Consider the following 57,671-nt stretch of genomic DNA (forward strand, 5'->3'; position numbering starts at 1 on the left):
GTGTCCTGAGCTCCTATGGAGCCTGCAGGTCAAGACAGGAGTCGTTATGCATCATTTTTTTGTCGATCCGTCCGAAATTGTGGACCGTACGGTGCATCTTACGGGGGAGAATTATAAGCATCTTAAAATTGTACTTCGGGCGCGGATCGGAGAAAAAATCCTGATTTCCGATGGCACCGGAACCGATTATGAGTGTGAGGTTTCGGAAATTAACGAGGACGAAATGCTCTTGCATATTAATTTCCGGGAGGAGATCCATGAGCTGCCTGCGGATATTTACCTGTTTCAGGGGCTGCCAAAAATCGACAAAATGGAGCTGATCATACAAAAGGCAGTCGAGCTTGGCGCGCATGCGATCGTGCCGATGGAGACGAGAAATACGGTGATCCGTCTGGATCCGCAGAAGGCGGATAAAAAACAGAAACGCTGGCAGGCGATCGCGGAATCGGCAGCAAAGCAGTCCAAGCGATCCATGATTCCGGAGGTACTGCCGGTGATGAGCTGGAAGCAGAGCCTTGCGTACCTATCGGATTTTTCCTTTTGCGTGATTCCGTACGAGAATGCAAAGGACATACATAAGACGCTGGAGGCGTTACATACGATCGCGCAGCTGCCGGAGACAGATGATTTGGCAAGACCTAAGATCGCTGTAATGATCGGTCCGGAGGGCGGCTTTTCTGACGAGGAAATCAAAGAAGCCCTGGCGCATAACATTCAGCCGATCACGCTTGGAAAGAGGATCCTGCGGACCGAAACCGCCGCAATCTGTGCGATGAGTATATTGATGATTACATTGGAGAGTGAAGCATGAGAGAAATCTATTTTGATAATTCCGCAACCACGAGATGTTTTCCGGAGGTTGCAGATATTGTGAGGAAAACCATGCTGGAGGACTATGGAAATCCATCCTCCAAGCATATTAAGGGCATGGAAGCAGAGCGGTATTTCCGTACGGCGCGGGAGCAGATTGCTTCGACCCTTAAGGTAAAGCCGAGAGAAATCATTTTTACGTCCGGCGGAACAGAATCCAATAATACGGCGCTGATCGGGACAGCATTATCCAAGCGTCGGATGGGAAAGCATATCATTACCTCCAATGTAGAGCATGCTGCTATTTATAAGCCGCTCGAGTTTCTCGAGGAGGAAGGCTGGGAGATTACATTTCTGCCGGTAGACAGCAAAGGACATATCTCTCTTGAGGAGCTTCGCCAGGCGATCCGTCCGGATACGGTTCTGGTGTCTATTATGTATGTAAATAATGAAATGGGGGCCGTGGAGCCGATCAGTGAGATCGGCCGGATTGTTAAAGAGCAGAATCCCAATACCCTGTTCCATACCGATGCCATCCAGGCATATGGAAAATACGATATCCGTCCTAAGAAGGAGCATATTGATATGCTTTCTGTAAGTGGACACAAGATCCATGGTCCCAAGGGAATCGGTTTCCTCTACCTGGATGAAAGGGTGCATATCAAACCTCTGATTTACGGAGGCGGCCAGCAGGAGGATATGCGATCCGGAACTCATAATGTACCGGGAATGGCAGGACTCGGACTTGCGGCGGAGATGGTCTATACCGATCATGCGGCTAAGATGGAGAGACTTCAGAAGCTTAAAGATTATTTTATCGATCAGGTATCCATGCTGGATGGCGTTACCGTAAATTCGGAAAAAGGAGCTGCCGGCGCACCGCAGATTGCATCGGTTTCTTTTGCTGGTGTAAGGGCAGAGGTCCTTCTGCATGCGCTGGAGGAGCGTGGCATTTATGTAAGCTCCGGCTCTGCCTGCTCGTCCAATCATCCGGGGATATCCGGAACCCTAAAGGCTATCGGCGTAAAACAGGAGCTGCTGGATTCTACGCTTCGGTTTTCATTTTCCGAGTTCAATACGGAGGATGAGGTCGATATCGCGATTGCTGCGTTAAAGGAGCTGCTTCCGGTGCTTCGCAGATTTTATCGCCACTAAGAAGGAGAGGATTACATGATCTGGAAAAAATTCACAATTCATACCACAACAGAAGCAGAGGACATCCTCTCCGCAAATCTGGCAGATCTCGGGATCGAGGGCGTTGAGATTTTGGACAAGGTGCCGCTCTCGGATGCTGATACCAAGGGAATGTTTATCGATATCCTGCCGGATCTCGGACCGGATGACGGTAAGGCAGATGTCAGCTTTTATGTGGAGGTGACAGACCCAAAGACAAAGCGGGAGCGGCTGGAAAACGCTGCGAGAGAAGCGGCGGATCCGGCGGTGGACAGCAGCTATACCTATGCTGTGTCCAATCTGTATACAGAGGCAGAATTAAAGGAGCTTCTTTGTAAAATCCGGGATATGCTTACGGAAATGCAAAGGTATGTAAATGTCGGTGAAGGGACGATGGAAAGCTCCGATACAGAGGATAAGGACTGGATCAATAACTGGAAAAGCTTTTTCCATCCGTTTACCGTCGGTAATATTTTGATCAAGCCGACCTGGGAGGAAGTTCCAACGGGAGATGAGGATAAGCTTCAGATTGATATTGACCCCGGTACAGCTTTCGGTACCGGCATGCATGAGACAACACAGCTTTGCATCCGGCAGCTCCAGAAATATATGGCAGACGGGGACGAGGTTGCGGATATCGGCACCGGCTCCGGCATCCTGGGCATTACAGCACTTAAGCTTGGTGCAGGTCATGTGTATGGCACGGATCTTGATGAAGAAGCAGTACCGGCAGTACACAATAATTTAAAGGCAAATCATTTGCCGGAGAGCGCCTTTGACATGCTTGTCGGGAATGTCATCGGAGATGAGGCTGTCAAAGACAAGCTGGGACGAGGAAAATATGACATTGTGGCTGCCAATATCCTGGCACCTGTCATTGTGCTGCTGACCGGTGAAGTGGGACCGCTCTTAAAGTCCGGCGGGATTTTTATCACTTCAGGTATCATCAGCGACAGGGAGGCAGATGTGTTAGATGCCTTCCGGTCGCATGATGATATCTTTGAGATCCTGGAGGTGAATCACCAGGGTGAGTGGGTGAATGTTACTGCTCGCAAACGATGACGGGACGGAGCAATGAACGGGCAGACTTATTTGGATGCGTCGCACCAGATGAGCTCGGCTTCGTTCACAGCCTTTTCCATCATAGGGATGCACTCGTCATAGATGATTTTTTCTGACGCACGGATTTTTTCCGGGATGGGCTTTGTCACCGGATGCCGTGCGACAAAGATCGTGCAGCAGTCCTCATAAGGCTCGATGGAAGTTTCGTAGGTTCCGATCCGTTGGGAAATGTCCACAATTTCCTGCTTATCAAAGGCAATGACCGGACGATATACCGGCAGTGTGCAGACCTCATTGGTGCAGACCAGGCTCTGCATGGTCTGACTCGCAACCTGACCGATGGACTCTCCGGTGATCAGACCGATACAGTTCCGCCTTTTGGCGATGGCCTCGGCAATCCGCATCATATAACGGCGCATGATGATGGTCAGTTCCTCGTGTGGGCATTTCTCATAAATTTTAAGCTGAATGTCAGTGAAGTTTACTACATGCAGTGCGATCGCGCCGGAATACTGCGATACTTCTTTGGCAAGATCAATAACCTTCTGCTTGGCACGCTCTGAGGTATAGGGTGGTGCATGGAAATAGCACGCTTCAATAATGGCTCCGCGCTTGGAAATCATATATCCGGCAACCGGAGAATCAATACCTCCGGAGAGCAGCAGCATGGCTTTTCCGTTGGTTCCAAGAGGCATACCGCCTGCTCCGGGCAGAACCTCGGAGAAAATATTGATATACTGACGGATCTCCACCTGGAGGAGAACCTCCGGAGTATGTACGTCTACTGAGGTATTGGGAAAGGCATCCAGGATATCGTGGCCAAGCTCGGCGCTGATTTCCTCGGAGTTCATCGGAAATGTTTTATCGGCACGTCTTGTGCGTACCTTAAAGCTCAGCTTCCGGTCTCCATAGACCTCCTTCCAATATGTAAGCACCTGGTCGGAAACCTGCCGGTACTCATGGACATCCTTTAACTGTACCATCGGGCAGATCCCGACAATGCCGAATACGTGCTGTAAGGCATTTACAACATCGTCAAAATCGTAGTCCTCGGACTTTGCGTTGACATAGATACGGCCACGCTCTCTTGTAACGCTGAACTCGCCTTCTACCCTTTTGAGCTTCATGCGGATATCGTGAACCAGAGCATCCTCAAAAACATAGCGGTTTTTGCCCTTGGTTCCGATCTCTGCATATTTGATCAGAAAACTGTGATACTGCATACTGTTCCTTTACTTAAATCTGCTGATCTGAAGAAAACAAATGGAATCGCACGGATCCTGTAAAGCTTCAGACAAAAAAAGGTGCATGTAAAATCAATTGCATGCACCGGAGTCTCTTGTTAATCTTTGATAATTAAGGTATGATACGGATTATTCGGTAATGATGTATGGTGAAAGTACGGACATGATTTCGTCCATACGATTGGCATCGGCATGAATATTAAGGTCAATCGGCTTGGAAAGGTCAAGTGAAAAAATACCCATGATGGATTTTGCGTCAATGACATAACGACCGGAAACGAGATCAAAATCAACGTCAGTGAATTTAACAAGATCATTGACAAATGACTTTACCTTATCAATAGAATTAAGTGAGATACGAACTGTTTTCACGGTTATCCCTCCTTTATAAACTGAATCTAGCTATAATTTAACAATATACAATTCCAAAGTCAAGGGGATGGAAGTTGAAATAAAATGGAACTTAATAATCTGAAAGTTGCAATGCATAACCTCGGCTGTAAGGTTAATTCCTACGAGGCGGAAGCTATGGTAAATGAACTCCGGGAGGCAGGGGCACAGGTGGTTTCCTGGGAGGACGACACTGCGGACGTTTACATTATCAATACCTGCTCTGTGACCAATATCGCAGACCGCAAATCCCGGCAGATGCTGCATAAGGCCAAGGCCAAAAATCCGGATGCCATCGTGATTGGTGTCGGCTGTTATGTGCAGGCACGTGCCGAAGAGCTTAAAAAGGAAGGCGCGGTAGATATCCTGGTCGGAAATAATGAAAAATCAGACATTGTCCCGATTGTACAGGAGTATCTCCGGGGACAGCGGGAAAATGATGCGGAGTCTTACATTCCGGATATCAAGGAGGAGACGACCTACGAGAATCTGAGAGTGGGTGAAATTGAGGATCGTGCCCGTGCTTTTATCAAGATCCAGGATGGCTGTAACCAGTATTGCAGCTACTGTATCATCCCATATGTCCGGGGCAGGATCCGGAGCCGCTCTGAGGAGGACACTCTGCGCGAGATCAGGGAGCTTGCGGACAGGGGATATAAGGAGATCGTGCTGACAGGCATTCACCTGTCCTCCTATGGTATAGATTTTGATGATCAGAACTATGAATATGTCATGAACCACGATATTCCATCAGCGAGACTTCTGCATCTGATCGAGGAAGCGGCAGAGGTTCCCGGGATTGAGCGGATCCGGCTCGGAAGCCTTGAGCCCCGGATTATCACGGAGAGCTTTGTGGAGAGGCTTCGTGCAATATCGGAGATTTGTCCGCATTTCCATCTATCGCTGCAAAGCGGCTGTGACCGGACTTTGCGGGCTATGAACCGGCATTATGACACAGCATCGTTCCGGCATAGTGTGGAACTTCTGCGGAAAGCATTTGCAAGGGTCGCCATAACAACGGATGTGATCGTCGGATTTCCGGGAGAGACACAGGAGGACTTTGAGGCTTCCCGTCGTTTTATCGAGGAGATGCGCTTTTATGAGCTTCATGTCTTTAAGTACTCAAGGCGGCATGGAACCGTGGCGGACCGGATGCCGGAGCAGATCACGGATCGTGTTAAGAGCGAGCGGTCAGAGCAGCTGATTTCTATGAACCGGATCCAGTCGGATGTATTTCGGAGACAATTCCTGGAACAGACGGATGAGGTCCTGCCGGAAGAGATCATTACTGTGGATGGTAGAGAATATCTTACCGGCTTTAACAAGGAATATGTGAAATATCTGATTCCATTTACGGATCGGAGCCGGGCGCAAGGTGAAATTGGTGAAATAATCAGGGTCCATGGCAATAAAATCTGTAAGACTTATGTACTTGCGGACAGTGTTAATTTGTTATAAAATGATAAAAGTTATTAAAGGGACGTGACGCGATGAATGATATAACCAGTACGCAGATTATCCGACCGATGCAGGACAATAGCATGGATGTGAAGGATGTCCTTGCCAAGGTCTATGAAGCTTTAACGGAAAAGGGCTATAATCCGACGAACCAGATTGTAGGATACATTATGTCCGGAGATCCGACCTATATCACGAGCCATAAGGGTGCGCGCAGCCTCATTATGAGAGTCGAGAGAGACGAGATTCTGGAGGAACTTGTGGATACCTACGTGGAGTGTCGGCTTAGTAAATGATAATTTCTGATGGTAAAGTCTGTCCAGTGTAAACCGGGCAGACTTTCTTTTATAACATCAAAGCAAAGGATGTGTATGCGGATTTTAGGGCTGGACTATGGATCCAGAACGGTAGGAGTTGCCATTTCAGATCCGACAGGATTGATTGCGCAGCCACTTAAGACAATTACGAGAGAGCGTGAGTCCATGCTTCGTAAAACACTTTCGGAGATACAGGAAATTGTCCGGGAGTATTCGGTGGACAGAATCGTACTTGGACTTCCTTTTAATATGGATGATACGGAGGGGGAGAGAGCCCGTAAAACGAGAGAGTTTCGGGAGAAGCTGAGTCTCAGGACGGAGGTCCCTATTATATTTATGGATGAGCGTCTTACCACCGTAGCGGCTCAGGAAATTCTGGATGACAGCGGTATCCCCAGAAGCGAGCAGAAAAAAGTCATTGACCAGGTAGCGGCCGGGCTGATTTTACAGACCTATCTGGACGATGTGCACAATGGTAAAAGATCATAAGTGTAAAGTGTATGATCAGAAAATGATAGTTTAAACATTAGAATCACAGAAGACAGGAGAAACTATGGCAGGAAACAGAATCCGGCTGTCCGGTGAAGACGGAAGCCTAGAGCTTGAAATCCTTGAGGAAACCGAGATCCAGGGAGTGCATTATATCCTGGTGACAGATGCTGAGGAAGATGAGGATGGTATCTGCTATGTCATGAAGGATATTTCTGATGCAGATGCTGCGGAAGCAGAGTACGAATTTGTGGATGATCAGGAAGCGGATGCGGTGATGGATGTGTTCTCCCGGCTTTTAGAAGGAGAAGGTATCACGATTGAGAAGTAACAGTAATTATAATAATCAGAGTAATAACAACAATAGTAGTAGTAACAATAGCAACAGCAATAGTGTTTCACAAAAGAACGGTTTGAGACATACGAGCAGGCGCGTCTCCCGGAGCTCGGAGCCCGGTGAGAGCCATGCGGAGGAAAGAACCGTCGGATCAGGGACGGGAAGATCCGGGACCGGACGCAGAGAGCCGGGATCCGGAAAAAGCAGACGGACAGCAAGCGTGGCTCTAACTAAGGTGCTCAAAGAGCCGGCGCAGAGTAGTAAGGAAACCGAGGTAAAGACGGAGAGTCGAGACAGAGTGGTAAGCAGCAGAGGACATAGGTCCGGGGCGGTAAAAATGAAAAATAACGGAAGTGTAAAAATTATCCCGCTGGGTGGTCTGGATCAGATTGGCATGAACATTACGGCGATCGAGACGGAAGAAAGCATTGTCATTATTGACTGCGGTCTCTCGTTCCCTTCGGACGATATGCTGGGTATTGACCTGGTCATCCCAGATATAACGTATCTTAAAGCCCATATGCATAAGATTAAGGGATTTGTTATTACACATGGACATGAGGACCATATCGGCGCACTGCCCTATGTGCTGCAGCAGATCAATGTTCCAGTATATGCTACAAGACTGACGATTGCGCTGATCCAGGGTAAGCTTGTGGAGCATGGACTTGACAAGCTTGTAAAAACCAAGGTTGTGAAGTTCGGATCTACCATAAATTTTGGGGATATCAAGATCGAGTTCATAAAGACCAATCACTCGATTCAGGACGCGGCAGCGCTTGCAATCTATACACCTGCCGGTGTGCTTATCCATACGGGAGATTTTAAGATCGACTACACCCCGATTTTCGGCGACCCGATTGATCTCCAGAGATTTGCAGAGCTTGGAAAGAATGGCGTGATTGCAATGCTGTCCGACTCCACCAATGCAGAAAAGGCGGGCTTTACTATGTCGGAGCGCACGGTTGGGGCAACCTTTGACCGGATCTTTGGAGAGCACCGTAATAACCGGATCATTGTGGCAACCTTTGCCTCCAATGTAGACCGTGTACAGCAGATCATCAATACGGCGGCAAAATATGACCGGAAGGTTGTGGTCGAGGGACGTTCCATGGTCAACGTCATAGGTGTGGCACAGGAGCTTGAGTACATCAAGATTCCGGAGGGTACGCTCATTGATATTGAGAACCTTAAGGACTATCCGGATGAAAAAACCGTATTGATTACGACCGGCTCCCAGGGAGAGTCCATGGCGGCTCTGTCCCGTATGGCAAGCGGCATGCACCGTAAGGTCCGCATTACACCAAACGATGTGGTGATTATGTCCTCTCATCCGATTCCGGGCAATGAAAAGGCTGTGGATAAGGTCATTAATGAATTGTATATGCAGCATGCAGAGGTGATCATGCAGGATACGCATGTGTCCGGGCATGCCTGCGCCGAGGACTTAAAGCTTCTGTACTCACTCGTTAAGCCGAAATATGCAATTCCTGTACACGGTGAATATCATCACCGCCGCGCAGCCGCTAAGCTCTGCGAGTCAGTCGGAGTCCAGAAGGATCACTGCCTTATGCTGGAAAACGGCGATGTACTGGAGTTCACCTCGGAAAAAGGAGAGCTTACCGCGGAGGTCAAGGATCATGTTCAGGCAGGAGGCATCTTTGTGGATGGCCTTGGTGTCGGTGATGTCGGTAATATCGTGCTTCGTGACCGTCAGAATCTTGCACAGAATGGTATCATTGTTGTGGTACTCACCCTGGAAAAATACTCAGGGCACCTTCTGGCGGGTCCGGATCTTATCTCCAGAGGCTTTGTATATGTTAGAGAATCCGAGGATCTGATGGAAGAAGCCAGGGTACATGTACAGGATGCCGTCGATGACTGTCTGGTACGGCATGTCAATGACTGGGGTAAGATTAAAAATATCATCAAGGACAGTCTTTCTGATTTCCTCTGGAAGCGCATCAAGAGAAATCCGGTGATTCTGCCGGTTATCATGGAGGTCTGATTGATTTATGTCGCATCGCAATACGGTATCCAGAACCTCTGATGCTATGGTAAGCCTTGCGATCCGGGTGATTGTCACTGCGCTGGTGGTATGGCTTCTGTTTCTTGGAATCAGCCGGGTTTACAGCTTCGGGCATGGTCTCTTATATGAGCATGCCATGGAGCAGGAGCCGGGTACAGATGTTTCCGTGGAAATCTCGGATGGACAGAGCAGCAGGCAGATCGCGGAAATGCTTAAGAAGGACGGGATTATAGACAATACAACAGCATTTGTACTGCAGGCCCGCCTCTATGAGGGCGTTTTTGAACCAGGCAGCTATACATTAAATACGTCTATGACTACTGCAGATATTATCAGTAAGTTGACAGACGAGGGCAAAAAGCTGCAGGAGCTGAAGCAGAAGGATCTTGTCAACGCAGATGCTGCCGGGGCAGAGACCGAATCCGCAGGAGAGAACGGCGTCGAGGAAATCGGCGGAGGCAACGAGGGAGAATAAGGACTTGATTACCAACGCACGGCTCGTAAATTACATTCATTCGCTGGAGCCGGATCAAAGTGAAATTTTAGAAGCAGTACGTAAAGAAGCGCTTGCAGCAGATGTCCCGATCATTCGGGACGAAACGGCGGCGCTTCTTAAGTGTCTCATAAGGATTATAAATCCAAAGCGGATTCTTGAAATCGGCGCGGCGGTGGGATACTCTGCGCTTATTATGGCGGAGGTAATGCCGGAGAGTGCTACAATACTGACTGTGGAGAGTTATGAACCAAGGATCCGGGAAGCAAGGCGGAATTTTATGCATTCGCCGTATCATGACAGGATTACCTTGGTCGAGGGCGATGCCGGAGAACTTTTAAGGCGTCTTACAGGGGAAAAGCAGAATTTTGACTTTATCTTTCTGGATGCGGCAAAGGCACAGTACCCGCTGTGGCTTCCGTATCTCATGCGCTTAATGCGGCCCGGAGCTGTTCTGGTCAGTGACAATATCCTCCAGGAGGGCAGTATTATTGAGAGCCGCTATCAGATTGCGCGCAGAGACCGTACAATTCATGCAAGGATGCGGGAGTATCTTTATACACTGAAGCATACGGAGGGGCTGGAAACGGCGATTGTGCCTATTGGGGATGGTATCTCCATCAGTACGCGGTACCAGGAAGATAACAACAAGATAGAAATAGGATTATAAGTAAGATAGAAAGAGGAAAATACAGCATGATCTCTCAAAGATCGATGAGAAAGACAGAGCTTTTGATTCCGGCAGGCTCGCTGGAAGTACTTAAGACAGCAGTAAATTATGGCGCGGATGCAGTTTACCTGGGAGGTGAGGCATTTGGACTGAGAGCCAATGCCAAAAACTTCTCTATGGAGGAGATCCGCGAAGGTGTCAGGATCGCCCATGCCCGAAATGTCAAGGTTTATGTAACCGCCAATATTCTGGCGCATAATTATGATATGGACGGGGTTCGGGCATATTTTGAGGAGCTTAAGACCACCGGGATCGATGCAGTGCTGATCGCTGATCCGGGCGTGTTTATGATTGCAAAGGAAGTCATGCCGGAGGTGGATCTGCATATTTCCACCCAGGCAAATAATACCAACTATGAAACTTTCCTGTTCTGGTGGAAGCTGGGAGCCAAGCGAGTTGTCTGTGCCAGAGAGCTGAGCCTTGAGGAGATCCGGGAGATACGGAAGCATATTCCGGGGGAAATGGAAATCGAGGCATTTGTGCATGGCGCTATGTGCATCTCATATTCCGGCAGATGTCTCCTGTCCAATTTCTTTGTAGGACGGGATGCAAACCGTGGAGAATGTACGCATCCCTGCCGCTGGAAGTATTCAGTGGTGGAGGAAACGAGACCCGGACAGTATTTTCCAGTGTATGAAAATGACCGCGGTACCTTTATTTTTAATTCCAAGGATCTCTGCATGATCGAGCATATCCCGGAGCTGATTGAGGCGGGTGTGGATTCGCTTAAGATTGAGGGACGTATGAAGACGGCGCTGTATGTAGCGACTGTGGCAAGAACCTATCGTAAGGCGATAGATGATTACCAGGAGAGTCCGGAGAAGTATCATGCCAATATGGACTGGTACAAATCTGAGATTGCAAAATGTACCTACCGCGAGTTTACGACAGGCTTCTATTTTGGCAAGCCGCAGTCCAAGGATCAGATCTATGACAGTAATACCTATGTTACAGGCTCTGTGTATCTCGGAACGATCCGGGAAACCGATGCGGATGGATGGAGCTATCTTGAGCAGAAAAACAAGTTCTCTGTGGGAGATCGTATAGAGATCATGAAGCCGGATGGACAGGACATTGAGACAGAGGTGCTGGAGATCCGGGACCTCGAGACGGACGAGCTTCAGGAGAGCTGTCCGCATGCATGTCAGCAGCTTAGGGTAAGGCTATCTTATGTTCCAGCTGCAGGAGATATTATCCGGAAAACAGTACCCAAGGAGGATGCCGAACCCTTGATGGATAAGGTCTGAGCGCTTCTTATACAGGTGGAAAGGATTGTATGGAGCTTATTTTTGCCGGTGCCGCAATCGCATCACTTGCGTATTTTGTGATCATCCTGTTATACAATGGGATCACCTCCTTCCTCTGGTTCTGGCCGGTATTTGTACTGGTGAACTTTGCCATGTTTTTTATGGTAAGGTTTTTAAGGAGGAGGAAACGACAGAAAAAGGAAGTGTGGATTGCTCCCTTTGTCGCGGTATTTACGACCTATGGTCTGGGGCTTGCCACACTGCTTTTGCTTATCGCGATTATCTTTGCCGGTGGACATTCCGTCGAACGTAAAAACCTGGACTATGTCATTGTCCTGGGGACAGATCTCGATGATAATCGTATTTCCAGATCTCTCCGCCGGAGACTGGACAGGGCACTTGCCTATGCAGAAGAGAACCCCGGCACGACCTTTGTTCTATCCGGTGGCAGAGGGGATTATGATAAAAGCACGCAGGCGACCGTGATGTATTATTATATGATTCAGCATGGGGTACCGGCGCAGAATCTGATGATGGAGTTTTATTCACACTCTACATTGGAGAAGATCGGATTTTCAATGAAGATGATCGAGGAAGACCGGACAGAGAAGCTGGAGGAGCTGGACCGGCCGGACAGTCCGGCACAGGACCGGAGACTGATCATCGCTGCAGAGGACCGACCGTTGTCGGTTGGGATCCTGACCTCGGAATTTAATATGTACCGGGCTGTGCATATGGCGGAAAAGTTCGGAGCACAGGATATCTGTCCGATGGCAACGAGATCCGATGAGCTGATGCTCGTGCACCTTCTGGTCCGGGAAGCTGTGGCTATTTTTAAGGACCGGTTAATGGGCAACATTTAAGGAGAAATGCATGAAACAATATGAACTGATAGAAAAACGACAGATCGAGGAGCTCAGGACCGATATGGTGGTATACCGTCATCGGAAATCCGGTGCGAGGATTCTGACCATGCAAAACGAGGATGTCAATAAGGTATTTAGTATTGCATTCCGGACACCCGCGGCAGATTCCACCGGAGTTGCGCATATTACAGAGCATTCTGTACTTTGCGGTTCGGAGAAATTTCCGCTCAAGGATCCGTTTGTGGAGCTTGCCAAGGGTTCTCTTAATACTTTTCTTAATGCAATGACGTATCCGGATAAAACGGTTTATCCGATTGCGTCTACCAATGATAAGGATTTTGACAATCTCATGGATGTCTATATGGATGCCGTGCTGCACCCGAACTGCATCAAAAATGAGTGGACATTCCGTCAGGAGGGCTGGCATTATGAGCTGGATGCTCCAGACGGAGAGCTCAGGTATAATGGAGTTGTATACAATGAGATGAGGGGAGCTTTTTCCAACCCGGAATCCGTACTGGAGAGATACATTCTCCATGCGCTGTATCCGGACAACACCTATGCCAATGAGTCTGGAGGCGATCCGGAGGTCATCCCGACACTGAGCTATCAGGACTTCTGTGCATTCCATGCAAGATATTATCATCCGTCCAATTCTTATATCATCTTATATGGAAATATGGATATGGAAAAGAAACTTGCATGGCTGGATGAAGCGTACCTTTCGGCATATGATGCCATCAATCCGGATTCCGAGATTCCGAGGCAGGAAGCATTCACAGAAATGCACGAGGAGGAGATGGTTTACCCGATCGGGGAGCATGAGGCGCTAAACAATCGAACCTATCTTTCCTATAATCTTTCTGTCAAGGATGATCTGGATCCGAAGCTCTGCATGGCATTTGATGTGCTGGATTATGCGCTGATCTCCGGACCCGGGGCGCCGCTTCGGCAGGCAATCCTGGATGCAGGTATCGGAGAGGATGTCTTTGGAGGATATGAGGACGGGATTCTGCAGCCATATTTTACTGTTACCGTTAAAAATGCAGAAGCTTCAGATAAGGAGCGGTTCATTAAGACTATCCGGGATACACTTGCAAGGCTTGTAAAGGACGGGCTGGATCAGAAAACGCTGCTTGCCGCAATTAACCGCGACGAGTTCCAGTATCGCGAGGCGGATTACGGCAGGACACCCAAGGGACTTGTATATGCACTGACAGCGATGGATGCCTGGCTCTATGATGGGAAACCATGGACACATCTCGAGTGCGAGCACATTTATAAGGAGCTGAGAGATGGCGTAAGCAAGGGATATTTTGAGTCACTCATGGAGAAGTATCTGCTTAATAACACGCATGCTGCGCTGGTGACGCTGAAGCCGGAGCAGGGGCTCACGGAAAAGAGGGACCTGGAGCTTAAGGAGAGACTGCACCAGTATAAGGAGAGTCTTTCTGCTGCGGAAATCAGCAAGCTTGTCCGTGACACCCATGAAATGAAAGAGTATCAGGAAACTCCGACGCCGGAGGAGGAGCTCCGGAAGCTGCCGCTCCTCACACGAGAGGATATCCGCAAGGAGGCGGATCAGATCAATTACACGGTAAACGAGCTTTACGGCAGTAAGGTATTGTTTACAGAGCTTGACAGCCGGGGTATCGCATATCTTCGCTTTAATTTTAACACCTCCGGACTTACTGAGGAGGAGCTGCCTTACGCAGGGCTTTTAAAGACGGTCTTTGGCTATATGGATACCAAAAACCATACATATCAGGACTTGAGCTCGGATGTGCTGCTCCACACCGGCGGTATCCAGTTTGATGCCAATGCGTACCCGGATCTTAACCATTATAACTATTATACTGGTATTTTCAGCGTGGACATCAAGCTCCTGTATCCGGAAATTCCGTATGGACTCAAGATCATCGACGAGATCCTGCATACCACCAAATTCAGTGACCGGAAGCGAATGAAGGAGATCCTGAATGAAGCAAGATCCCGGGAGAGAATGCGCATTGAGGGATCAGGACATACCTATGCAGTCAATCGTTCCACCTCGTATTTTTCCGGTACGGCACGTTATCAGGACCTTACAGGAGGGATTGCGTATTACCGTTTCATTGTGGATGCGGTAGAGAGTTTTGACAAGGATCCGGAGGGCTTTACGGAGAAGCTCTCGGAGGTTGCGGAAAAGATTGTCAGTATCGATAATCTTTTTGTATCCATCGGAGCCGAAAAGACAGGATATGAAGCATTTAGCAGGGAGTTTGCAGCCTTCAGAGACTGCTTCCGGAGAAATGACCGGGAGGGAAGTCTTATGAGAGAGATCCTCAACCTCCCCAAGGTCAGCGGTGCCAAAGAGCAGGATCCGCAGATTGAGCTGTCCGGCAATCGGAATGAAGGCTTCCGTACACCTTCCCAGATCAACTATGTGGCACGGACGGGATGGTATGATCCGGCAAAGCATCCGTATACCGGTGCACTTAAGGTGCTTAAAAATATCCTGAACTTTGAGTATCTCTGGAGCAATCTCCGGGTAAAGGGCGGAGCCTATGGATGCATGGCAGGCTTCGGACGCTCCGGAGAGGCGTATTTTGTTTCCTACAGGGATCCGAATCTCCGGGAGACGCTTAAGGTCTATGAGAAGCTCCCGGAGTATCTCGCAGACTTCCGGTGCTCGGACAGAGATATGACAAAATATGTGATCGGCGCGATTTCCGAGCTGGATACGCCGAAAACAAATTATACACAGGCACTCCTTTCCGTCAGCGCATTTTTATCCGGCGTGACCAATGAAATGCTGCAGCAGGAGAGAGAGGAAGTTCTTACAGCTACGGTAGAGGATATCCGGAAGCTTGCACCGTATGCTGCCGAGGCTCTTGCAACAGGAGCCGGATGCACAATTGGCGGAGCCGCTATGGTGGACGCAGCGAAGGACTGCTTTTATACCATTGAGGATCTCTTTCAGTAAGGGAGTAGGATCATGGCAGTAACAAAATCAGGATTTGTCGCGCTGGTCGGGAGACCAAATGTCGGTAAGTCTACCTTGATGAATGCAATTGTAGGTCAGAAAATCGCCATTACCTCCAGGAAGCCGCAGACCACAAGAAACCAGGTGATGGCAGTCTATGATGATGCACGAGGACAGATCGTTTTCCATGATACGCCTGGTATCCATAAAGCGGAAAATCTGCTTGGAGAGTACATGGAGCATGTTGCGGAAAAGGCACTTGGCGATGTGGATCTCGTACTCTGGCTGGTAGAGCCTACGGATTATATCGGAGCCGGAGAGCAGCGTATCATTGAAATTCTGAAGCATTCAAAAAAGAAAAAGATCCTGGTGATCAATAAAATCGACACCATGAAAAATCCGGAAAAGCTGGATGAAATTATCGCGCAATACACGTCCAAGGTGGAGTTCCAGGAGGTTGTGCAGGTTTCCGCATACCGGAAAAAGGGTATCGAGGAACTCAAGGACTGTATTTTCCGGTATTTACCGGAGGGACCGCGCTATTATGACGAGGATACGGTCACAGACATGTCCATACGGGATATTACCGCGGAGCTCATCCGGGAGCAGGCACTTTATAAGCTGCGGGACGAGGTACCGCATGGCATTGCAGTGCTGATTGATGAAATGAAGCAGCGCTCCAACGGACTATGGGATGTCAAGGCCACCATCGTTTGCGAGAGAGATGCGCATAAGGGCATCATCATCGGCAGAGGCGGTTCCATGATTAAAAATATCGGGACAGGCGCCCGGATCCAGATCGAGGACCTGGTTCAGGGTAAGGTCAATCTCCAGCTTTTTGTCAAGGTACGGAAGGACTGGAGAGAAAACAAGGCGTATCTTAAGGAATACGGATATCAGGAAGATGACTGATGTATGACAGAGGAAATTGAAGTGCATGGCGTTGTGCTGTCGTCTGCGCCGGTCCGGGACTATGATAAGCGCCTCTCCCTGCTTACCAATGAGCTTGGCAAAATTACGGTATGGGCATCCGGAGCCAAAAAACCAGGCTCGGCACTGATGGCACCGACCCGGAATTTTGTATTCGGAACCTTCCGGCTCGGCAAGGGCAGAAGCGGATACAATCTGCGCTCTGTCAAGGTACATCAGTATTTTGAGGAAATTGCGCTGGATCTTGTCAATGCCTGCTATGGCTCGTATATCCTGGAGCTTGCGGATTATATGGCACAGGAAAATCTGGAAGCGGATGAGATGGTTAACCTTGTCTATGTATCCTTAAAGGCGGTTCTCTCGCCCAACATCCCGGACGAGCTGGTCCGGAGGGTCTATGAGCTTCGTATGCTGTATCTTAACGGGGAGTATACAGAGCTTCCTCCGATGGAAGCGAGCCCTGCCTGCAGCTTTGCCTGGAAGTTTGTTTTAGATACACCGGTGCTGCGCCTGTACACCTTTACTTTAAAGCCGGAGGTACTTAAGGAGTTCTCTGCCAATGTGGACATCCTCTTGAGAGAGGCATTGCCGCATAGCTTCCGGAGCCTTGAAATCCTCAAAACCCTCGGGAGCTGAGGATTGATAATTGCTATTTCCGCAAAACTGATGTATAGTTTCAGAAGTCTTTTACACATGAAGCTGCACTCCGGCAGCAGAAAGAGGAAAAAATGCCAAAGAATTACACTATGGACACCATTGTATCTCTTGCCAAGTCAAGAGGATTTGTTTACCCGGGCTCTGAGATCTATGGTGGTCTTGCCAATACCTGGGACTATGGAAATCTGGGCGTTGAGCTTAAAAATAACGTCAAGAAAGCATGGTGGAAAAAGTTCATCCAGGAATCCAAGTACAATGTCGGTATCGACTGCGCCATCCTTATGAATCCGCAGACCTGGATCGCATCCGGACATCTTGCATCCTTCTCGGATCCGCTGATGGACTGCAAGGAGTGCCATGAGAGATTCCGTGCTGATAAGCTGATCGAGGATTTTGCAGCAGAAAACGGGATTGATATCGGTGGATCAGCAGACGGCTGGACCAATGCACAGATGGAGCAGTTCATCGAGGAGCATCAGATTCCGTGTCCATCCTGCGGCAAGCATAATTTCACCGGGATCCGTCAGTTTAACCTCATGTTCAAGACCTTCCAGGGTGTAACCGAGGATGCCAAGGATGCCGTTTATCTCCGTCCGGAGACAGCACAGGGTATTTTTGTAAACTTTAAAAATGTACAGAGAACCTCCCGCAAGAAGCTTCCGTTTGGTATCGGACAGATTGGTAAGTCCTTCCGTAATGAGATTACTCCGGGTAACTTTACCTTCCGTACCAGAGAGTTTGAGCAGATGGAGCTGGAGTTTTTCTGCAAGCCGGATACGGATCTGGAGTGGTTTAAGTACTGGAAGCAGTTCTGCCAGGATTGGCTTCTGAATCTTGGCATGCCTAAGGATATGCTGCGTGCAAGAGATCATGAAAAGGCAGAGCTGTCCTTCTACTCCAAGGCAACGACAGATCTTGAGTTCCTGTTCCCGTTTGGATGGGGTGAGCTCTGGGGCATTGCAGACCGGACCAATTATGATCTTTCCCGTCATCAGGAGGTTTCCGGCCAGGATATGACTTATTTTGATGATGAGACCAATGAGCATTACCTTCCATATGTTGTTGAGCCGTCGCTCGGAGCAGACCGTGTTACGCTTGCATTCCTCTGTGCTGCATATGATGTGCAGGAGCTGGAGGGCGGCGACGAGAGAACTGTGCTTCATTTCCATCCGGCACTGGCTCCAGTCAAGGTAGGGATTCTGCCGCTTTCCAAGAAGCTGGCAGAGCCTGCACAGGCAATCCATGATGAGCTTGCCAAGTACTGGAATGTAGAGTACGACGACCGTGGAAATATCGGTAAGCGCTACAGAAGACAGGACGAGATTGGTACTCCATACTGTGTTACCTATGATTTTGATTCTGAGAACGATCACGCTGTAACTATCCGTGAAAGAGATTCCATGGAGCAGGTTCGGATCCCGATCTCAGAATTAAAGAGCTATTTTGAAGAGAAGCTTGCATACTGATTGTCACGTTGTTCAAAACGATACAGGTGGAGTCAGAGTCATGGCAATCAGAGCATGACAATCAAAACATGACAATTTCATAGAGCATAGTGTACTGCACGATGAGTGATGATGGATCTCAGCGTGCAGTTTTTTTGATTCTGTTTTTCTGCTTTTTCCGGATAGAGATGTTTCCGTCTCCGTGTCAGTTTGTGATATAGTAAATATGTCTCTTTTAAATACCAAGGATCACCAAGGATAAGGAACGGAATTTCATGAAACAGATTGGGCTTATGGGCAGAGTCGGAGTCAGCTTCTGTGTGAGTACGCTGCTGCCGATTCTTTTAATGTATCTTTCGACAAGGGAAATCACAACGATCTCAATGAATGTTGGAATCCTGATGCTGGCCGGTGTGTTTCTGGTCGGCTGGATCTATATGGGGATTGTGCGGCCGGTAGATGAGCTTAAGGCTGCCGCAAAGCGCATTGAGTCCGGAGATCTGGACTTTACACTTGAAGCGGAAACCAACGATGAATTTGGAGAGCTGATGCAGGCATTTGAGCAGATGCGGATCCGTCTCAAGGAAACCCAGGAGGAGAAAATCCGTAATGATACGGAAAACAAGGAGCTGATTTCCAACATCGCGCATGACTTAAAAACGCCGCTTACTGCGATCAAGGGATACTCCGAGGGAATCCTGGATGGCATCGCGAGAAGCCCGGAAAAGCAGCTGAAATATATACAGACAATTTACAACAAAGCCAATGATATGAACCGCCTCATCGATGAGCTGAATTATTATGCCAAAATCGAGACCAACCGGATTCCGTATGATTTCCAGCATATCAATGTCGGAGAGTATTTTGCTGACTGCGCGGATGAGATTGGTGTGGATATGGAGTCCCGTGGATTTACGTTTGAGTATAAAAATGAAGTGGAAGATGGGGTGGAAATGATTGCGGACCCGGAGCAGCTCAATAAGGTCATCAACAATATCATTTCCAATTCTGTAAAATATATGGATAAAACTCCTGGCAGAATTTCTATCCATGTGGAGGATGCCGGCGACTATATCCAGGTAAATATAGGGGATAACGGCAAGGGCATTGCCCCTAAGGATATCCCCTATATTTTTGAGAGGTTTTACAGGGCGGACTCCTCCCGCAACTCCATGACCGGAGGGTCCGGGATTGGTCTCTCGATTGTTAAAAAAATCATTGAGGATCATGGTGGACGCATCTGGGCGAGCAGTAAAGAGGGCGAGGGTACTACGATACATTTTGTGCTCCGGAAATATATCCACCGGGTCATTTCGTAGGATAGGCTTAAGACGAACATTAGAGTCTTCAGGCGCTTATTATTTTTCATTTTATGGTTTGACGCGTCAGAAGGTTTGAAAAGCCTTATGATGACGTATCTGCATCTGAGCAGCAGAAAGGGGACAGAAAGAATGGATGAGGACAAGAAAAGGATCCTGATTGTGGAGGATGAGGATTCTATAGCGGAGCTGGAAAAGGATTATCTGGAGCTTTCCGGATTTGAAGTAGATCTTGAGGCGGATGGTACTAAGGGACTGGAAAAAGCACTTACTACCCCATATAACCTTATTATCCTGGATCTCATGCTGCCGGGAACGGATGGATTTGATATCTGCAAGGAGGTCCGGAAGCATAAGGATATCCCGATTATCATGGTCTCTGCTAAAAAGGAGGATATTGATAAGATCCGCGGACTCGGGCTGGGCGCGGATGATTATATCACCAAGCCGTTTTCCGCATCGGAGCTTGTAGCAAGAGTCAAGGCGCATTTATCCCGTTATGAGAGACTGCGCGGATCCGTCAAGGAGGAAAATCAGATCATCGAGATCCGCGGCTTAAAGATTGATGCGACTGCACGCAGAGTCTGGGTCAATGGCACGGAGGTACCGTTTACAACCAAGGAATTTGATCTTTTATATTTCCTGGCTTCGCATCCCAATCATGTCTACACTAAGGAAGAGCTGTTTAAGGAAATCTGGAAGATGGACTCGGTAGGGGATATTGCAACGGTGACCGTCCATATCAAGAAAATCCGTGAAAAAATCGAGATGAATACAGCCAAGCCACAGTACATCGAGACCATCTGGGGAGTGGGATACCGCTTTAAGATGTAGTAAAAATATTGTGAAATGCTTTACTATAATTTGATACTAGTTTATAATGCTTCTAGTGATTTTTCCTATTTTTCTGGCAAAAATCAAAAGTGAATGGTCAAAATATGCGAAGCGGGCAGATGCCTGCCGATATTTTTTTGGCATTACACACATAGCAAAATGATTAGGAGGATAATCAATGGCTAAGAAATGGGTTTACCTGTTCACAGAAGGTAATGCGAACATGAGAGAGCTCCTTGGCGGTAAGGGCGCAAACCTTGCCGAGATGACCAACATTGGTCTTCCGGTACCTCAGGGTTTCACTATTACAACCGAGGCTTGTACTCAGTACTATGAGGATGGTCGTGAAATCAACGACGAGATCATGGGACAGATTAAGGAGTACATTGCCAAGCTTGAGGAGATTACAGGAAAGAAGTTTGGTGATAAGGAGAATCCTCTTCTGGTTTCAGTACGTTCCGGTGCCCGCGCATCCATGCCGGGTATGATGGATACCATTTTGAACCTTGGTCTTAATGAGGATGTTGTTGCAGTACTTTCTGAGAAGTCCAATAATCCTCGCTGGGCATGGGACTCTTACAGAAGATTCATTCAGATGTATTCTGATGTCGTAATGGAGGTTTCCAAGAGCGAGTTTGAGAAGCTGATCGATGCCAAGAAGGCAGAGAGAGGTGTTAAACAGGATGTGGAGCTTAACGCTGAGGATCTGCATGATCTTGCAGAGCAGTTCAAGGCTAAGTATAAGGAAGCTCTTGGTGAGGACTTCCCGACCGATCCTAAGGATCAGCTCTATGGCGCAATCAAGGCAGTATTCCGTTCCTGGGATAACCCACGTGCTAACGTATATCGTCGTGACAATGATATCCCGTATTCATGGGGTACTGCTGTAAACGTACAGTCAATGGCATTTGGTAACATGGGTGATGACTGTGGTACCGGTGTTGCATTCACAAGAGATCCGGCAACAGGTGCCAAGGGTCTGTTTGGTGAGTTCCTGACCAATGCACAGGGCGAGGACGTCGTTGCAGGTGTACGTACTCCGATGAAGATTACGGAGATGGCAGAGAAGTTCCCGCAGGCATTTGAGGACTTCAAGAGAGTTTGCAAGACTCTGGAGGAGCACTACAGAGATATGCAGGATATGGAGTTTACAGTTGAGCACGGTAAGCTTTACATGCTGCAGACCAGAAATGGTAAGAGAACCGCACAGGCTGCTCTTAAGATCGCTTGTGACCTTGTAGATGAGGGCATGAGAACAGAAGAGGAAGCTGTTGCCATGATTGATCCTCGTAACCTGGATACGCTGCTTCATCCGCAGTTTGACCAGAAGGCTCTTAAGGCAAACACACCGCTTGGCAAGGGTCTTGGCGCATCTCCGGGAGCTGCTTGCGGTAAAGTTGTATTTACTGCTGAGGATGCCGAGGAGTGGCATGCACGTGGAGAGAAGGTCGTTCTGGTACGTCTTGAGACCTCTCCGGAGGATATCACCGGTATGAAGTCTTCTGAGGGTATTCTTACCGTTCGTGGTGGTATGACCTCTCACGCAGCCGTTGTTGCCCGTGGTATGGGTGAGTGCTGCGTATCCGGATGTGGCGATATCGTAATGGATGAGGCTAACAAGCAGTTCACACTGCATGGCAAGACCTTCCATGAGGGAGATTTCATTTCTATCGATGGTACTACCGGTAACATTTATGAGGGTGTAATCCCGACAGTAGATGCTACGATCGCCGGTGAGTTCGGTCGTATCATGAGCTGGGCTGATAAGTACAGAAAGATGGAAGTAAGAACCAATGCAGATACTCCTCGTGATGCAGCTAAGGCTCGTGAGCTTGGCGCACAGGGTATCGGTCTCTGCCGTACAGAGCATATGTTCTTTGATCCTGAGAGAATCGAGGCATTCCGTGAGATGATCTGCTCCGATACGGTTGAGGAGAGAGAAGCAGCTCTTGAGAAGATTGAGCCGTATCAGCAGGGTGACTTCAAGGCTCTGTTTGAGTCCATGGAAGGTGATCCTGTTACCATCCGTTTCCTGGATCCGCCTCTGCATGAGTTTGTTCCGACTACAGAGGAAGAAATCAAGAAGCTTGCAGATGCCAAGGGCAAGACGGTACAGCAGATTAAGGATATCATTTCCGGCCTGCATGAGTTCAACCCGATGATGGGTCACAGAGGATGCCGTCTGACCGTTACATATCCGGAAATTGCAGTTATGCAGACACAGGCTGTCATCCGCGCTGCAATCGAGGTTAAGAAGGAGCATCCGGACTGGAACGCATTTGTACCGGAAATCATGATCCCGCTGGTTGGCGAGGTTAAAGAGCTTAAGTATGTCAAGAACTTTGTTGTCGAGACTGCAGATGCAGAAATCAAGGCAGCAGGTGTTGACCTTAAGTATGAAGTTGGTACTATGATCGAGATCCCGAGAGCAGCTCTTACTGCTGACGAGATTGCCAAGGAAGCTGATTTCTTCTGCTTCGGAACCAACGATCTTACACAGATGACATTTGGCTTCTCACGTGATGATGCCGGCAAGTTCCTTAACGCATACTATGATGCCAAGATCTACGAGCAGGATCCGTTTGCCAAGCTGGATCAGAAGGGCGTTGGTAAGCTGATGAAGATGGCGATTGAGCTCGGCAAGCCGGTGAACCCTGCACTTCACTGCGGTATCTGCGGTGAGCACGGCGGCGATCCTTCTTCTGTAGAGTTCTGCCACGATATCGGACTGGATTACGTTTCATGTTCTCCGTTCCGTGTACCGGTTGCAAGACTTGCTGCAGCACAGGCTAACATCAGAAATCCGCGGAAGTAATTCCGAACCGGGATTTCAGCACAAACATAACATCTGATATATGGCATAGATGTTTGTACAGTCCGTGACAATAGGCTTATAAAAGGTATAAAAAACAGAGGTATCCATTGGGTGCCTCTGTTTTTTTATTGGATGAGGATTCGGATCTTGATCCGGTACCTAGTTGATCTTACAAAATAAAGACATAAAAGCCTTAAACAAATATTGATTTACAGACATAGAGACACTGAAAGCATGAAAAATGCAAAAAGCGCAAGGCAGCTTTGAAAACATTATATCTAGCATAACTTTTTGTGATGATATATAAGGACACTGAGTCTATTAATATAAAATAGCATAAATAATCATTAAAGCACAAAATAATGCTTATTATGATAATTAATATGCATATATAAAGTATTTTATGCATATTATGAGTGATTTAATGCATAAATAAAAATTATTGCAAAGGATTGACAATTCAATCTCTGCGTCTTATTATAGCAGGTAATTACAGAAGTCGATTTAAAGACAGAATTTTTAAGACTGTTTTTAGACTGGATGGTTTCAATAAAGACTTCAAGACAGGAGGGAATTTATGAAAAAGCTTTTAGCACTGACACTTTCCGGAGCCATGGCACTTGGCGCGTTAACTGCCTGCGGTTCATCCGCAACACCAAATGCTTCTACTGCAGCGGGCGGATCTGCAGCGGCAACGACCGCAGCTGGTGGATCCTCCACAGCCACCACGGCAGCAGCCGGCGCGGCAACTTCTGGATCCGGCGAAGAGCTGGTCCTTGGTACCGGCGGCACAACCGGTACATATTATGCAGTCGGCGGCGTAATGGCAACTGTATTAAATCCTCTGATGAAATCTTCACACCTGACCGTGACATCGACCGGAGCTTCCAAGGCCAACATTCAGTTGATTGACGATAAGGATGCGGATCTCGCAATTGTACAGAATGATGTTATGTACTATGCGTACACCGGCACAGATCTGTTTGCCGATGAAGGAAAGTATGAGACATTCTCCGCAATTGCCGGTCTTTATGACGAAACGATCCAGATCGTAACCACAGACCCATCGATTGCATCCGTTGCAGATCTCAAGGGTAAGACGGTTTCCGTAGGTGATGCAGGATCCGGCGTTGAGTTTAATGCAAAGCAGATTCTGGAGGCATATGACATGACCTTTGATGATATTAAGGTGGTGAATGCTTCCTTCGGTGATTCTGCCGATTCCCTTAAGGATGGCAAGATTGATGCGGCATTTGTTGTTGCCGGCGCTCCGACAACAGCAGTCGTAGATCTGGCAACCAGCAAGGATATCAGTCTCGTACAGCTGGATGATGATCATATCAAGAAGCTGCAGGATAAGTACAATTTCTACACTGCGACCACGATTCCGGGCGGTACCTACAAGGGTGTTGACGGAGATACCAAGACGGTTTCCGTAAGAGCTACGCTGATCGCCTCCAACAATGTTTCCGAGGATGTCATCTATGAGCTTACCAAGGCAATGTATGACAATAAGGATGCACTGGCACAGGGTCATGCCAAGTTTGAGACACTTGACGCCAAGGCTGCAGTACAGGGCATCAGTGTTCCGTTCCATCCGGGTGCTAAGAAGTACTATGAGGAGCAGGGCATAACCGTTGACTAAGTTAAATCAACATAAAAAGCTGTGGATTATGGCGGCTGCGCTGTTACTCATCGTAGCGGCAGCCGCCATAATCTTTTATGCGGCAGGACATGGCAGGCTGATCTTAAGTAATGCCAGTACCGGCAAAGTATACGCGGAGTATACGGTCGGGGATGGAGATACATTTAGTGTCGGCTTTGTACATTCTGTCAATAAGAGTCCGTTAATAGATTATTACACGCTGAAGCCGGATGGCATCTATGTGGAAAAAACAGTCTATTACGGATTTGGAGCAGGTGTTCAGACAGAGCTGGAGGATGGCCAGACTCTTGAGTATGGAGATGATGGAAGCATGATTGTTTCCGGATTTGACAAGCGGATGGACAACCTGATCTATTTTGTAGGTACGGTTTCCGACCATACATTGACGATCAATGATGGGGAGGGAATCAGTTTAAGGGATTTGTGCGGACGAAACGCTGAAGTAAGGTTTTCCTATAAGCATTTTCTCAGGCTTTGAGGAGACATCAGCGTAAGGAGGTATGAGATGGAAGACAAAAGAAACATGAGTACGACACCGGGGATCGAGGTCGGGACGCAGGCGGATGTCGATGAGGTGATGAAAAAGTATGACCGGGAGTCCAATACCAGACTCTGGACCGGCATACCGGAAAAGGTGATTAAGCTGCTGCTCGCTGCATTCTCGCTTTTTATTGTTTACATGAATCTGTTTGCGGTGTGGGACGAACGTATCCGCCGCCCGTTGTTCCTTGGGTTTGTCATCATTTTTGTCTTTCTGCTGTTTCCTGCCAGAAAAAGCACCAAGGCAGTGAAAGCCAATCATGTGCCGTTTTATGACATTATCATTGCGGCACTTGGAAGTGGAAGCTTTTTCTACTTTGTTGCCAATAACCGCGAGATCATCAATCATGCGACCCGGATCAATCAGACGGAGGTGATCCTTGGCATTATTGGTATTCTGGTGCTGGCAGAGTGCTGCCGCAGAGTTACCGGTCTGCCAATCCTGATCGTTGCCGCGGCTTTTGTGGTATATGCATTCGCATCCGGCAACAGCCTCAGGAAGGTGATCTACAATCTCTTTTATACAACCACAGGTGTGATTGGCACGCCGATCGGTGTCTGCAGTACTTATATTGCGTTGTTTGTAATTTTTGGAGCCTTTCTGGAATCTACCGGCATTTCGGATTTCTTTATTGCCTGTGCCAACAGCATTGCGGGCGCGGCATCCGGAGGTCCTGCCAAGGTATCGGTGATTTCTTCCGCACTCTGCGGTATGGTGTCCGGATCTTCGGTCGGAAATACCGTGACAACAGGCTCTGTAACCATCCCGATGATGAAAAAGACGGGATATCCGGGAGAGTTTGCCGGAGCTGTTGAGGCGGCATCCTCCACAGGCGGACAGATTATGCCGCCGATTATGGGTGCTGCAGCATTTCTGATGGCGGAAATGGTCGGAGTTCCGTACTCCAACATTGTGATCCGTGCGATCCTGCCGGCGATCCTTTACTTTACCGGCATTTTTATGATGGTACATCTGCGCGCACAGAGGCTTGGGCTGAAGGGTGTCCCGAGAGAGGAGCTTCCGAAGATGCGGAAGCTCTTGCCCAAGATGTATCTTTTGATTCCGCTGGTTGTGCTGGTCTATATGATCATTGTCGGATTTACGATGAGCCGTTCGGCGATTTTTGCAACGATTCTCTGTATTGTGGTAAGTCTCGTCGATAAGGAACATCGCATGACGCTTGCCGGCTTTGTCAAGGCACTGGAAACCGGAGCACGTAATACGCTGAGTATTGCCGTTGCTTGCGGTATTGCAGGTATCATCGCCGGTGTCGTTACCATGACAGGACTTGGACAGGTGTTTATCTCCGCGATTGTCGGCATTTCCAACGGTCATCTGATGATTGCACTGTTCCTTACGATGATCTGCTGTATCATCCTGGGTATGGGCGTGCCGACGACAGCGACCTACATCATCATGGCGACCACCTGTGCACCGATCCTGACAACAGGTATGGGACTGAATGCCATCAGCGCCAATATGTTTGTATTTTACTTTGGTATTGTAGCTGATATTACGCCGCCGGTTGCGCTGGCTGCTTATGCCGGAGCCGCGATCGCCAAGTCGGATCCTATGAAGACGGCTTTGAATGCAACGAAGCTAGCGATAGCCGCTTTCCTTGTACCGTATATTTTCTGCCTGAATCCTGCGATGCTGCTGATTGATACAACGATTCCTGCCTTTATTCAGATCATTATTACAAGCTTCTTTGGTATGTTTGCGATCTCTGCCGGAATCGAAGGATATCTGTTAAAGCCGATCCCTATGATGGTACGGGTTATCCTGATCGCAGCCGGACTTTTGATGATGTATCCGGGGATGCTGACAGATGTGATCGGAGTTGTGGTTGTTCTGGCATTTCTGCTGACGGAAATTCGGGACAAGAAAAAGGCAAAAGCTTGAGCATAAACATACGCATCGCATGCGCTTGAGCATCAGCTGCTTTTCCTTTGAGCTTTGCCGCTTTCTTATCTCTGGCTTCTTTCTATTTATCTTGACTCCTGAGCCTCCCATCCAGGCTTAGTAGCATAAATTCCCGGTCAGGGTCTTGCTTGTATGAGCAAGACCCTGACTGATTTTTCATTTCAATGGGAGGCAGTTTCAGCCTTTAGTGAAAGGCTGTCCTTTGCAATTAAAAAAATCCGAACCCCTAAAGAGTCCGGATTATAAAGTAAGCATGGAGTCGACGAGGATCGAACTCGCGACCTCAGCGTTGCGAACGCTGCGCTCTCCCAGCTGAGCTACGGCCCCAAACAAACGTCATTATAGCACTATTTTTTAAAATAATCTAGTTAAAACCGCATCGTATCTGGAAGTTTAATCCGGCGGTACTCCAGCGGATTTATACCTTCCATACCGAAATATTTCTGTTATATCTTCCATACCGAAATATTTCTTGACGTCAGAATCAAAACATGATAAAGATATATCAAATTTATTCATTGCCAAACACAATACAAACACAATGATCAAATTCAAACCGTTGATGCGGAGATAACGGTAAATATGATCTCACAGAGAGCCCGCGATGGTGGAAATCGGGCAGACCCCAGTTTATCAAATGGACCGCAGAGGGCGCAGGGAAAGAGAAGCGGAGTAAATGGATGTTCTGTTGCTTTAGTATTCTGCGACGTAAGGATTACGTCAGTATCCGGAGATATGCAGGTATCTCGCAAGTGCACGATCCAAAGTCGTGAAGCAGGGTGGCACCGCGGAATCAAGATTTCGTCCCTGACAGTGGATTTTTCCATTGTCAGGGACTTTTTTATGTCTCAGAAGCTGACGTGAGACATAAAGAGCAGGACGTATCATGATGCAGTGCGACACAGCGCAAGGAGGCATAGTTATGATCAGACCATCCTATGAAGAAGTAAAACAGTATCAGGAGTCCGGACAGTACCGGAGAGTTCCGGTATATAAGGAAATTCTGTCGGATTTCACCACACCCTTAAATGTACTGGAAGTACTGAAAAATATTTCGGATCATGTGTTTCTGCTGGAATCCGTCGAGGATCGGGAAAAATGGGGCAGGTATACCTTTATCGGATATGACCCGAAGCTCAACATCACCTGTAAAAACGGTGAGCTTAAGGTCGGAAGCCTTCACATTCACACCAATCAGCCGGACCAGTACATCCGTCAGATCATGGCGGAGTACCGAAGCCCCAGGATCCCCGGCATGCCATCCTTCACGGGAGGACTGGTAGGATATTTTTCCTATGATTACCTGAAATATCACGAGCCTTCCCTTACCCTCGACGCAAGAGACACCGAAGATTTCATGGACATCGATCTCATGCTTTTTGACCGGGTGATCGCGTTCGATAACCTCCAGCAGAAGCTGATTTTGATTGCCAATGTGGATGCGAATGCAGGCATTGCGGGCTACAATCACGCAGAGCTGGAGCTTGACCAGCTGGAGCAGTTAATCCACCACGGAAGACGGAAGCCGGATAACCCGGGGCGTCTCAAATCTGACATTACGCCGCTGTTTCATGAGGCTGAGTACTGCGCAATGGTCGAGAAGGCAAAGCATTATATCCATGAGGGGGATATTTTCCAGATCGTTTTATCCAATCGTCTGGAAGCAGAGTATGAAGGTACACTTCTTAACACCTACCGGGTGCTTCGGACACTGAATCCCTCCCCCTATATGTTTTATTTTGCAAGCTCCGATCTGGAGGTGGCGGGTGCTTCGCCGGAAACTCTGGTGAAGCTGGAAAACGGAGTGCTGCATACCTTCCCGCTGGCGGGCACGCGTCCGAGAGGCAAAACCGAGGCAGAAGATAAAGCACTCGCCGAGGAGCTGCTGCAGGACAAAAAGGAGCTTGCCGAGCACAATATGCTGGTGGATCTCGGACGTAATGACATCGGTAAAATCAGTAAATTCGGGACGGTCCGGGTAGAAAAGTATCACGAAATCGAGCGCTACAGTCATGTCATGCATATCGGCTCAACGGTGCGTGGAGAAATCCGGGAGGATCTTGATGCACTGGATGCCGTAGGCTCGATTCTGCCGGCGGGGACACTCTCCGGTGCGCCTAAGATCCGTGCCTGTCAGCTGATCAATGATCTGGAGGATAACAAGCGGGGGATTTACGGCGGAGGAATCGGCTATATCGATTTTGGTGGAAATCTGGATCTCTGTATTGCGATCCGTATTGCCTATAAGAAAAAGGATAAAGTCTTTATCCGGAGCGGTGCCGGTATTGTAGCGGATTCCGTACCGGAAAAGGAGTATCAGGAGTGCATCAATAAAGCAGCTGCAGTGGTTACAGCGCTGAAACAATCGGAGGTAGAGGACTTATGATTCTGCTGATAGATAATTATGACAGCTTTACATATAATTTGTATCAGATGCTTGGCGCCATCGAGCCTGAACTTAAGGTCATTCGTAATGATGCCATGCGCGTTTCGGAAATCAGAAAGCTGCATCCGGATGGCATTGTGATTTCTCCCGGACCGGGACGCCCGGAGGATGCCGGCATCTGTCCTGCCGTGATTCAGGTGCTTCGGGGACAGATTCCGATTCTGGGAGTCTGCCTCGGTGAGCAGGCGATCTGCCTTGCCTATGGTGCTGTCGTAGGCTATGCAAAGGAGCTTATGCATGGCAAGCAGTCCATGACCAAGCTGGATCTGACAAGCCCGCTGTTTCAAGGACTGCCGGCGGTCATCCCGGTGGCAAGGTATCATTCGCTTGCTGTAGAGCGGGATACGCTGCCGGAGCTGCTTAAGGTTACCGGCGTTTCGGAGGATGGAGAGGTAATGGCTGTGGAGGATCGGGAGCATCTTGTGTTTGGACTGCAGTTTCATCCGGAATCCATTATGACCCCGGACGGAGACAGGATTTTAAGAAATTTTGTCCGGATATCTAAGACAGACAAGGAAGCTAAGAAAGAGAGGAGAGACGCATGAAAAATATCCTGGAGAAGCTTGCAGACTATGCCTGGATCCGGGTACAGCAGGCAGAAAAGAAACTGCCACTTAAGGATCTCAAGGCACAGGCAGAAGCACTTAATCCAAATACCGGATTTCCGTTTGAAGCAGCACTTAAAACCCCGGGTATGAGCTTTATCTGCGAATGCAAAAAAGCGTCGCCATCCAAGGGTCTCATCGCAGAGGATTTCCCCTACTTGGATATTGCAAAGACCTATGAGCAGGCAGGAGCATCTGCAATTTCTGTACTGACGGAACCGAAATGGTTTCAGGGATCGGACCGGTATCTTAAGGAAATTTCCGAGGCGGTCAGCATTCCCTGTCTCCGCAAGGATTTTACGGTAGATGAATATATGATCTATGAAGCAAAGGTTCTGGGAGCAAGCGCAGTGCTTCTGATCTGTGCAATCCTCCAGGAGGATACGATCCGGCGGTATCTCGAGATCGCGGATTCTCTGGGGCTTTCTGCGCTGGTGGAGGCACATGATGCAGAGGAGCTTGCGATGGCCGTGCGTGCGGGCGCAAGGATTATCGGTGTCAATAACCGGAATCTAAAGGATTTTACGGTGGATATTCATAACAGCATCCGCCTGCGGGAGCTGGTGCCGGAGCAGGTGCTCTTTGTCGCAGAGAGCGGGATCCATACAAGACAGGATGTGGAGGAGCTGGAAAGAGGCAGGGTCAATGGCGTCCTGATCGGAGAGCAGCTGATGCGGGCAGCGGACAAAAGAGCAATGCTTCAGGAACTAAGGGGAAGGTTATAACTTTTATTCCAAAGTGATATTGATTAAGGCGCATCACGGAATTGACATTTCAGAGGCGATGCACTAAATTGATAACAACATAAAAGATAAACCGTTGAAGCGGAGATAACGGTAAATATGATCTCACAGAGAGCCCGCGATGGTGAAAATCGGGCAGACCCCAGTTTATCAAATGGACCGCTGAGGGCGCAGGGAAAGAGCAACGAGGAATTACTTCAGAGCTTTAGTATGCTGCGACGTGTTGGATTACGTTAGTATCCGGAGATATGCTGGTATCTCGCAAGCGCACGATTCACAGTCGTGAAACAGGGTGGCACCGCGAAATTTTTCGTCCCTGGCAGTAGAATTAGTTCTTTTATCTACTGCCGGGGACTTTTTTAATACAAAACGGTCCCTCGCTGCCGAGGCCAGAAGGGCAGAGCCCGGAAGGAGAAATTATGATTAAAGAAGCGATTGCTAAAATTGTCAACAAGGGAGACCTGAGCTACGATGAGGCATATACGGTCATGACCGAGATTATGACCGGACAGACGACACCGACGCAGAATGCGGCATTTCTTGCGGCACTCTCGACAAAGTCCACCAAGGCGGAAACCATTGATGAGATTTCCGGCTGTGCAGCGGCGATGAGAGAGCAGGCAACTCCGGTCCCGCATCCGGGGATGGAGGTACTGGAGATTGTCGGAACCGGTGGAGACGGCGCGCATACCTTTAACATTTCCACGACCGCAGCCATGGTCATTGCGGCATCCGGAATCAAGGTCGCAAAGCATGGCAACCGGGCGGCATCCTCCATGTCCGGTACAGCGGACTGTCAGGAGGCGCTGGGAGTGGATATCCAGCAGGATCCGGATAAGGCGCTGAAGCTTCTTCAGGAGGTTGGTATCTGCTTCCTCTTTGCACAGAAATATCATGCAGCCATGAAGTATGTCGGTCCGATCCGTAAGGAGCTTGGTTTCCGTACGGTTTTCAATATACTTGGACCGCTTACCAATCCGGCGAGTCCGGAGTATTTCCTCCTTGGCGTCTATGACGAGTATCTGGTAGAGCCAGTAGCAAAGGTACTTGCCAAGCTTGGTGTAAAGCGTGCCTTTGTAGTATATGGGCAGGACAAGCTGGATGAGATTTCCGCTTCTGCACCAACGACCATCTGCGAGCTTAAGGACGGTTATTACCGGACGGATGTGATCCGGCCGGAGGACTTTGGTTTTACACGAGGTAAAAAAGAGGAGCTTGTCGGAGGGACTCCTGCGGAGAATGCCGACATCACAAGAGGCATCCTGAGCGGGATGATCAAGGGTACCAAACGAAATGCAGTACTGCTCAATGCCGGAGCGGCACTTTATATCGGTGGTAAGGCAGACAGTATGGCAGATGGTGTAAAGCTTGCCGGAGAACTCATTGACAGTGGTGCTGCCATGGCAAAGCTGGAGGCATATGTCACGGCATCCAATGAGCAGTAATGCACCTGCAGCAGGAGACTGGATGACAAAAATAAAGATATGCGGGCTCCGGAGGATGGAGGACATCACCATCGTAAACGAGCTTCAGCCGGAGTATATCGGTTTTGTCTTTTATCCGTGCAGCCGCCGCTATATAAAACCGGAGGAGGCAGCAAGATTAAGAGAGAAGCTATCCCCCGGGATCCGGGCGGTCGGAGTCTTTGTAGATGCATCTGTGGAAATGGTTTCAGATCTGATCCGACAAGACATCATCTCGATTGTGCAGCTTCACGGCAGGGAAAATGCAGCATATATTTCGGAGCTTCGGGAGAGAACCGATGACAAAGCCCGGATCATTAAGGCAGAGCTGATCCATACAGAGGAGGATCTTCGGAGAGCTTCCGGGAGTACAGCGGATTCTGTTTTACTGGATGCAGGACTTGGAGCAGGCAAAACCTTTGACTGGCAGCTGCTGAGAGATTTCGGGAGACCATATTTTCTTGCCGGAGGCTTGACCATTGCCAATGTCTCCGGTGCAGTCCGGACGCTGCAGCCGTATGCGGTGGATGTAAGCTCCGGTGTAGAGACAGACGGATATAAGGATCCGGCAAAGGTAGAAGCATTTATTACTGCAGTTCGGGAGGCGGATGCCGCGGGCAGAACCCGGCAGGAAGCATTGGCATAACAGCTGCATAATATCTGCAGATGAAATTTACGCACATACTATTTGTATAAGCTGGAAGATATCAATGGAGGAAAGAAAATGTCCAATTCAAAAGGAAGGTTTGGAGTACACGGAGGACAGTATATTCCGGAAACTCTGATGAATGCCGTGATTGAGCTGGAGGATGCATATAACAAGTATAAGGACGATCCGGAGTTTAACCGGGAGCTTACAGAGCTTTATAATGATTATGCCAATCGTCCATCCCGCCTCTATTACGCAAGACGCATGACGGAGGATCTGGGAGGTGCCAGGATTTATTTAAAGCGTGAGGATCTCAATCATACCGGAGCGCATAAAATCAATAACTGTCTGGGACAGGCACTGCTCGCAAAAAAGATGGGCAAGACCCGCCTTATTGCCGAGACAGGTGCCGGACAGCATGGAGTCGCCACGGCAACGGTTGCGGCACTGTTTGGAATGGAATGTGTTGTCTTTATGGGGAAGGAGGATATGGAGCGGCAGGCACTTAATGTCTATAAGATGCGGCTGCTTGGAGCGGATGTCGAGCCGGTGACAACAGGAACCGGAACCCTTAAGGATGCCGTTTCCCAGGCGATGCGCGAGTGGACCTCCAGAATCTCGGACACACATTACTGCCTCGGATCGGTCATGGGACCACACCCTTTCCCAACCATGGTTCGGGATTTCCAGGCGGTTATTTCCCGGGAAATCAAGCAGCAGATGCTGGAAAAGGAAGGGAAGCTTCCGGATGCCGTGCTTGCCTGCGTGGGCGGTGGCTCCAATGCCATCGGCACCTTCTATCACTTCATTGATGATCCGTCTGTACAGCTCATCGGATGCGAGGCGGCAGGACGCGGCATTGACACCTTTGAAACGGCAGCGACAATCAATACCGGACGTCTCGGAATCTTCCATGGTATGAAATCTTACTTCTGCCAGAACCAGTATGGTCAGATTGCTCCGGTATACTCGATTTCTGCCGGGCTTGACTATCCTGGCATCGGACCGGAGCATGCGTATCTCCATGACATTGGACGCGCGCAGTATGTTGCCATAACGGACGATGAGGCAGTAGACGCATTTGAATATCTCTCCCAAAAGGAGGGCATCATCCCGGCAATTGAATCAGCGCATGCCGTGGCATATGCATTGAAGCTTGCACCAAGGATGCGTAAGGACCAGACCATGGTCATCACAATTTCCGGCAGAGGCGACAAGGATTGCGCTGCCATAGCACGCTACAGAGGGGAGGACATTGCAGAATGAGTCGCATTGCAGAGGCATTTAAAAAGCATAAGGCATTTATCCCGTTTATCACCGTAGGGGATCCGGACCTGGAAACCACGAAAAAGCTGGTTCAGGCGGCTTCTGACAACGGAGCGGATCTTATCGAGCTTGGTATCCCGTTTTCCGATCCGACGGCAGAGGGACCGGTGATTATGGAGGCGGACAACCGTGCACTTGCGGCTGGTACGACCACGGATCAGGTGTTTGCGCTTACAAAGGAGCTCAGGGAAACTATTTCGGTCCCGTTTGTCTATATGACCTATGCGAATGTTGTCTTTTCCTACGGGACCGAGAGGTTTATGGCAAGGGCCGCCGAGGCAGGTGTAGACGGTTTGATCCTCCCGGATGTGCCTTATGAGGAGAGAGAGGATTTTAAGCCGGCATGTGAGAAATACGGGCTGGATCTCATTTCCATGATAGCGCCTACGTCAGAGGACCGGATCGCCATGATTGCAAAGGAAGCCGCAGGCTTTATCTATGTTGTATCCTCTCTCGGTGTGACCGGCGTGCGCTCTCAGATCACGACGGATATCGGAGCGATGGTCAGGCTTGTAAAGGCAAACACGGATGTTCCCTGCGCGGTAGGCTTTGGAATTTCCACACCGGAGCAGGCGGCAAGGATGGCAGCAGTTTCCGACGGAGCCATTGTGGGATCCGCAATTATGAAAATCATTGCCAAATATGGCAGAGATTCCGTACCTGAGGTTTCCGCGTATGTCCGGAAGATGGCAGATGCAGCACATCGTGCGGACTAGCATTTCTTAATTCCGGGGCTTTTTTCTTGACAGAAACGGTCCGGACAGAGTATTATGAATGAAATTGAACTCAGTATTGAATTCGAGAGTTTTTAAAGAGAGGTAAGATTATGAAGCATATTATGACTTTAAACACACGCGATATGAAGAGAAGTGCTGAGCACGGTGGATGCGGCGAGTGCCAGACATCCTGCCAGAGTGCCTGCAAGACAAGCTGCGGCATTGCAAATCAGGCCTGCGAAAATAAGAACAATCAGTAAATTCATACTGAAAAGTGATTCCTTCAAAGTGCCGGAACGTATTCACGTCCCGGCACTTTTATGCGTTATGCGGAACATCAGATTTCAGATTGAGGAGTAAGTAAAAAATGATCCATCAGTATAAGATGAACGGATATAACATTGTTGTTGATGTATTCAGCGCAAGTGTCCACGTAACCGATGACCTCGCATATGATGCCATTCACCTGCTGGATACCGGCATGGGGGAGGAAGAAGCGGAGAAAGCGCTCAGAAAACAGCATCCGGAAGCTTCGGATGCAGACATCCGGGATACGTTTCTGGATATCCAGGAGCTGATCAAGGCAAACAAGCTTTTTTCCAAGGATGTGTATCAGAAGGCTGCGGGATATCTTAAGCAGCAGTCGACGGTTGTCAAGGCGTTATGTCTGCTTGTGGCGCATACCTGCAATCTGAACTGCTCCTACTGCTTTGCTTCCCAGGGTAAATTTCATGGTGATGCCGGACTTATGAGCTTTGAGACCGGGAAGCGTGCACTGGATTTCCTGATCGAAAATTCCGGAAACCGCAGAAATCTTGAGGTGGACTTTTTTGGAGGAGAGCCGCTTGTCAATTTCGATGTCTGTAAGCAGCTGGTTGCCTATGCGAGAAGCATTGAGAAGCAGCACAATAAGAACTTCCGTTTTACCCTGACTACCAATGGCGTCAATGTGACAGATGAGGTGATCGAGTGGGCAAATAAGGAGTGCTACAATGTGGTACTGAGCCTTGACGGACGGAAGGAGGTCAATGACCGGTTCCGTGTGGATAAGGCAGGTCACGGAAGCTACGATAAGATTGTGCCTAATTTCCAGAAATTTGTAAAAGCCCGCGGCGACAAGAACTATTATATGCGAGGAACATACTCCCACCATAATACAGACTTTACTAAGGATATTTTCCATATGGCGGATGACCTTGGCTTCACCGAACTCTCCATGGAGCCGGTGGTAACGGATCCGTCCAGCCCGTCCGCGCTTACCGAGGAGGATCTGCCGATCCTGTATGAGCAGTATGAGATCCTTGCCAAAGATATGCTCCGGAGAGAGCGGGATGGCAAGCCGATCACATTCTACCACTATATGATTGATCTGGAGCATGGACCCTGTATTTACAAGAGAGTATCCGGCTGCGGTTCCGGTACGGAATACATGGCTGTCACAGCCTGGGGAGACCTGTATCCCTGTCATCAGTTTGTAAGTGATCCGGAGTATAAGCTCGGAGATATCTGGCATGGTGTGACCAATACAAAGCTTAGGGATGAGTTTAAGGAGTGTAATGTATATTCTCGTCCGGACTGTCAGAACTGCTGGGCAAGACTGTACTGCGCCGGTGGCTGCGCTGCCAATGCGCTGCACTCGACCGGAGACATTCACGGTACCTACGAGTATGGCTGTAAGCTGTTCCGGAAGAGGATGGAATGTGCCCTTATGATGAAGGTAGCGGAAGCAGAAATGGCGGAAAGCAAGGCGGCGTCAGAAGACGCGGAGTAAAACATGCGCATAAGATAGAGCATAGCCTGGAAGCATCGGATATCAAGCCGGTGCTTCCAGGCTATGTTGTTTAAGATAAATAAAGCCAGGCTATAAAACAAAAGTACAGCAGCAATGAAAAGCCGGAGAGGGTCCTTACAGATCTTTCTCCAGTTTTTTTATGATATAGCGTAGGCATCCATCCTCAAAGGGATTGATCAGTCCTGCCTTTTCTACTACGCCATTAAAGAAATCGGAGGCGGAAAGTTTTACAAGCTTCATATAGCTCTGCCATGCCTCCCGGTAATCCCGACCCATCCAGAGCTTGTACTGAAGCTGGTTGGTGCCTGCCAGACAGTAGTCAATATAGTAGAGCGGCAGATCAAAAATATGATGCTGTTTTTTCCAGAAACCGCCTGCGGACAGATATGTATTGCCGGTATAGTCCATGTGCGGACGATACTGCTTTTCAAGATCCAGCCAGACAGCATCCCGCTCGTGAGATGTGAGCCCGGGGTTCTGGTAAACGATCTCCTGAAATTCATCCACCATGGTGCCGTAGGGGATGAATGTCACGGCATCCTCAAACTGCATGGTGCGGTAGTCCTCTGCCCGCGCTCCAAAAAGAAGCTCCATCCACGGATTGGTAAAAAACTCCATCGGCATTGAGTGGCTTTCCGCAATGTCCATGGTAAGATCATTATGCTCCCGGATTGGATCCGCTGCGGTAAGGTAGCCCTGAAATGCGTGACCGCACTCGTGCGTGATGACGTCTGCATCTCCGGAGCTTCCATTAAAGTTGGCAAAAATAAATGGTACCTTATAGTCCGGAAGCATCGTCATATATCCTCCGGTCCGCTTGTTGGGACGTCCTGCCACATCAAAAAGCTCCATGTCACACATGGTTTTCATAAAGCGGGCGGTTTCCGGAGAGAGCTCTGTATACATCCGGAGTCCTGCGGCAAGAATGTCTTCCGGAGTACCGATGGGTGCCGGATTTCCGTTTGTAAAATATACATCCTCGTCATAATAGTGGAGCTTCTCAAGCCCCAGCCGCTGCCGCCGTCTCTCGTGCAGCTTTTCTGCAAAGGGCACGAGATCCTCTTTTACCTGCTTCCGGAAGTTCTGCATGTCGGACCTGGTATAGCAGTTCCGCATCATACGGCAGTCACCGAGCGGGAGATAATTGTCGTAACCCATTTTCTGTCCCTGTGCGGTACGGTTTTTCACAAGCTTGTCATAGATGTCATCGATTTTTTCCTGATGCTCACTAAAAAATTCTGTATATTTTTGCCAGGCCTCCACACGGATCTTCCGGTCCCTGTGACGGAGATACGGTTCCATGAGAGACAGATTTTTTTTCTCGCCCTGCCAGTCAATGCTTGCAGATGCCAGAAGCTTGTTATATTCTGTTGCGAGCGTATTTTCCTCCTGCATGAGAGGAATCAGAGCCTCATTCACAGATTTCTCCGCAAGTTCCATGTTTTTAAAGGCAACTGGTCCTAGAATTTCCGTAAGTTCCGCACGGAAGCGAGAGCGGAAAAGCTTATGCTTGTAGGAAACGACTGCTGCATGATATCCGGGCAGTTCCGCATCGTAATATTTCTTCTCCTCCGAGTAAAAATCATCTGCCATATTGATGTCATTTCGTATGGTAGCCAAGGTGAATTGTGTCATAACATGATCCTGCAGCAGGTAGAAGCGCTGATGGACAGCGAACTGCTCCTCCGCAGAGCCTGCATTCGCAAGCGCTTCCTCCAGCTCCTTAAGCTCTGACAGGACCTTCTCAAAATCAATTCGCTGATATTGCATTTCGGAAAATTTCATTGGTGTAGTAACTCCTTTTATGGTTTTACATGTAGTTTTCTGTGGGCTTTGAGTTCTATTATAAACAAGGATGGAGATCAGGGAAAGATCCGGAGGGACAGGTGCTTTTAATATTTTGACCATATTTTGTCAGATGATTTTGATCCTGAGTATGATATCATTATTCTGCCACGGATGAACGGAAATTTTGTATACTGGAGGGCAGGGAAAAACGGCATGCAGTCAAAGCTTCGCAAGGACTTGGAAAATTACATACGGGAAGGAAACTATCCGCTGCACATGCCGGGACATAAGCGGCGGCTGATGCCGGAGGAGGATCTACCCTATGCATGGGATTTTACGGAGGTTTCGGGCACCGACGATCTGCATCATGCGGAGGGAATTTTGCGTGAGGCAATGGATCGGACATCGCAGTGCTTCGGCGCAGACCGAACCTGGTATCTTGTAAATGGCAGTACCTGTGGAAATCTTGCCGGAATTTATGCAATGACTTCCTTTGGAGGAGAAGTCATTGCCGCCCGGAACTGTCACCGCTCCATCTTTCATATCCTGGAGCTTCGTGGCTTACAAGTGCACTGGCTCATGCCTCCGATTGACAGGGAGTATGGCATTTACGGAAGCATAGATGCGCATATGGTCGGCGACATGCTGAAGCGTTATCCGCATGTGCAGGCAGTGATCCTCACAAGCCCTACGTATGAAGGGGTAGTTTCCGATATTCACGGTATTGCAGAGATCTGCCATGCTGAAGGGGTGCCACTGTTTGTGGATGAAGCGCACGGCGCGCATTTCGGGCTGTTTCCAAAGGCAGGATTCCCGGACAGTGCGATCCATGCCGGTGCGGATGTTGTGGTACAGAGCCTGCATAAAACCCTTCCGAGCCTTACGCAGACCGCTCTCCTGCACCTTCGCCGGGGCCTTGTGTCAGAGGAGCGGATCGAGCAGGGACTTGGAATTTTTGAGACTTCCTCGCCTTCGTATCCACTGATGGTATCTATGGATGCATGCACGGAATATCTCCTTACGGAGGGAGAGCAATCCTTTCTTAGATGGAGGGAAGTGCTTCAAAAGTTTCGGGACAGAATTTCCGGTCTCCGGTATTACCATGTGCTTTGTTATGGGGAGGACAGTGCTAAGAGTCACGGCTTTTATGCGTTTGACCCGTCTAAGCTTCTTGTGAATGCAAAACGCGCGGGGCTTACCGGAGCCTGGCTTAAGGACCGGCTCCTCCGGGACTATCATTTTGAGCTTGAAATGAGCATGGGAAGCAATGCACTTGCCATGACCGGGCCGGGGGAGGATGAGCAACAGCTTCTTCGCTTTGCGGATGCCCTGCGGGAGCTGGATCGGGAGGCAGCAGCCCGGGTGGAAGCAGCGGCTCCGGATGTGGACAAGGACGCTGTTTCATTTACTGCTGACCATACGGAAAGCGCAGGAGAAGGCGTGGAGAATCAGCGGGTACATGTGGATAAACTGCATTCAGATGGCGACGCAGAGCAAGATATAACAGAGGGTTTACTGATTCAGGAAGCGATGCAAACGGCGCCCCTCACCTGCATGGCTATTTCCGAGGCGGTAGAGCAGCCAACGGAAAATGTGGATATACGGGAGAGCTCCGGCAGAATATCCGCGGAATACGTCTACTGTTATCCACCGGGGATTCCGCTCGTGATTCCGGGCGAGTTGATTTCCGGTTCGGAGCGTAAGGCACTTTCTGAGCTCAGAAAAGCCGGATATGAGCTTCGTTTCACCCGCTCCGGAGATCAGCAGGACCAGATCCTGGTTGTGTCAAGAGACTGAGCGAGCGTGTGAATGATATCTGAATGATGGCGGAGAAATGAGGCATCACGCTGATTTGCATTCGCTGGCGTACTTATGATATAATATTTTAAATTCTATGCATGTAAACGGTATATACCGATAAAGGAGAATGAATGTCGAATCACGCAGATAAGAACAATGAAGCGCTTCTTGCAGCAATGGAGAAGCTTAAAAAAAGTAATACCCAGGAAAATATCGAGAACTTCGAGGATATTCTGCTTAAGGGTGCCGTGTTTTATATCCCTGTAAAGATGGCTGGAGAGGGAGAGAACACTCGTCCTGCCTTTGGCGTGATTGCGGATAAGGAGAAGCATCACTACTATACAGTCTTTACCAGCAAGGAAGCGATGCGGACCTTTAAGGGTGAAAAAAATATCGGCAAGTACCAGTATACCAGATGCACCTTTGATACGATCGGTCGTACTGCAATGGGTGATCCTCGAATTTCAGGTATTGTGATCAATGCAGGTACAGATAACATGATCGTTGCCAGACAGTTGATTTCCGATGTTTTACTGATGTATCAGGCAAAGGATCATTATATGAATGTCGTCGAAGCGGACAAGGACGTGAAGCTGGATGCGCCGACCGGCAATTACAGTGAAATGGTAGATGCACTTAAGGACTGGATGCGGCAGGATCCCAATGTTTCTGCAGCCTATCTCCGGCAGATCACCCGTAATGGTGTCGATATCTGGGTTATCATCGTAAGCCATATCCGTAAGACAGAGCCGACTTTTGGCAACATCATGCATGTGGCAAGGGATTTCTCAGGTGGTCACGAGGTAGCGCTTCTGTCCTCACGCTCCAAGGCGGGAGAAAATGCCATTGCGGATATCATGCCGTTTTACCGGAAGCCGTTTACTCTAATCGAAGACAGAACTCCGATGGAGTAAGCATACGTCGGGCGTGAACCAGGTATGAAGGAATATACGCATGTTACACACGATTTTCCTCCGCTGTATGATGCGGAATCGAGAGTCCTGATCCTTGGATCCATTCCGTCGCCGAAATCCAGAGAGCAGCACTTTTACTATGGACATCCGCAGAACCGTTTCTGGAGGGTCATGGCTGCTGTTTTATCAGAGTCTGTGCCGGAAACGATCGGGGAGAAGCGGGCGATGCTTTTAAGGCACCATATTGCGCTCTGGGATTCTCTCGCGGAGTGCGACATATGTGGTGCAAGCGACACCTCGATTAAAAATCCGGTACCAAATGATATTGCAGCTCTGCTTAAGGAAACCCGTATCCGGAGTGTTTTCTGCACAGGTGCAACTGCGCATCGGTACTATGAGAAATACTGTTATCCGGAAACCGGCATGCATGCCGTGAAGCTCCCGTCGACTTCACCGGCAAACTGCGCTGTGCATCTTGACAAGCTGATTGAGGCGTATCGTGTGATCGCGGAGGATCTCTGATTCATAAACCATTACATTGTTCAGGAAATGCGTTGGCTATGTTTTTGCAAGATGACACCGCATCAAGATAACTTTGGTGTATAAATTGGTCAAGGCAGTAATAAACGCAGTATTTTTAAGGGACTTTGCCATAGCCTCAGGCTAGGTAAAGTCCTTTACTATTTTCATATATTCCTGGGCATGGTATGGAATATAACTGTTTTTCCGGTATGCCGCGACAAAATCCACTGTAGTGCAGGGATTTCCGACGGAAAAAAGACTTTTACACAGGTTTTGCTTTGCGGCATCAAAGCCCTTCGGAGAATTCCGGAGGGCTTTTTGTGTGCTTCTATGTACATTTTTTTGCTGATACCTTCTGATATTCTGTAGATAAGAAAAAGCAAACAGACATTCACAGAACATATATTTCAAAACAATTGTTTACAAAACATATGTACTGTGATAAACTAAAACCTGTCGAAAGGAAGGTAGTAAAATGAGAATCAATCTTAGGACTTTTGAAATCGTACTTATTGGTATTCTGGCGCTGGGACTGTTCTGTGCACTTTCCACGATCCCGGAGCTTAGAATTTTTGGATTTATCATGTTGACTTCCGGAGGCTATCTGATCTATGAGATTGGAGAGGAGCGGAAGCGCAGACGGAGAAAGGCGGTATTTTACCGTCGGATGAGTAAAATTATTGAGTCTGCCATGGCATCCTGACTTAAAGATTTTTACATGACTGATATCTCACTCTATATCCATGATTAAAGCAATTTATAAACTGGCATGGATTGCTAAAGACTGGCATGCATAAGGAGCGGCGCAGCAGCGAAAAGCAGATAAATTTATTGAAATGTACCATATAATGTGAAACAAAATGCGATGTCTCGGAAACAAGAGACACCGCATTTTATTAACACAATATTCAGTTTTTAAATGTATTATCCGGAGGTTTCCTATACTTTTGTTTTTGTGTAGTCTACCAATCTTTATTATTCTACACTGATGATCAGCTTATGCGGGAGACAGGCAATGACCTTGCCGTCATCCTTACCGGTGATTGGTCCGGTCTGTACACAGATGTGGTCCGGGCAGTTCGCCTCCGTGACAGATACCTGCTGATCCGCGATTGTCACGATATTGAGCAGGTGCCTGGACTCTGCAGCGCGATCGCCTAGACTCTCCAGGGTAACATCGTCACCGATTTCGGCAATTTGTCCATCTGCAACAAGAAAACGTTTGTTTTCTGTCAGTGGCTCCCTGGCAATTTCTGTGCCGTCATACGTAATAATGACTTCCTTCCGTTCTCCATGGAGACGGTTCATAAGATAGAGAGTGATCATACTGCCCAGCAGGATGATCAGCAGGATTACCAAAAGGATGGCATCTCGTTTGTGATTTTTAATCCATGTATTTTGCATGTGAATATCTTAACATAAAGTTGGATTTTTAATATAGGTACAATAGAGAAAAAGTCTTGAATTTTCTTGTAATGTACGGATATATTGATAGCAGGAAATAGAAATCGGTAAAAGAAAGGGGATTATAAATATGCCTGTACATGTACTTGAGGAGGCCGAGAGATGTCTCCAGTGCAAGAACCCGAGATGCCGTCAGGGTTGCCCGATTCATACTAATATCCCGGAGATGATCCGGCTCTTTAAAAACAACGAGCTGGAAGTGGCAGCCGGTATGCTTTTTGCTAATAACCCTCTGTCGGTTGTCTGCTCATTGGTATGTGATCATTCCAAGCAGTGTGAGGGACATTGTATCCGTGGTATTAAGGGAGAGCCTGTACACATTTCTTCCATTGAGAATTATATATCGGATTCCTGCTTTGAAAGAATTAAAATCAATATGGCGGAACCTAATGGCATGAAGGCAGCTGTGATTGGTGCTGGTCCTGCGGGGATTACTATTGCGATTATTCTTGCCAGCAAGGGATATAAGGTTACTGTTTTTGAAGCAAGAGATAAGATCGGCGGCATCATGCGATATGGTATCCCTGAGTTCCGTCTGCCGCACAGTATCCTGGACCGCTACTATACCAAGATGAAGGAAATGGGGATTCTCTTCCGTCCTAATTTCACGATTGGCGGTAATATTACGATTGAGGATCTTTTTAAAGATGGATATAAATCGATCTTTATCGGCACAGGCGCCTGGAGACCAAAACGGATGATGATTCCGGGAGAGACCTTTGGTAATGTGCATTATGCTATTAATTATCTCAACAACCCGGATGTGGTAGATCTTGGCAAGTCCGTTGCAATTTTCGGTGCCGGCAATTCTGCTATGGATGTAGCAAGGACAGCGATTCGTAAAGGCTGCCGGGATGTCACAGTGTATGTGCGGAGTGACACGGTTTCCGCCTCACCGGATGAGTATGAGCTTGCCAAACTGGATGGTGTAAAATTTGAGTTCCATAAGACAGCCATTGAAATCAAGGATGAAGGTCCTGTGATCTGTGATACAGAAAAAGATGCAGATGGACATACAATTATCAAGCAGGAAACTGCCAGACTGGTCCCAACTGACAGTGTGGTGATTTCTGTTTCGCAGGTTCCGAGACATCGGCTTGTCGAGCATAGTACAGAGCTTAAGCTCAATGAGCGCGGCAATCTTATGACAGATGAGGAAGGTGAGACGACCATGAAGGGAGTCTTTGCTTCCGGGGATGTTGCAACAGGCGCCAAAACCGTTGTACATGCGGTTAATGACTCCAAAAAAATTGCGGAGGAGATGGACCGCTATATGCAGAGTCTCAAGGATTAAGACAGACTTGCACGCTTGGGATCATTTACAGGATGTGTAGGACATAGCAGAACAACATGAACTACTTCCACAGGACAGACTGTGGGAGCTGCCAGAACAACATATAACAAGATATAACAGAAAGTCAGAACAGGAGAGAAAAATCTTTCACTTTTCTGACTTTTTGCTTATAATGGATTTGCCGGTGCAGAACCGGCGTTGTTTCAGCGTATCTTTTTTATCATCACATTTTTATCATCACATAGAGTCTGGAGCGCAGTCACTGTGATATGGCAAAAGAACTCTTGAAAGGAGTTTTATGCAAGTTACACGTGGCGGTATCATTACAGAACTTTTAAAGGACGTTCAGATTCCCAGGATGTTCCGGGCGCATCAGAGTTTTCCAGCAGAAAAAATTGAGCCGGCAGACATTCCGGCGGTGGTTTTCAGGGAGATGGGACAGGAGGCATTTGCTTCCAAAATCCAGCCGGGCATGCACATCGCCATCACCGCGGGAAGTCGGGGAATACGGAATGTGGATAGTATTACCAGGGCAATCGTTGATTTTGTGAAGTCCCGGGGAGCGGATCCGTTTATTGTACCCGCGATGGGATCTCATGGCGGTGCAACGGCAGAGGGTCAGGTAGAAGTACTGCGAAGCTATAACATTACCGAGGAATCTATGGGATGTCCGATTAAATCCTCGATGGAAGTTGTGGAGCTTGGAAAATCTACCCTTGGAAAAACCGTATATCTCGACAAAAATGCATTCTTATCCGATGGCATTATAGTCTCCTGCCGTCTGAAACCGCATAATGCCTTTAGAGGAAAGGTAGAGTCCGGTCCTTGCAAGATGATGACTGTCGGGCTTGGAAAACAGAAAGGTGCAGCACTGGTTCATGCCGATGGGATGGATCATATTGCGGAAAATATACCGGACATGGCTCAGGTTGTGCTTAATTCCGGCAAAATTCTTTTTGCGATTCCGTGCCTTGAAAATGCGTATGATGAGACCATGAAGATTGAAGCAATCCAGCCTCAAAATATCATTGAACGGGAGTCGGAGCTTCTCAAGCTTGCATTTCAAAATATGCCATCGCTTCTTGTGGGAGAGGGCGATGTGCTGATCGTTGACTGGATCGGCAAAAACTTTTCCGGTTCCGGTGTGGATCCCAATATTACAGGGACATTCTCCACTCCATATGCGCATGGGGGCATCAAGGTGCAGAGATCGGCATTTCTTAATCTTACAGCCGAATCTCATGGCAACGCGCTCGGAACCGGGCTTGCGAGTGCAATCACCAAAAAGATTTTTGATGCGATGGACGTCGAGCAGATGTACGCCAACTGCATCACCAATACTGTTATTTCCTCCTCGTCCATTCCGATTGTACTGGCTACCGATAAGGAAGCCATTCAGTTTTGCATTACGACCTGCAACCGTATTGATAAGACAAATCCACGGATTGTGCGGATTTCCAATTCTCTCCATATCGCTGACATTATGCTGTCGGAAGCGTACTACAAAGATGTGCAGGAAGGAAAATATGCAGGACTCACAGCAACGGGAGGACCGGAGGAGCTTTTATGGGATCAGGAGGAAAATCTGATTACGCCGATCTGCTGATCATGGGTTAAGAGCAGTTAAGACCGGTGCTGCCAAAGATGGTTTCCTGAGTTATAATTATAGAGTATCATAGACCTCGGAGGAAATCTTATGTCAGATCATGAAGCGATTACCGGAACTTTGGCTAAGGCAGCGGATCGGTATGCCATGGAAACGCTTGGCATGAAATCACTTGAACTTATGGAACATGCCAGTGCCAAGGTAGCCGATTATATCATAAAGCACTATGCAGATCAGAAAAATGTCAGCATCAGCATACTCTCGGGGGTCGGAAATAATGGAGCCGATGGTGTATGTGCCGGGAGGATACTGCTTAAGGCGGGATATAAACCCAGGGTCTATATCATCGGTAAACCGGAGAAAGCAAGCTGGGAGATGCTGTATCAGCTCTTTTACTTTACGCAGGCAGGAGGCGAGGTCCGACTTTACTGTGAAGGAGATCCGCTTCCGGATGGAGATATCCTGATTGATGGAATTTTTGGGATAGGGCTGCACCGTCCGATTGAGGGTAATTATCGGAGCTTTATTGCGGAGGCGAATGCACATCCCCATGCTTTTACGCTTGCGATCGATGTGCCATCCGGCATCAATTCGGATACAGGCGAGCTGATGGGTATAGGCATCCAGGCGGATGTTACGATTACATTTGGACGGAATAAAATCGGTATGCTCCGGGATCCGGGCAGAAGCTATGCTGGTGAAGTTCTGGTAGAGGATATCGGCATTCCGGACGAGGTTTATGATAGACTTAAATCTGCCGGGAGATAAATATTCGGACTCGGAAATCAAATTTAGAAACCATGAAATCTGATAAGATACGTTACGACCGGATCTATAAAGTAAGATGGGATCAGATCTGATAAGGTGTGATTCGCGCGGAGCAATCTAGTAGGATGAAGCTTGATTATCTGTGCATAGAAAGGATACAGGATGGCAGAAGTACAGAAACTTAAAATTGGATTTATCGGACTTGGAAACATGGGAGGAGCGATCGCGGAGGGACTGGTCCGCTCCGGCATTTCCGCAGACAAGATCTATGCATGTGCCGGACATTTTGATAAGCTTACGGCAAAATGCAAGGAGCTTGGCACACTTACAGAGCTACATATGGACGCGCATGCTTCTGCCCCAACGGCACACGCCTGTCATGATGCAGCAGAGGTTGCGGATCATACAGATGTGATATTCATTGCTGTAAAGCCGGATAAAATCCCGGAGCTTATCCGTCCGGCAGCGAAGCATTTTAGCGGAAAGCTTGTGATCTCCGTTGCCTGGGGATATACACTGGAGAGATTTCAGAAAGAAAGACTTCTTCCGGAGTCGGCTGAGCTTCTCTGTACTATCCCCAATACTCCGGTATCGATCTGTAAAGGTATTTTTATCGTAGAAAAGGTCAATACTCTGACAGAGCAGAGCAGCAAGCTTGTGGAGGAACTCCTCGGCAGGATTTCACTTTTGATACCGGTAGATACCAGGCTTATGGATATTGGGGGCATTGTCGGAGGATGTGCCCCGGCATTTGTAGACGTCTTTATGGAAGCCATGGCAGATGCTGCTGTCATGTATGGCGTACCGAGAGCTACTGCATACCAGATGGTAGCCAGGATGATGGAAGGCACGGCGGCATTACAGCTTGCAAGCGGCAAGCATCCTGCAGCCATGAAGGATGAGGTCTGCTCGCCAGGCGGATCCACAATCCGTGGCATTGCGTCTCTTGAGGAGCATGGCTTCCGGGGAACGGTCATTGACGCGGTGAAAGCCATAGAGGGCAAGTAAACTGCAAGCTGTCACGATATTCTATAGTTTATTTTTTCAGGGCCTCGATGATCAGATCGAGGTCCTTTTGATAATTTTCCTGCACCGGAACACGGTACAGAGGGATGCCGATTTTTTTAAATAATTTGTTTTTAAAATCATCTATCTGGCGTGCCGTACGATCCTCGTGACTTGCGTCATCCAGCTCGATCGCCAGGAGAATATTGCAGTTAAAGTCACAGATCACAAAATCCACATGGCGGGAACGGATATATCCGCGATAACGGAGATAATCCTGCTTGTCCGTCACATAGCAGAGATCCTCGAGACGCACCTTGGGGCAGATCATATAAGAGCCGGGGATTACGGTCCGGAGTTTACGGAAAAAAGCATATTCCGTATTGGTCAGGAGGTTCTTGGCTGCGTAAGGATAATGATGGATCGGCTTAAACTTCCGCTCTTTATGGAGTTTTCTGATTAAGAGAATCAGAAACAGTAAAAGTACAAGAAGCCATACCGACAGATGGCTTTGGTTTAAATCAGGATTATGTAAAAATTGTTTCAGGTGTTGTAATGTCTGTATCATAGCTGTAGATTCTACCATAAAGCCGTTGCAAAAATCCAGTTGAGAGCTAAGACAAATGACTGTGGTAAAACATGCCGGAAAGCTTACGCCAAATTATTTCCGTTTGCGCTCTCCAGCTCCAGCAGATATCTTTTTTTCTCCAGCCCGCCGGCATATCCGGTCAGGCTTCCGTCTGAACCAAGGACCCGATGGCAAGGCACAATAATGGAAACCGGATTATGTCCGACTGCCCCTCCAACCGCCTGTGCCGACATGTGCGCGACCTCACGCATTGCTGCGATCTGATCAGCGATTTCCCGGTAGCTTCGTGTGCTGCCATAAGGGATCGTCAGGAGGATGGACCAGACCATTTTCTGAAAATCGGTTCCTCTTAAATGAAGCTTCGGAGTAAAGTCCGGGCAGATGCCGCTAAAGTAGAGATCCAGCCAGCGGGAGGTCTCATAAAATACAGGGAAGTCCGATTCCGCTACGTTTCCATTTATGCCAAGAGCAAAGTATTTCTGATCATCAAACCAGAGACCGGTAAGAGCTGTTCCATCGCTTGCCATTGTCATATTGCCAAGCGGCGAAGTGTAGTGATGCAGATAATTCATGATGAGATATCCTTTCTGCAAGAAACCTGGATCAGGTGGATATGACTGCGTTTTTTCTTTTTATAATGTGTAAATCAGACAGACGATTTAGAACTTGTCAACAAATGTCAACAGGTTTTAAACGGATAATGGTTATTAAAAAGCCTTAAGAATGGCTAATAACCGTCATTCTCAAGGCCCTAATTCCGTGGAGAGTACAGGACTCGAACCTGCGACCCCTTGCGTGTGATGCAAATGCTCTACCAGCTGAGCTAACCCTCCAGGCAAATCTTCTAAACAATTGTCAATTCTATCACAAATTTCAGAAATGCCAAGACTTTTCCGGACATCTTTTATCCATTTTTTAACCAGTTGGGGATATGATGCACTTTTCCGGCTCTGAGATATGGAGATTCCGTCGGATATTTTGTTCAGGACAGGCGCCGCCTTTTGTCGCTTAAGACTTGCATGGGCTTCAGGATTCATTTATACTAGCTTCACTATGATATTAAACGTCGCTAATTTAAATAAAACATTTGTCGGTAAGCAGATCCTTAAAGATGTCTGCTTCCATATTGAAGATAAAGAGAAGGCCGCAATTGTGGGGATCAATGGTTCCGGCAAGACGACCCTGATTAAGTGCATCCTTGGCGAGGAGGAACCAGATGACAGCAACACGGTCATTGCGCTTGCCAAAGGGAAAAAGATTGGATATCTTGCGCAGCAGCATGCCGATATGCCCGGCGTGGAGCCGGAGGACCGGGAACTGGATCTGTCAGAGGCCAAGGACCGGGCGCTGAAACAGGAGCTCGATTCCTATAGTGATGATTTTGCCTCTCTCTCCGGTGGACAGAAAACACGGAAACGTCTGGAGGAAATTCTGCTTACCAAGCCGGACCTTCTGATCCTGGATGAGCCGACGAACCATCTTGACATCGAGTCGATTCAATGGTTGGAAAAGGTGCTGAAGCACTATGATGGAGCTGTACTGCTGGTTTCCCATGACCGGTATTTTCTGGATCATGTTGTAAGTAAAATCATTGACCTGGATCATGGCAGAGCCCGGATGTACAAGGGAAATTATTCTGAGTATGCTGCCAAAAAAAAGATGATCCGTGACGCGGAGTTGAAGGCATATCTGAATCAGCAGGAGGAGCTTCAGCATCAGCAGGCGGTTATTGACAAGCTGAAGCAGTTTAATCGTGAAAAGTCTATCAAAAGGGCAGAATCCCGTGAAAAAGCGCTTGCCAAGATCGAGCGTCTGGATAAGCCAGAGGAAATCGACAATGAAATGCGGCTTGCTCTTACTCCGAGTGTTCAGTCAGGAAATGATGTACTCTCGGTGAAGGGGCTGTCCAAGTCCTTTGGCGACAAAACCTTGTTTACAGATATCAGCTTTGAGATCAAGCGCGGCGAGCATGTTGCCATTATCGGTGCAAACGGTACCGGCAAGACCACGATGCTCAAAATCTTAAACAGGCTGGAGGATGCCAGCGCAGGGGAGTTCCGTCTGGGAACCAATGTTGAGATCGGATATTACGATCAGGAGCATGCGGTGCTGCACATGGATAAGACAATTTTTGATGAGATCCAGGATGATTATCCGTATCTCAACAATACCAAGGTCAGGAATGTCCTCGCCGCGTTCCTGTTCCGGGGAGACGATGTTTATAAAAGGATCGGGGATCTCTCCGGAGGAGAGCAGGGTCGAGTATCCCTCGCCAAGCTGATGCTGTCCAATGCCAATTTCCTGATTTTGGATGAGCCAACCAATCACCTTGATATTCAAGGACGGGAAGTGCTGGAGGATGCCATCAATCAATATGAGGGCACGGTCCTGTATGTTTCGCATGACCGGTATTTTATTAACCGTACTGCTACGCGGATCCTGGAGCTTTTTGAAAACCGTTTTGATAATTACATCGGAAACTACGATTACTATCTTAGTAAAAAAGATGATGTACGGCGTTACGGCGGTTCGGTTTTGGATGCGAATGCTTCGTCCCAGCGGAAGCGCGAGTCCTCGATTCCAAATCCGGAACTGAAGTCCTCACAGAAAACCGACTGGGAGCTGCAGAAGGAATACAAGAAGGAGCTTCAGAAGCTGGAACGGGATTTAAAGTCCATAGAGCAGGAAATTCAGAAGCTAGAAGCCCGCAATCAGGAGCTCGATGATGAATACCAGAATCCTGACATTGCAGCAGACGTCGGGAAGCTTATGCAGCTTCATAAAGAGCATGAAGCTAACGATGACCGTCTCTCAGATCTCTATGAAAGCTGGGAAAGTACTTCCGAGCGTCTCGAGGAGCTGCGGCAGCAGGACCCGTCTCAGAGCGAATGATCGAGTAATATATTTAAGATTTATTTATAAGAGTGAGAATTTACTTAATAGAGGATGTCACACGATGATATGCTCCCTTCCAAGCAGGACAAGATTTTTATTATTTCTCTTGTCTACCTAGAAGGGAGCATATCATATTCTTACAGCAGTTCTCGGCCAATGGCTTCACATACTTGTACTGTGCATACGTATTATTTACTATATAGGATTCCTTTATGATCGAGCGCATGTACGTTATATTTCCGGATCAGATCTGCCAGTACAAGCTCCGGTACGGTGAGATAGTCGTCCTTTCGGAATGCAACGCAGGTGGTCCAGGCAGGAAAGGGTTCACAGTGGAAATAGCGGATTGGGGCAGACAGATCCATGTACGCCTGTGGAAAAAACGCGGAGGCAATCTGCTGTCGTACCATGGCAAGACGAGTGGCGGAATCCTGTGTCTTAAAAAGTACCGGAGGAGTGATGCCGGCAGTGCGGAGCATCTCCTGCTCCATATCATAGCCCCTCGTAACTTCCGTGCTCAGTATAAACGGACTGTCTGCAAGCTTTCGGAGATCCAGTGTCGGGAGTGGCGCAGTGGGAGATGAGAGAGGCAGAACATCTCTGACCATCGGGTGAGATGCGGGCACACCCAGGATATACTCCTCCCTGGCACCTTTAATGTAAGAAAACAACGGATTTCGATTGTCAGACCGGTAAGAAAGACATGCGAGATCCACCTCCCGGTTTTCCAATAAGGTTTCCATCTCTTTGTTTCTTGCTTCTTTTATTCTAAATACAATATGCGGATACAGGAGATGAAATACCGGAAAAATGGTCTGAAACATGCGGGAACCCCGTTCCGGTGTGTATGTTATGGAGATTTCTCCTGTTTTTTCATGTGAGATGTCACTGATTCTTTTATAGGTCTGGTCACGGATCGAAAGGATGCGATGTGCATTTTCGAGATAGATCCTGCCGGCCATCGTTGGAACCATGCTTCGTTTCACGCGGTCAAACAAAGACACCCCAAGCTCCTTTTCCAGATGCAGAAGCTGCTGATTAAGAGCGGACTGTGTAATGTAAAGCCTGTCTGCGGCTTTTGAAATCGAACCTTCCTTCTCGATCATTACGATATTTTCAATCTGCTTCAGATCCATAACGATATCCTCCTGTGAAATCAAAATATCTAAGACATCATCTTAAAAACTATAAGTTGAATTAAGATCATCCTCAGTATATAGTTTTGATAAATCGTTGACAAGATGGTTCAGGAGGAAAAAACAATGGCTTTTAGATGTACAAAAGCACCGAAGGATCCGGTAGCGACGCTTGCATATCACCCTTGGGATATGGCAATTGATGCTTTTCAGGTTTCACCGAGAACCTGGTATGTTTCAGGACAGACCTGGGTAGGCGCTTACCTTATTGAGACAAGTGAGGGATGCATCCTGATTGATACTGCAATCCCGGAGAGCGCTTACATGCTGGTAAACGGTATTTATCAGTCAGGTCACAAGCCTTCGGATATCAAAAAAATTCTTTTAAGTCATGCGCATTTTGACCATTGCGGAGCAGCGGCTCTGATGCAGCATCTAACTGGAGCAGAGCTTTGGATGTCCAAGGAGGATTGGGAGTTTTATCAAAAGGTGCCGGAGGAGACACTGGTTCTGGATAAGGATTCGCATCCACAGGATTTTAAGGTAGATCATTTTTACAGCGATGATACTCCGGTCACATTGGGAGATATTTCGATCCGCACAATGCTTACACCAGGACATACGATTGGATGTACCAGCTTTTTCTGGGAGGAAGTAAATCCGGCGGACGGTAAGACCTACACAGTTGCAATGCATGGCGGTGTCGGAGCCAACACAATGAATGATCAGTACTATAGCACCAGCAAGATGCTGACACCGGCGCTTCGCGACCGTTTCTTTGCGGATGAAGCAAAGCTCGAGGCGATGCATGTGGATATTGCGCTGCCAAGTCATCCCAACCAGATAGAAATCGTGGATCGTGCGGGTCAGTATACCAACGAAAACAACATCTACTATGATGAAACCGTTTGGGCTGATTTTATCAGAGAGAGAGTTCGTCAGGTCAAAGCTTTGATGTAATGATGGGGGCAACCGCTTAAAACTTTGAATGAAACAGCTGTGGAGAATCGTGTTTCAGCAGATCGGATTAAAATCCGAAGAAACGTCTGGAAATCATTCAAAAATACGTCAGAAAATAAAAGTAAATAAATCATCTGGAAAGAATTAAAGATGATTATGTAAAAGGGGTAAAGTATGTCACAGTTAACAATCGTGCTGCTCATCACGTTATTTATGATGGTGATGTTTATCTGGCACAAGGTACCATTTGGTGTTACAACGATGCTCTGCTGTCTGCTGCTTGCTATGACAGGAGTGGTAGAGCTTAACAAGGCATTTACGGGATTTGGTAACAAGACGGTTGTCCTGATTGCACCGATCCTGGCATTGAGCTCTGTCCTTACTAAGACAGCTCTTGTGGGTAAGATTTCCGGGCTTTTAAATGGACTGAAGGGCAAAGGAGGTATCCTCCTGATCCTGGCATTTTATGGCGTTGCAGCCATCTTTTCACAGTTTGTGCCATCTACAGCGGCACTTGCAATCCTGGTTGTATTTCTTACGACTCTTGATAACAGTGGCGAGATTACAGCGCATCGGCTGATCCTTCCGCTTCTTGGAGTTATGGTTGCATGGAAGTTCCGCCTGCCGGTTGGACTGGGTGCGACAACATTCGCAACGCTTAATGGTTTCTATGAAGGCATTGTCAACAATCCGGATTATATGCTGACGCTGCTTGATCCGTTTAAGTTTGCGATTATTCCGATGATCGTACTTACACTGTACTGCGTTTTTTGCTGGAAGCTGATGCCTAAGGATGAAGCAGTTGGAGCAGGTGTTGATACGTCCAAGCTTAAAAAGGGCAAGGAAGTGGAGCTGCTCCCGGAGGGTAAGCAGAAGATCGTTTATGTAGTATTTGTAGCTGTTATGCTTTGCCTGATTTTTAATAAAGTGACCGGACAGTTTATGTATCTGGCACCTGCTGCTGGTGTGATTATCCTGATTTTTGCAGGATGTATTACAGCGCAGGAAGCAGCAAAGGATATGACGGTTGACATGATCTGGATGCTTGCAGGTGTTCTGATTGTGGCGGATGCGATCGGTTCCTCCGGCGCGGCGGATGTCATCGGTAACTTTATCTTAAAGATCATTGGAGAGAATCCAAGTGCGCTTAAGGTTAATCTGATTTTTTCTGCGGCAACGGTTATTATGACGACTTTCATTTCCAACATGGGTACACAATCGGTGCTGATTCCGATCGCGGCTTCTGTAGCGCTTGCTGCAGGCTGGGATCCGAGAGGGCTTGTACTCATCATCGGAACGGCAAACTATTTTGCAGTAGCATTCCCATCTGGATCTGGTGAATGTGCCGTTGCCTTTGCGGCAGGCGAGTATAACCCGGGCAAGGTGCTGAAGTTTACACTACCGTACATGATTCTGGCGATTCTTTCATGTACCATATCTGCAACTTTATTGTACCCTATTGGATAATCTCAGTACAAAGACCGCAACACAAACGGATAAAACTGAAAAAACTTAAGTAACAATCCATAAAAAATCCGGGGCGCCATTCTGTGCCCCGGATTTTTGTGTGTTATACTAAGCACATGGAAACATAAGGATGTAAAAGAAAACTGTGGAACTTTTGTCTAAGAAAACAGATTTTTATCATTATTTATGTCGCAGGTCAAGGCGGCGGATTGGAGAGTGTTATGGAGATCAAAAAAGGAAAGCTTGTGATGGAACTACTTGTGGAGACCTATCCGGACCGGATTGTGGAGATGGACAGTGAACTTGGACATGTCAAAATGATTCCGTTTGGAGGTACGGTGCAGAGTGATCTCTTTAACGGAATCATAGAGCCCTGCGGAGTAGATACTCAGGTCACAAACCAGGCGGGAGTGCGGCACATGTCGGCGCGTTACATGCTGACCGGGAAGGACAGCGATGGTCAGGACTGTCACATCTATCTGGAAAACAATGCGTACTTTACCAACGGAGAACGTCCCAAACCTTGGATCAGTGCACCGGCATTTATTACGGATTCTGCAAAATTGGTTCCGTACCTTCATCGTAACCAGTTTATCGGAGAGGGAATGCGTGAGGAGGACGGGTACCTGCATATCCGCTATTATGAAATTTTACATGAAGTAAAGGCGTGAGAAGTTCACGTCTTTACTTCCCGTGATTCCAGTATTCATTCACCAGTTGGATAAAATCCTTTGCTGCGTTACTGAGATATGAGTTTTTCTGGTAGGTGACGCAGACCTTCCAGGTGGGATGGAAGGGGAGACGGTAAAACTTGACACCCTTGGGATGCTTTTTAACATAATGATACGGGATCAGACCACAGGCAAGACGCGCACGGATCATGGAGAGGATGGTCGTATTGCTGGAGGTTTCAAAAAGAACCGTCGGGGCAAAGCCTGCGTCCCGGAAAATCTGGTCCACCAGCTTCCGGATGGTAGACTCCTTGTACATCATGACAAAAGGCTCATATTGAACAAGTGAGAGCGGGATAACCGGATAGGGATCATTCCCGCTTAAAAATTTAGGATCAATAGGGTACTCCTCCGGAAGTGCCAGATATATTTCCTCACGGAACAAGTCAATATACTCATCAATGGTACGCTGCTGGTCTGTGAGAGTGACAAAACCAATATCCAGCTCACCTCTCCGGATTTCATCCTGCTGCTGCCGGACACTAAGCTCTCTGGGCTCGATGGTAAACTCCGGATAGAGATCGTGAAATCGCGGATAAACGTATGCAAACATATCTGAACCACGTCCAGGAGTCATCCCGACAGAGAGATAGCCTTTATGGGTGTTTACCATATCCGCGATCATCGTATAGGTCTTCTGTTTGATCCGAAGCATCTCCCGCGCGTTTTCCACATAGACCTTACCTTCCGGCGTAAGCGTCCATTCGGACTTGCTTCTTACAAAAAGGGGCGCGCCAAGTTCTTTTTCCAGCTTCTGCAGTTGCTGGGAAAGAGCAGACTGCGTGATAAACAGCTTTTCCGCAGCTTTGGTGACAGAACCCTCGTCTGCAATTTTAAGGATATATTCGATCTGTTTGGTATCCATACAATCTTTATTCTAAAATTCTATTACCGTACTGAAGGTTTCTAGTTAAAAGTTTCTATTTCATTAAATGTTTCTATGCGAATATTTCTATGCGAATGTTTCCGCGTATTGGTTTCGTGCTATGAAACAGTCAATTAGATTCACTTATAAAAGCGTAATATTAATTAATTTTACTTAATCATTGTAGCGCTCTATAATAAATACATCAAGCAGGAAAATGAATATTCTATTGAGTAGTATTTATGGAGGGAACAATGGCTAATAAGCTTTGTATCCGTATTACGGATAAAGATAATGTCGCAATCGCGATCCATGACCTTCAGAAGGGGACAGAGGTGATGCCCGGCGTCGTTACGGCGACGGATATTCCACAGGCGCATAAAATTG

52 protein-coding genes and 2 tRNA genes (1 of these 54 cut by a window edge) are annotated in these 57,671 nt (G+C 48.0%); 44 read left to right on the forward strand and 10 right to left on the reverse strand.

Going from position 1 to position 57,671, the window contains the following annotated elements:
* Positions 1-46: 46 nt before the first annotated feature.
* Genes ACTNEN_RS10495 through prmA form a run of 3 tightly spaced genes read left to right on the forward strand, consistent with a single transcriptional unit; the run spans position 47 to position 3,045 of the window.
* A complete protein-coding gene (locus tag ACTNEN_RS10495) occupies positions 47-811 on the forward strand; it encodes a 16S rRNA (uracil(1498)-N(3))-methyltransferase (protein WP_441206347.1) in 765 nt (254 codons plus the stop codon).
* The gene (locus ACTNEN_RS10500; RefSeq protein WP_441206349.1) at positions 808-1,965 is read left to right on the forward strand and encodes a cysteine desulfurase family protein; all 1,158 of its coding nucleotides are present in this window, start codon (positions 808-810) and stop codon (positions 1,963-1,965) included. Before ACTNEN_RS10495 ends, ACTNEN_RS10500 begins: the two co-directional genes overlap by 4 nt.
* A 15-nt stretch (positions 1,966-1,980) precedes the next feature.
* A complete protein-coding gene (prmA, locus tag ACTNEN_RS10505) occupies positions 1,981-3,045 on the forward strand; it encodes a 50S ribosomal protein L11 methyltransferase (RefSeq protein WP_441206350.1) in 1,065 nt (354 codons plus the stop codon).
* A gap of 26 nt (positions 3,046-3,071) precedes the next feature.
* Here the strand turns inward: prmA and thiI are convergent, their stop codons facing one another.
* Both thiI and ACTNEN_RS10515 read right to left on the reverse strand, forming a co-directional pair.
* The gene (gene thiI, locus ACTNEN_RS10510; RefSeq protein WP_441206351.1) at positions 3,072-4,268 is read right to left on the reverse strand and encodes a tRNA uracil 4-sulfurtransferase ThiI; all 1,197 of its coding nucleotides are present in this window, start codon (positions 4,266-4,268) and stop codon (positions 3,072-3,074) included.
* Between the two features lie 150 nt (positions 4,269-4,418).
* Positions 4,419-4,661 carry an HPr family phosphocarrier protein gene (locus ACTNEN_RS10515; protein ID WP_441206352.1) on the reverse strand — a complete coding sequence of 81 codons (243 nt, stop codon included), beginning with the start codon at positions 4,659-4,661 and terminating at the stop codon, positions 4,419-4,421.
* Positions 4,662-4,745: 84 nt separating this feature from the next.
* Between ACTNEN_RS10515 and mtaB the strand changes: the two genes are divergently transcribed.
* The 19 genes from mtaB to ACTNEN_RS10610 all read left to right on the forward strand — a co-directional run bounded on the left by mtaB (position 4,746) and on the right by ACTNEN_RS10610 (position 27,719).
* Positions 4,746-6,137 (forward strand): tRNA (N(6)-L-threonylcarbamoyladenosine(37)-C(2))-methylthiotransferase MtaB, encoded by a 1,392-nt coding sequence (gene mtaB, locus ACTNEN_RS10520; protein ID WP_441206353.1) that lies wholly within the window; start codon positions 4,746-4,748, stop codon positions 6,135-6,137.
* A 32-nt stretch (positions 6,138-6,169) separates the two neighbouring features.
* Positions 6,170-6,433: an IreB family regulatory phosphoprotein gene (locus ACTNEN_RS10525; protein WP_441206354.1), complete on the forward strand. Its 264-nt coding sequence runs from the start codon at positions 6,170-6,172 to the stop codon at positions 6,431-6,433.
* A 75-nt stretch (positions 6,434-6,508) separates the two neighbouring features.
* Positions 6,509-6,943, forward strand: coding sequence for a Holliday junction resolvase RuvX (gene ruvX, locus ACTNEN_RS10530; RefSeq protein ID WP_441206355.1), 435 nt, complete (start codon positions 6,509-6,511; stop codon positions 6,941-6,943).
* Positions 6,944-7,007: 64 nt separating this feature from the next.
* A complete protein-coding gene (locus ACTNEN_RS10535; protein ID WP_441206357.1) occupies positions 7,008-7,274 on the forward strand; it encodes a DUF1292 domain-containing protein in 267 nt (88 codons plus the stop codon).
* 343 nt (positions 7,275-7,617) lie between these two features.
* A complete protein-coding gene (locus tag ACTNEN_RS10540) occupies positions 7,618-9,288 on the forward strand; it encodes a ribonuclease J (protein WP_441206420.1) in 1,671 nt (556 codons plus the stop codon).
* 7 nt (positions 9,289-9,295) lie between these two features.
* Positions 9,296-9,784: an endolytic transglycosylase MltG gene (locus tag ACTNEN_RS10545; protein ID WP_441206358.1), complete on the forward strand. Its 489-nt coding sequence runs from the start codon at positions 9,296-9,298 to the stop codon at positions 9,782-9,784.
* 4 nt (positions 9,785-9,788) lie between these two features.
* The gene (locus ACTNEN_RS10550) at positions 9,789-10,472 is read left to right on the forward strand and encodes an O-methyltransferase (protein WP_441206359.1); all 684 of its coding nucleotides are present in this window, start codon (positions 9,789-9,791) and stop codon (positions 10,470-10,472) included.
* Between the two features lie 44 nt (positions 10,473-10,516).
* Positions 10,517-11,779, forward strand: a complete 1,263-nt coding sequence (locus ACTNEN_RS10555; RefSeq protein WP_441206421.1) for a peptidase U32 family protein — start codon at positions 10,517-10,519, stop codon at positions 11,777-11,779.
* Between the two features lie 29 nt (positions 11,780-11,808).
* Positions 11,809-12,642 (forward strand): ElyC/SanA/YdcF family protein, encoded by an 834-nt coding sequence (locus ACTNEN_RS10560; RefSeq protein WP_441206361.1) that lies wholly within the window; start codon positions 11,809-11,811, stop codon positions 12,640-12,642.
* A 10-nt stretch (positions 12,643-12,652) separates the two neighbouring features.
* On the forward strand, positions 12,653-15,610 hold the full coding sequence (locus tag ACTNEN_RS10565; RefSeq protein WP_441206363.1) for an insulinase family protein: 2,958 nt from the start codon (positions 12,653-12,655) through the stop codon (positions 15,608-15,610).
* Between the two features lie 12 nt (positions 15,611-15,622).
* Positions 15,623-16,522, forward strand: a complete 900-nt coding sequence (gene era / locus ACTNEN_RS10570) for a GTPase Era (RefSeq protein ID WP_441206365.1) — start codon at positions 15,623-15,625, stop codon at positions 16,520-16,522.
* 3 nt (positions 16,523-16,525) lie between these two features.
* Positions 16,526-17,176: a DNA repair protein RecO gene (gene recO, locus ACTNEN_RS10575; RefSeq protein WP_441206366.1), complete on the forward strand. Its 651-nt coding sequence runs from the start codon at positions 16,526-16,528 to the stop codon at positions 17,174-17,176.
* Positions 17,177-17,268: 92 nt separating this feature from the next.
* Positions 17,269-18,663 carry a glycine--tRNA ligase gene (locus ACTNEN_RS10580; RefSeq protein WP_441206367.1) on the forward strand — a complete coding sequence of 465 codons (1,395 nt, stop codon included), beginning with the start codon at positions 17,269-17,271 and terminating at the stop codon, positions 18,661-18,663.
* A 254-nt stretch (positions 18,664-18,917) separates the two neighbouring features.
* Positions 18,918-19,961, forward strand: a complete 1,044-nt coding sequence (locus ACTNEN_RS10585) for a sensor histidine kinase (protein ID WP_441206369.1) — start codon at positions 18,918-18,920, stop codon at positions 19,959-19,961.
* A gap of 132 nt (positions 19,962-20,093) precedes the next feature.
* The gene (locus ACTNEN_RS10590) at positions 20,094-20,795 is read left to right on the forward strand and encodes a response regulator transcription factor (protein WP_441206370.1); all 702 of its coding nucleotides are present in this window, start codon (positions 20,094-20,096) and stop codon (positions 20,793-20,795) included.
* Between the two features lie 178 nt (positions 20,796-20,973).
* Positions 20,974-23,610 (forward strand): pyruvate, phosphate dikinase, encoded by a 2,637-nt coding sequence (gene ppdK, locus ACTNEN_RS10595; protein ID WP_441206372.1) that lies wholly within the window; start codon positions 20,974-20,976, stop codon positions 23,608-23,610.
* Between the two features lie 577 nt (positions 23,611-24,187).
* Positions 24,188-25,255: a TAXI family TRAP transporter solute-binding subunit gene (locus ACTNEN_RS10600; RefSeq protein WP_441206373.1), complete on the forward strand. Its 1,068-nt coding sequence runs from the start codon at positions 24,188-24,190 to the stop codon at positions 25,253-25,255.
* Positions 25,248-25,754 (forward strand): DUF1850 domain-containing protein, encoded by a 507-nt coding sequence (locus ACTNEN_RS10605; protein ID WP_441206375.1) that lies wholly within the window; start codon positions 25,248-25,250, stop codon positions 25,752-25,754. The genes ACTNEN_RS10600 and ACTNEN_RS10605 overlap by 8 nt, the downstream gene beginning before the upstream one ends.
* Before the next feature lie 27 nt (positions 25,755-25,781).
* Positions 25,782-27,719: a TRAP transporter permease gene (locus tag ACTNEN_RS10610; protein ID WP_441206377.1), complete on the forward strand. Its 1,938-nt coding sequence runs from the start codon at positions 25,782-25,784 to the stop codon at positions 27,717-27,719.
* A gap of 275 nt (positions 27,720-27,994) precedes the next feature.
* Here the strand turns inward: ACTNEN_RS10610 and ACTNEN_RS10615 are convergent.
* Positions 27,995-28,067: transfer RNA gene (locus ACTNEN_RS10615), tRNA-Ala, on the reverse strand.
* Between the two features lie 595 nt (positions 28,068-28,662).
* On the opposite strand from ACTNEN_RS10615, the gene trpE reads away from it, so the two are divergent.
* The 9 genes from trpE (at position 28,663) to scfB (ending at position 37,459) form a co-directional block, all read left to right on the forward strand.
* Positions 28,663-30,126: an anthranilate synthase component I gene (trpE, locus tag ACTNEN_RS10620; RefSeq protein ID WP_441206379.1), complete on the forward strand. Its 1,464-nt coding sequence runs from the start codon at positions 28,663-28,665 to the stop codon at positions 30,124-30,126.
* A complete protein-coding gene (locus ACTNEN_RS10625; protein WP_441206381.1) occupies positions 30,123-30,731 on the forward strand; it encodes an anthranilate synthase component II in 609 nt (202 codons plus the stop codon). Before trpE ends, ACTNEN_RS10625 begins: the two co-directional genes overlap by 4 nt.
* A complete protein-coding gene (trpC, locus tag ACTNEN_RS10630) occupies positions 30,728-31,516 on the forward strand; it encodes an indole-3-glycerol phosphate synthase TrpC (protein WP_441206382.1) in 789 nt (262 codons plus the stop codon). Before ACTNEN_RS10625 ends, trpC begins: the two co-directional genes overlap by 4 nt.
* A 437-nt stretch (positions 31,517-31,953) precedes the next feature.
* Positions 31,954-32,979 (forward strand): anthranilate phosphoribosyltransferase, encoded by a 1,026-nt coding sequence (gene trpD, locus ACTNEN_RS10635; RefSeq protein WP_441206383.1) that lies wholly within the window; start codon positions 31,954-31,956, stop codon positions 32,977-32,979.
* A 22-nt stretch (positions 32,980-33,001) separates the two neighbouring features.
* The gene (locus ACTNEN_RS10640) at positions 33,002-33,643 is read left to right on the forward strand and encodes a phosphoribosylanthranilate isomerase (protein WP_441206385.1); all 642 of its coding nucleotides are present in this window, start codon (positions 33,002-33,004) and stop codon (positions 33,641-33,643) included.
* Between the two features lie 78 nt (positions 33,644-33,721).
* Positions 33,722-34,912, forward strand: coding sequence for a tryptophan synthase subunit beta (gene trpB, locus ACTNEN_RS10645; RefSeq protein ID WP_441206386.1), 1,191 nt, complete (start codon positions 33,722-33,724; stop codon positions 34,910-34,912).
* Positions 34,909-35,688: a tryptophan synthase subunit alpha gene (gene trpA, locus ACTNEN_RS10650; protein WP_441206387.1), complete on the forward strand. Its 780-nt coding sequence runs from the start codon at positions 34,909-34,911 to the stop codon at positions 35,686-35,688. Before trpB ends, trpA begins: the two co-directional genes overlap by 4 nt.
* A 110-nt stretch (positions 35,689-35,798) precedes the next feature.
* Entirely contained in the window at positions 35,799-35,948 is a 150-nt protein-coding gene (gene scfA / locus ACTNEN_RS10655) for a six-cysteine ranthipeptide SCIFF (RefSeq protein ID WP_441206389.1), read from the forward strand.
* 107 nt (positions 35,949-36,055) lie between these two features.
* Positions 36,056-37,459 (forward strand): thioether cross-link-forming SCIFF peptide maturase, encoded by a 1,404-nt coding sequence (gene scfB, locus ACTNEN_RS10660; protein WP_441206390.1) that lies wholly within the window; start codon positions 36,056-36,058, stop codon positions 37,457-37,459.
* Positions 37,460-37,594: 135 nt separating this feature from the next.
* Here the strand turns inward: scfB and ACTNEN_RS10665 are convergent, their stop codons facing one another.
* Entirely contained in the window at positions 37,595-39,265 is a 1,671-nt protein-coding gene (locus ACTNEN_RS10665) for a M3 family oligoendopeptidase (protein WP_441206392.1), read from the reverse strand.
* Between the two features lie 216 nt (positions 39,266-39,481).
* On the opposite strand from ACTNEN_RS10665, the gene ACTNEN_RS10670 reads away from it, so the two are divergent.
* The 4 genes from ACTNEN_RS10670 (at position 39,482) to ACTNEN_RS10685 (ending at position 43,207) form a co-directional block, all read left to right on the forward strand.
* Complete coding sequence (locus ACTNEN_RS10670; protein WP_441206393.1) at positions 39,482-41,065, forward strand: aminotransferase class I/II-fold pyridoxal phosphate-dependent enzyme; 1,584 nt, start codon at positions 39,482-39,484, stop codon at positions 41,063-41,065.
* Between the two features lie 134 nt (positions 41,066-41,199).
* On the forward strand, positions 41,200-41,982 hold the full coding sequence (locus ACTNEN_RS10675; protein ID WP_441206394.1) for an enhanced serine sensitivity protein SseB C-terminal domain-containing protein: 783 nt from the start codon (positions 41,200-41,202) through the stop codon (positions 41,980-41,982).
* Positions 41,983-42,006: 24 nt separating this feature from the next.
* The gene (locus ACTNEN_RS10680) at positions 42,007-42,504 is read left to right on the forward strand and encodes a DNA-deoxyinosine glycosylase (protein ID WP_441206395.1); all 498 of its coding nucleotides are present in this window, start codon (positions 42,007-42,009) and stop codon (positions 42,502-42,504) included.
* Between the two features lie 475 nt (positions 42,505-42,979).
* Complete coding sequence (locus tag ACTNEN_RS10685; protein WP_441206396.1) at positions 42,980-43,207, forward strand: hypothetical protein; 228 nt, start codon at positions 42,980-42,982, stop codon at positions 43,205-43,207.
* A 272-nt stretch (positions 43,208-43,479) separates the two neighbouring features.
* On the opposite strand, the gene ACTNEN_RS10690 is transcribed toward ACTNEN_RS10685, so the two are convergent.
* On the reverse strand, positions 43,480-43,908 hold the full coding sequence (locus ACTNEN_RS10690; protein ID WP_441206398.1) for a NusG domain II-containing protein: 429 nt from the start codon (positions 43,906-43,908) through the stop codon (positions 43,480-43,482).
* Between the two features lie 130 nt (positions 43,909-44,038).
* On the opposite strand from ACTNEN_RS10690, the gene ACTNEN_RS10695 reads away from it, so the two are divergent.
* The 4 genes from ACTNEN_RS10695 to proC all read left to right on the forward strand — a co-directional run bounded on the left by ACTNEN_RS10695 (position 44,039) and on the right by proC (position 48,644).
* Positions 44,039-45,262, forward strand: a complete 1,224-nt coding sequence (locus ACTNEN_RS10695) for an NAD(P)-dependent oxidoreductase (RefSeq protein ID WP_441206399.1) — start codon at positions 44,039-44,041, stop codon at positions 45,260-45,262.
* A gap of 298 nt (positions 45,263-45,560) precedes the next feature.
* The gene (locus ACTNEN_RS10700) at positions 45,561-46,868 is read left to right on the forward strand and encodes a DUF362 domain-containing protein (RefSeq protein ID WP_441206400.1); all 1,308 of its coding nucleotides are present in this window, start codon (positions 45,561-45,563) and stop codon (positions 46,866-46,868) included.
* 90 nt (positions 46,869-46,958) lie between these two features.
* Positions 46,959-47,636, forward strand: a complete 678-nt coding sequence (locus ACTNEN_RS10705; RefSeq protein WP_441206401.1) for an NAD(P)H-hydrate epimerase — start codon at positions 46,959-46,961, stop codon at positions 47,634-47,636.
* A gap of 162 nt (positions 47,637-47,798) precedes the next feature.
* Positions 47,799-48,644, forward strand: coding sequence for a pyrroline-5-carboxylate reductase (proC, locus tag ACTNEN_RS10710; protein WP_441206403.1), 846 nt, complete (start codon positions 47,799-47,801; stop codon positions 48,642-48,644).
* Positions 48,645-48,672: 28 nt separating this feature from the next.
* Here the strand turns inward: proC and ACTNEN_RS10715 are convergent, their stop codons facing one another.
* From ACTNEN_RS10715 to ACTNEN_RS10725, 3 genes are all read right to left on the reverse strand, one after another.
* Positions 48,673-49,209 carry a DUF2726 domain-containing protein gene (locus ACTNEN_RS10715; protein ID WP_441206405.1) on the reverse strand — a complete coding sequence of 179 codons (537 nt, stop codon included), beginning with the start codon at positions 49,207-49,209 and terminating at the stop codon, positions 48,673-48,675.
* An 83-nt stretch (positions 49,210-49,292) separates the two neighbouring features.
* On the reverse strand, positions 49,293-49,802 hold the full coding sequence (locus ACTNEN_RS10720) for a methylated-DNA--[protein]-cysteine S-methyltransferase (RefSeq protein WP_441206407.1): 510 nt from the start codon (positions 49,800-49,802) through the stop codon (positions 49,293-49,295).
* A gap of 188 nt (positions 49,803-49,990) precedes the next feature.
* Positions 49,991-50,063: transfer RNA gene (locus ACTNEN_RS10725), tRNA-Val, on the reverse strand.
* A 220-nt stretch (positions 50,064-50,283) separates the two neighbouring features.
* On the opposite strand from ACTNEN_RS10725, the gene ACTNEN_RS10730 reads away from it, so the two are divergent.
* On the forward strand, positions 50,284-52,122 hold the full coding sequence (locus ACTNEN_RS10730; RefSeq protein ID WP_441206408.1) for an ABC-F family ATP-binding cassette domain-containing protein: 1,839 nt from the start codon (positions 50,284-50,286) through the stop codon (positions 52,120-52,122).
* Positions 52,123-52,313: 191 nt separating this feature from the next.
* On the opposite strand, the gene ACTNEN_RS10735 is transcribed toward ACTNEN_RS10730, so the two are convergent.
* Positions 52,314-53,261 (reverse strand): LysR family transcriptional regulator, encoded by a 948-nt coding sequence (locus ACTNEN_RS10735; protein WP_441206410.1) that lies wholly within the window; start codon positions 53,259-53,261, stop codon positions 52,314-52,316.
* 126 nt (positions 53,262-53,387) lie between these two features.
* Between ACTNEN_RS10735 and ACTNEN_RS10740 the strand changes: the two genes are divergently transcribed.
* The 3 genes from ACTNEN_RS10740 to ACTNEN_RS10750 all read left to right on the forward strand — a co-directional run bounded on the left by ACTNEN_RS10740 (position 53,388) and on the right by ACTNEN_RS10750 (position 56,359).
* Positions 53,388-54,221 carry an MBL fold metallo-hydrolase gene (locus ACTNEN_RS10740; RefSeq protein ID WP_441206411.1) on the forward strand — a complete coding sequence of 278 codons (834 nt, stop codon included), beginning with the start codon at positions 53,388-53,390 and terminating at the stop codon, positions 54,219-54,221.
* A gap of 174 nt (positions 54,222-54,395) precedes the next feature.
* A complete protein-coding gene (locus tag ACTNEN_RS10745) occupies positions 54,396-55,688 on the forward strand; it encodes an SLC13 family permease (protein ID WP_441206412.1) in 1,293 nt (430 codons plus the stop codon).
* Between the two features lie 221 nt (positions 55,689-55,909).
* Positions 55,910-56,359 carry a DUF3237 family protein gene (locus tag ACTNEN_RS10750; RefSeq protein WP_441206414.1) on the forward strand — a complete coding sequence of 150 codons (450 nt, stop codon included), beginning with the start codon at positions 55,910-55,912 and terminating at the stop codon, positions 56,357-56,359.
* 13 nt (positions 56,360-56,372) lie between these two features.
* On the opposite strand, the gene ACTNEN_RS10755 is transcribed toward ACTNEN_RS10750, so the two are convergent.
* Positions 56,373-57,284, reverse strand: coding sequence for a LysR family transcriptional regulator (locus tag ACTNEN_RS10755; protein ID WP_441206415.1), 912 nt, complete (start codon positions 57,282-57,284; stop codon positions 56,373-56,375).
* Positions 57,285-57,538: 254 nt separating this feature from the next.
* Here ACTNEN_RS10755 and ACTNEN_RS10760 point away from each other — a divergent pair, with 254 nt between their 5' ends.
* Positions 57,539-57,671 carry the 5' end (the start) of a UxaA family hydrolase gene (locus ACTNEN_RS10760; protein ID WP_441206417.1) on the forward strand. It continues 1,391 nt past the right edge of the window, so only the first 133 of its 1,524 coding nucleotides appear in the window; it begins with the start codon at positions 57,539-57,541; its stop codon lies beyond the right edge, outside the window.

It is taken from the genome of Oribacterium sp. HCP28S3_H8, from assembly GCF_052064775.1.
Lineage (GTDB): Bacteria > Bacillota > Clostridia > Lachnospirales > Lachnospiraceae > Oribacterium.

What these genes read in the sequence shown, in the direction of transcription:
- ACTNEN_RS10745 (WP_441206412.1), top strand. Translation starts at nt 54,396, where the DNA reads ATGTCACAGTTAACAATCGTGCTGCTCATCACGTTATTTATGATGGTG.
- ACTNEN_RS10585 (WP_441206369.1), top strand. Translation starts at nt 18,918, where the DNA reads ATGAAACAGATTGGGCTTATGGGCAGAGTCGGAGTCAGCTTCTGTGTG.
- mtaB (WP_441206353.1), top strand. Translation starts at nt 4,746, where the DNA reads ATGGAACTTAATAATCTGAAAGTTGCAATGCATAACCTCGGCTGTAAG.
- ruvX (WP_441206355.1), top strand. Translation starts at nt 6,509, where the DNA reads ATGCGGATTTTAGGGCTGGACTATGGATCCAGAACGGTAGGAGTTGCC.
- ACTNEN_RS10675 (WP_441206394.1), top strand. Translation starts at nt 41,200, where the DNA reads ATGTCGAATCACGCAGATAAGAACAATGAAGCGCTTCTTGCAGCAATG.
- ACTNEN_RS10700 (WP_441206400.1), top strand. Translation starts at nt 45,561, where the DNA reads ATGCAAGTTACACGTGGCGGTATCATTACAGAACTTTTAAAGGACGTT.
- ACTNEN_RS10555 (WP_441206421.1), top strand. Translation starts at nt 10,517, where the DNA reads ATGAGAAAGACAGAGCTTTTGATTCCGGCAGGCTCGCTGGAAGTACTT.
- trpD (WP_441206383.1), top strand. Translation starts at nt 31,954, where the DNA reads ATGATTAAAGAAGCGATTGCTAAAATTGTCAACAAGGGAGACCTGAGC.
- trpB (WP_441206386.1), top strand. Translation starts at nt 33,722, where the DNA reads ATGTCCAATTCAAAAGGAAGGTTTGGAGTACACGGAGGACAGTATATT.
- ACTNEN_RS10670 (WP_441206393.1), top strand. Translation starts at nt 39,482, where the DNA reads ATGCAGTCAAAGCTTCGCAAGGACTTGGAAAATTACATACGGGAAGGA.
- scfB (WP_441206390.1), top strand. Translation starts at nt 36,056, where the DNA reads ATGATCCATCAGTATAAGATGAACGGATATAACATTGTTGTTGATGTA.
- ACTNEN_RS10705 (WP_441206401.1), top strand. Translation starts at nt 46,959, where the DNA reads ATGTCAGATCATGAAGCGATTACCGGAACTTTGGCTAAGGCAGCGGAT.
- ACTNEN_RS10625 (WP_441206381.1), top strand. Translation starts at nt 30,123, where the DNA reads ATGATTCTGCTGATAGATAATTATGACAGCTTTACATATAATTTGTAT.
- ACTNEN_RS10580 (WP_441206367.1), top strand. Translation starts at nt 17,269, where the DNA reads ATGCCAAAGAATTACACTATGGACACCATTGTATCTCTTGCCAAGTCA.
- ACTNEN_RS10535 (WP_441206357.1), top strand. Translation starts at nt 7,008, where the DNA reads ATGGCAGGAAACAGAATCCGGCTGTCCGGTGAAGACGGAAGCCTAGAG.
- ACTNEN_RS10590 (WP_441206370.1), top strand. Translation starts at nt 20,094, where the DNA reads ATGGATGAGGACAAGAAAAGGATCCTGATTGTGGAGGATGAGGATTCT.
- ACTNEN_RS10600 (WP_441206373.1), top strand. Translation starts at nt 24,188, where the DNA reads ATGAAAAAGCTTTTAGCACTGACACTTTCCGGAGCCATGGCACTTGGC.
- ACTNEN_RS10750 (WP_441206414.1), top strand. Translation starts at nt 55,910, where the DNA reads ATGGAGATCAAAAAAGGAAAGCTTGTGATGGAACTACTTGTGGAGACC.
- ACTNEN_RS10560 (WP_441206361.1), top strand. Translation starts at nt 11,809, where the DNA reads ATGGAGCTTATTTTTGCCGGTGCCGCAATCGCATCACTTGCGTATTTT.
- trpE (WP_441206379.1), top strand. Translation starts at nt 28,663, where the DNA reads ATGATCAGACCATCCTATGAAGAAGTAAAACAGTATCAGGAGTCCGGA.
- ACTNEN_RS10500 (WP_441206349.1), top strand. Translation starts at nt 808, where the DNA reads ATGAGAGAAATCTATTTTGATAATTCCGCAACCACGAGATGTTTTCCG.
- ACTNEN_RS10525 (WP_441206354.1), top strand. Translation starts at nt 6,170, where the DNA reads ATGAATGATATAACCAGTACGCAGATTATCCGACCGATGCAGGACAAT.
- ACTNEN_RS10720 (WP_441206407.1), bottom strand. Translation starts at nt 49,802, where the DNA reads ATGAATTATCTGCATCACTACACTTCGCCGCTTGGCAATATGACAATG.
- proC (WP_441206403.1), top strand. Translation starts at nt 47,799, where the DNA reads ATGGCAGAAGTACAGAAACTTAAAATTGGATTTATCGGACTTGGAAAC.
- ACTNEN_RS10735 (WP_441206410.1), bottom strand. Translation starts at nt 53,261, where the DNA reads ATGGATCTGAAGCAGATTGAAAATATCGTAATGATCGAGAAGGAAGGT.
- ACTNEN_RS10665 (WP_441206392.1), bottom strand. Translation starts at nt 39,265, where the DNA reads ATGAAATTTTCCGAAATGCAATATCAGCGAATTGATTTTGAGAAGGTC.
- ACTNEN_RS10695 (WP_441206399.1), top strand. Translation starts at nt 44,039, where the DNA reads ATGCCTGTACATGTACTTGAGGAGGCCGAGAGATGTCTCCAGTGCAAG.
- ACTNEN_RS10640 (WP_441206385.1), top strand. Translation starts at nt 33,002, where the DNA reads ATGACAAAAATAAAGATATGCGGGCTCCGGAGGATGGAGGACATCACC.
- ACTNEN_RS10495 (WP_441206347.1), top strand. Translation starts at nt 47, where the DNA reads ATGCATCATTTTTTTGTCGATCCGTCCGAAATTGTGGACCGTACGGTG.
- ACTNEN_RS10680 (WP_441206395.1), top strand. Translation starts at nt 42,007, where the DNA reads ATGAAGGAATATACGCATGTTACACACGATTTTCCTCCGCTGTATGAT.
- era (WP_441206365.1), top strand. Translation starts at nt 15,623, where the DNA reads ATGGCAGTAACAAAATCAGGATTTGTCGCGCTGGTCGGGAGACCAAAT.
- ACTNEN_RS10755 (WP_441206415.1), bottom strand. Translation starts at nt 57,284, where the DNA reads ATGGATACCAAACAGATCGAATATATCCTTAAAATTGCAGACGAGGGT.
- ppdK (WP_441206372.1), top strand. Translation starts at nt 20,974, where the DNA reads ATGGCTAAGAAATGGGTTTACCTGTTCACAGAAGGTAATGCGAACATG.
- scfA (WP_441206389.1), top strand. Translation starts at nt 35,799, where the DNA reads ATGAAGCATATTATGACTTTAAACACACGCGATATGAAGAGAAGTGCT.
- ACTNEN_RS10715 (WP_441206405.1), bottom strand. Translation starts at nt 49,209, where the DNA reads ATGATACAGACATTACAACACCTGAAACAATTTTTACATAATCCTGAT.
- ACTNEN_RS10690 (WP_441206398.1), bottom strand. Translation starts at nt 43,908, where the DNA reads ATGCAAAATACATGGATTAAAAATCACAAACGAGATGCCATCCTTTTG.
- prmA (WP_441206350.1), top strand. Translation starts at nt 1,981, where the DNA reads ATGATCTGGAAAAAATTCACAATTCATACCACAACAGAAGCAGAGGAC.
- trpA (WP_441206387.1), top strand. Translation starts at nt 34,909, where the DNA reads ATGAGTCGCATTGCAGAGGCATTTAAAAAGCATAAGGCATTTATCCCG.
- ACTNEN_RS10565 (WP_441206363.1), top strand. Translation starts at nt 12,653, where the DNA reads ATGAAACAATATGAACTGATAGAAAAACGACAGATCGAGGAGCTCAGG.
- ACTNEN_RS10740 (WP_441206411.1), top strand. Translation starts at nt 53,388, where the DNA reads ATGGCTTTTAGATGTACAAAAGCACCGAAGGATCCGGTAGCGACGCTT.
- trpC (WP_441206382.1), top strand. Translation starts at nt 30,728, where the DNA reads ATGAAAAATATCCTGGAGAAGCTTGCAGACTATGCCTGGATCCGGGTA.
- thiI (WP_441206351.1), bottom strand. Translation starts at nt 4,268, where the DNA reads ATGCAGTATCACAGTTTTCTGATCAAATATGCAGAGATCGGAACCAAG.
- ACTNEN_RS10540 (WP_441206420.1), top strand. Translation starts at nt 7,618, where the DNA reads ATGAAAAATAACGGAAGTGTAAAAATTATCCCGCTGGGTGGTCTGGAT.
- ACTNEN_RS10685 (WP_441206396.1), top strand. Translation starts at nt 42,980, where the DNA reads ATGAGAATCAATCTTAGGACTTTTGAAATCGTACTTATTGGTATTCTG.
- ACTNEN_RS10545 (WP_441206358.1), top strand. Translation starts at nt 9,296, where the DNA reads ATGTCGCATCGCAATACGGTATCCAGAACCTCTGATGCTATGGTAAGC.
- ACTNEN_RS10730 (WP_441206408.1), top strand. Translation starts at nt 50,284, where the DNA reads ATGATATTAAACGTCGCTAATTTAAATAAAACATTTGTCGGTAAGCAG.
- ACTNEN_RS10610 (WP_441206377.1), top strand. Translation starts at nt 25,782, where the DNA reads ATGGAAGACAAAAGAAACATGAGTACGACACCGGGGATCGAGGTCGGG.
- recO (WP_441206366.1), top strand. Translation starts at nt 16,526, where the DNA reads ATGACAGAGGAAATTGAAGTGCATGGCGTTGTGCTGTCGTCTGCGCCG.